Source organism: Halomonas shantousis (genome assembly GCF_054654615.1).
Window position 1 is genome coordinate 282,536 of the sequence record NZ_BAAIER010000002.1, and the last position, 56,423, is coordinate 338,958.

Sequence of the window (56,423 nt, forward strand, 5' to 3'; positions counted from 1 at the left end):
ATCTGAGCCAGACTTTCGCCATCGTGACCCTGCAGTTCATCACCCCGGCCACCGGACTGGCGGTGCTACTGGCAATTGCCCGCGTGCTGCTCAGCAAGACTAACAATCCGCGTTCTAGCGACGAGAAAGCGCAGACTGTCGGCGTCGGCAATTACTACCGTGATCTGGTGCGGTCCCTGCTGCGCGTCATGTTGCCGGTAGCCACCGTGGTGGCCCTGTTGCTGGCCTGGCAGGGGGTGCCGAGTACCTATCATGGCGCGCAGACGGTGCAGCCGCTGGACAGTGAGGTTACCGAGACCCAGGAGATTCCCCTCGGCCCGGTCGCCGCGATGGTCGCCATCAAGCAGCTCGGCACCAACGGCGGTGGCTGGTACGGCCCCAATTCCAGCGTGCCGCTGGAAAACCCCACGCCGCTGTCCAACGTCATCGAGACCGTGTCGCTGCTGCTGTTCCCCGTCGCCCTGCTCGTCGCCGTTGGCGCCATTACGGGACGGCGCCGCCTGATGATGGGCATCGGGGCGGTCATGCTGACCTTTTCACTGGTTTCCTCAACGACCGCCATCATTTCGGAGAAGCTGCCCAACGCGGCCTTCGAAGGCCTCGCGATAGCCGGCAGCCCCAACATGGAGGGCAAGGAGGTGCGCTTCGGCCCGGAGATGTCGGCGCTGTGGGCCAGTTGGACGACCCAGACCTCCAACGGCTCGGTCAACGCCATGCACGACAGCTTCAACCCGCTGGGCGGACTGGTGACACTGATGGACATGTTCGTCAACGTCACTTTCGGGGGCATCGGCGTCGGCCTGATCGGCTATCTGCTCTACCTGATGCTGGCCGCCTTCATCGGCTCGCTGATGATCGGCCGCGCCCCCGAGCTGCTGGGCAAGCCGCTCGAGACCCGCGAGATGCGCTGGATCTCGCTGGCGATCCTCGCCCAGCCGCTGGTCATTCTCGGCCTGACGGCGCTGACTGCCGCCTTCCCGAGCCTGACCGGCAATTCCAATCCGGCATTTCACGGCCTGTCCCAAGTGCTCTACGAGTACACCTCGGCATTCGCCAACAATGGTTCCGGGTTCGAGGGGCTGGGTGACGACACGCCGTGGTGGAACCTGACCTGCGTCATCGCCCTACTGGTCGGACGCTTCCTGCCCATGTTCGCCCCGCTGGCGGTCGCTGCCTGGCTGGCCGGCAAGCGCACCGCCCCCACCGGGCGCGGCAGCCTGGCCATGGACAGCGGTGCCTTCGTCGGCCTGACCGCCGGGGTCATCGTCATCATCAATCTGTTGGGCTTCCTGCCGGCGCTGGTGCTCGGCCCGGTCGCGGAACAGCTGACACTCGGCTTTTGAGGAGAAAAGGTTCATGTCCACCTCGACCCAAACCCGCCATACCGAACAGCGTGCCGAATGGCGTCCCCTGTGGGGCCAGCTGATCAGGGAATCCTTCCTTCGCCTGGGGCCGCGCTCCCTGGCCCGCAATCCGGTGATGGCCGTGGTCGGCATCGGCACCCTGGTCTGCGCGCTCTATACCGGGCTGGCGGCTGCCAGAGGGGAAAGCGACACTTTCGCCCTGGCAGTGACCCTGGTCCTGCTGGCGACCGTGTTGTTCGCCAATGGCGCGGAAGCGCTGGCGGAATCCCGCGGCAAGGCGCATGCCGGCAGCCTGCGCGCCACACGCGGTCAGCTCAAGGCACGCAAACTGCGCAAGGATGGCAGCGAAGCCATGGTGGCCGCCGATACGCTGCGCCGCGGCGACCGGGTTAGGGTCGTGGCCGGCGAGCTGATCCCCGCCGATGGCGAGATCGTCGCGGGCGCCGGCTCCATCAACGAATCCGCCGTCACCGGCGAATCCGCCCCCGTCCTGCGCGAGGCAGGCACCGACAACAGCGGCGTCAGCGCCGGCACCAAACTGCTGTCCGACGAGTTGGTCGTCGAAGTCAGCGTCGATCCGGGCGAGTCGCTGCTGGACCGGATGATTGCGCTGGTCGAAGGCGCCAGCCGTCAGAAGACGCCCAGCGAGCTGGCGCTGTCGGTGCTGCTCGCCACCCTGACGCTGGTATTTTTGATCGTGGTCGTGACGCTGGTGCCCATGGCGGAATTCGTCGGTATCACGCCATCGCCGATCATGCTGGTGGCGTTGCTGGTCTGTCTGATCCCCACCACCATCGGGGGTCTGCTGCCGGCCATCGGCATCGCCGGCATGGAGCGGGCGATGCGCGCCAATCTGGTCGCCAAGTCCGGCAAGGCGGTCGAGATCGCCGGCAGCATCGATACCCTGCTGCTCGACAAGACCGGCACCATCACGCTGGGCGACCGTCGCGCCACCGAGTTCGCGCCCTGCGACAAGGTCGCCATCGGCCGGCTGCGCGACGTGGCCTACCTGTGCTCGTTGGACGACCCGACCCCGGAGGGACGTTCCATCGTCACGCTCGCCAGGGATCAGGGCGCGACTCCGACTCTGGACAATCGCGCCGAGTTCATTCCTTTCTCGGCCTCGACACGGCTGTCCGGCGTCAACCTGTCCGACGGTACGCAACTGCGCAAGGGCGCACCGAATGCCATCGCCACGTTCGTTCGTGAGCACGGCAGCAGCGTACCTTCGACCTACCAAAGGCTGGTCGAACGCATTTCCCGCGATGGTGCCACGCCGCTGGCGGTTGCCGACGGCGGCCGGCTACTGGGGTTGATCGCCCTGTCGGACGTCATCAAGCCGGGCATTGCCGAGCGTTTCGCCCAACTGCGCGAGATGGGCGTCAAGACGGTGATGATCACCGGCGACAACCCGATCACGGCGGCGGCTATTGCGGCGGAGGCCGGGGTCGACGACTACGTGGCCGAAGCCACCCCCGAGCGCAAGCTGGAAATCATCCGCGAGGAGCAGGCTTCGGGCCGGCTGGTAGCGATGATGGGCGACGGCACCAACGATGCCCCGGCGCTGGCCCAGGCCGATCTTGGACTGGCCATGAACTCGGGCACCCAGGCCGCCCGCGAGGCGGGCAACATGGTCGACCTCGACTCCGATCCGGGCAAGCTGCTGGCCGCCGTGGAGATCGGCAAGCAGTTGCTCATCACCCGCGGCGCCCTGACGACCTTCTCGCTGGCCAACGACGTGGCGAAGTACTTCGTCATCCTGCCGGCGCTCTTTGCCACCAGCATCCCGGCGCTGGATGTACTGGACGTCCTCGACCTGCACTCGCCGGAGTCGGCCGTGCTGGCGGCCGTGATCTTCAATGCCTTGATCATTCCCGCATTGATACCGTTCGCGCTGCGTGGGGTGCGCTTCAAGGCCGCTTCTGCCACCGAATTGCTGCGTCGCAACCTGCTGATCTACGGCCTCGGTGGACTGTTGTTGCCCTTTCCCGCCATTAAATTGCTCGACGTGATGATCGCCGGCCTACTCTAGGAGCCAAACCATGACCGCTTCATTGATGACACGCGCCTCCCTGCTGGCCTCGCTGCGCCTGACGGTCGTGCTGGCCGCCCTGCTGGGCCTGTGCTATCCGTTCGTCGTCACGACGTTGAGTGGCGTACTCTTTCCCCAACAGGCAACCGGCAGTTTACTGTACGATTCTCAAGGCAACGCGGTGGGCTCCGCGCTGGTGGGCCAAGCGTTTGTAGGGCCGCAGTACTTCCATGGCCGGCCCTCGGCGGCAGATTATGATCCCACTGGGGTCGCCGGCTCCAACCTGGCGCCGAGCAACCCCGCGTTGCGCGAGCGCGCTCAGGACGAAGCCCGCACGTTACAGCAGCGCGACGGCATGTCAGCGGGCGCGATTCCCGTCGACCTGTTGGCCGCCTCGGGCTCGGGCATCGATCCGCATATCTCGCCGGCGGCTGCCCTGGCCCAGGCGCCGCGGGTCAGCCAGGCGCGTGGCCTGCCCCTGCCGGAGATTGAAAGCGCCATTCAGGCGGCGACCGAATACACGGGACTGCTGGGCGAGCCCGCCGTCAATGTCCTGCGACTCAACTTGGCCCTGGATGAACGGAGCCCGATCGACGAATGACTGGTATGCCATGAACGGCGTGGGAGGCAACGAGGACATGCGTCCCGATCCCGACGCCTTGCTCAAGACCGCGCGCCGAGAGGCGCGCGGTTGCTTGCGTGTTTTCCTGGGCGCCGCGCCCGGCGTCGGCAAGACTTTTGCCATGCTGCGCACCGCTCGGGATCGGATCGCCGAGGGCGAGGAGATCGTGCTCGGCGTTATCGAATCCCACGGCCGCGAGGAAACCGAACGTCTGTGCGATGGCATCGAGCGCATTCCGCTGGTCGAGCGTGAGCACCGTGGGCAGGCCTTTAAGGAATTCGACCTTGATGCCGCCCTGGCACGTAAGCCGCCTATCGTGCTGGTCGATGAACTGGCCCACCGCAACATCCCCGGCGGGCGCCATCCGCGCCGTTACCAGGATATCGAAGAACTGTTGGATGCCGGTATCGATGTCTGGACCACCCTCAATGTCCAGCACATCGAGAGCCTGAACGATACGGTGGCCCGTGTCACCGGCATTCGCATGCGTGAAACCGTTCCCGATTCGCTGATCGGCCGGGCGCGGGACATCACACTGATCGATCTGACCCCCGACGAACTCATCCAGCGTCTGAGGCAAGGCAAGGTCTACGTGCCGGAGCAAGCCCGGGCGGCGTTGGACGGCTTCTTCAGCGTGGCCAATCTGACGGCGCTGCGTGAACTGGCCATGCAGACCATGGCCGAACGCGTGGACAGCGATGTGCGCGACTCCATGGGCGCACGCGGCGAGCAAGGCCCCTGGCCGGTACGGCCCAAGCTCCTCGTCGCCCTGAGCGGCCGAGCCGAGGATGCCAGCCTGATTCGTGCAGCTCATCGCATGGTCGAGCGGCGTAATGCCACCTGGCGTGCGGTGCATATTGATACAGGCAACACCTCGACGACAACACGCCTTGAGCTGGAGAGAAGCCACCAGACGGTCGAGCGATTGGGAGGCGAGGTCGTCATGCTGCCGGGCCAGAGCAGGGTCGGTGAGCTGCTCGATTATGCCAGGCGCAATAATGTCACCACCCTACTAATCGGCCGGGCCGTGAACACGCCCTGGCGCTTCTGGCATCGCTCACTGGGCAAGCAACTGCTCAGGGAGGCGCGCGAATTCGACCTGGTAATCGTTGCCGAAACCGAACGCAGTAAACGTTTCCGGCTACTCAGCCGCCCCGTGACCCCCTTGTCCCGTCGAGAGTGGGGCTGGCCAGTGATCGTGTTGCCTATCATCCTCGGGCTTTCGCTGCTCATCGATCGCGCGATGGAATTGGCCAACCTGTCCCTGGTCTTTCTTACCGGAGTGCTGATCACGGCGGCCTATAGCGGAACGCGTGCCGCCATGCTCAGCGCCGTACTGAGCTTTCTGGCCTACAACTTCTTCTTTACCGAGCCCCGCTATACCCTGGCCATGGTCCATCGAGACCAGCTTCTGACGGTTTTCTTCTTTTTCGTGGTCGCCATGATCGGTGGCCAACTGGCGGGTCGGGCTCGTCGGCAGTTGATCGCCCTGCGTGCCAGCCGGGACCTGACCCAGCGCCTGCTGCAATTTTCCCGCGCCCTCTCGGCATCAGCCGAACATGCCAGCGTCCGGTCCACCGGTATCACCACGCTGGCGGACTGGCTGGAGGTCCCGGTGGTCTTTCTGGAATACACGCCCGGAGATGACGATTTGCGGGTCACCGAGTCGCATCCTGGCGAAATCGGCCTGGACACGACAGCCAGACAGGCAGCTGCCTGGTCCTACCATAATCGGCGTGCCAGCGGCCATGGCTCGCAGACACTGGCGACCCAGCGCTGGCGGTTCATTCCGCTGGTGGAAGACAAAACGACGCTGGGCGTCGTCGGGTTGGCGCTGGCTGACCGGAAGGCCTCGCTGGATCACGATCAGGAAATCCTGGTCGACACACTGCTCAACCAGTTGAGCATGGCCCTGGCGCGAACACGCCTGGTCAACGACCTGGGTGCCGCGAAACTGGCCGAGGAAAACGAGCGGTTGCGCTCGGCTCTGCTGTCATCGGTCTCGCATGACTTGCGTACTCCGCTTGCCTCGATCATCGGGGCCGCCAGCACCTTGCGCGATCTGGATGCTCAGCTTTCCGACGCCGACAAGCGTGAACTGCTCGATAGCGTTCTGGGTGAAAGTGAGCGACTGAATCGCTACATTCAGAACCTGCTGGACATGACGCGACTGGGTCATGGCACGTTGAAGATCGAGCGGGACTGGGTGACCCTGGCCGATCTGGTCAATGCCGCACTCAAGCGACTCGAGACGGCCCTGGGCCATATCAGCATCGAGCGGGAATGGCCACCCGACCTGCCACTTCTGTACGTTCATCCGGCGCTGATCGAGCAGGCCCTGGTCAATGTCATCGAGAACGCCATTAAATTCTCTCCGCCCGAGGGGCGCATCGTGATTAGTGGCGAAGCCCAGGGAAACGAGTTGCTCATTCGTGTCAGCGATGAAGGGCCCGGCATTCCCGAGCCCCTGCGGGAGCAGGTTTTCGACATGTTCTTCACTGGCGGCGAAGGCGACCGGGGCAAGCATGGCAGCGGCCTGGGACTGGCTATCTGCCGTGGCATGATCGGCGCACACGGCGGCTCGATCAACGCCGAAGCTCCCCCCAATGAGGCAGGCACCAGTATCGTGATTCGCCTACCGCTGATTGATTCACCGACTGTCGACCTTGAGGAAGAGGCCCAAGATGAGCACTGACCGGCAGTGTATCCTGGTCGTGGATGATGAACTGCAGATCCGGCGCTTTCTGCGGATCAGCCTGACATCGCAGGGCTACGAGGTGATCGAAGCGGAGAATGGGGGCGAGGGGCTAATCAAGGCCATCGGTGAAAAGCCGGATCTGGTCCTGCTCGATCTGGGGCTACCCGACATCGATGGAAAGGAGGTGCTCCAGACGATCCGTGAACAGAGCGGCATTCCTGTCATGGTCGTCTCGGTCAGAGCCTCGGAAAGCGAGAAGGTGGCCTGCCTGGATGCCGGCGCCAACGACTACGTCACCAAGCCCTTCGGCATTCAGGAACTGTTGGCACGCGTCAGAGCGACGCTGAGACAGCGCCTCCCGGCCAATGCATCAATCGCTCATCCGCTGCAGGCAGGCGAGTTGCTCATCGATCTGGAGCATCGGCGCGTCACGCTGGCCGGCGCTCCCATAAAGCTGACGCCCAAGGAATATGCCGTCCTGTCCCTGCTGGCCCAGTATCCCGGCCGCGTCATCACGCAGACGCAGTTACTCAAGGATGTCTGGGGGCCGGTGCATCATCACGACACGCACTATCTGCGAATCGTGATCAGTAAGTTACGCAGTAAACTGGGGGACAATCCCGAGCAGCCCTGGCTGATCCAGACGGAAGCCGGCGTCGGTTATCGTCTGCTGGAAGCGAAAAGGTAATGGGCGACGCTCCCGGCCGCCTCGTCCATGCTGCCAGGAAGCACGCGGAAGCCTGCCGGCCCTGGGCCTGCACGGACCGGACAGGGAATCGGAGCGTGTGGCACTCCTTTTTATCAGCGTAAGCGTTACTTGTTGCTGTAAGCGTTCACTGTGGTGGAGCGCTTCGCATCATGCGGCTTTTGGTGTATGCAAACGGCACGGTATCTCCGCCCCGGTTACCTATACTGCAAAAGGGTAAGGGGGTTGACGATGGGAGGAGAGTGTCATGCTTACACATGTCTGGGGATTGATGGCCCATCCCAATCGGGAATGGAAACAGATCCAGAGCGAAAGAGAGACGGTGACGCATCTCTACGCTCATCACGTTCTGGAGGTCGCGGCGATACCGGTGATCTGCGCCTTTATCGGCACGACGCAGGTCGGATGGAGCCTGACCGGCAGTGACCCCATCGTGTTGACGCCTTGGGATGCCCTCGGTGCCGGCGTCGCGTTCTATGTCATCATCCTGGCAGCGGTCGCCCTGATGGGTGGCGTCATATACAAGCTGGCGCAGCGCTATCCCAGCCGCCCCAGCCTGCGCTGCTGCATCATCTTCGCCGGTTACGTGGCGACGCCCATGTTCCTGTCGGGAATCGTGGCGTTGTATCCGCTGGTCTGGCTCTGCCTGCTGGCCGGCACCATCGGGCTCTGCTATAGCGCCTACCTGCTCTATCTAGGCACTCCCGCCTTTCTACAGATCAGCCGCGCGGAAGCATCAAGTGTCACCGGGGCGACTCTCGGCGTCGGAGTGCTGGTGCTCGAGGCCCTGCTCGCCGTGACCGTGCTGGTCTGGGGGTACGGAGCACGCTGGTTGTTCGGGATGCTGTAACGTCGCCACGGCCGGGGCGCATTGTCAGTCCTGACGTTGCCCGACGTCAGGCGCCGCCTCGGCCGTTCCCATGATCGGTTTACGGATCAGCAGTAGATAGACGGCCAGGGCGCTGGCGCCCGACAGGGCGATGATCAGCGCCATGGGCTGCGCCGTGCCGTCATAGAGCCGGCCCACCAGACCACTGGTCATGGCGGCGGCTCCCATCTGGATGAATCCCATCAGCGCAGCGGCAGTGCCTGCCATGTGATGAAAGGGCATCAGCGCTCCGGCGATCAACTGCGGCATCATGAGACCCGCGCCGATGGCATAGACGACCTGCGGGGCGATAATCGCTGCCACCGAGCTGATCCTCGCCAGCAGGCAGGCCACCATCACCGCCCCGGCGAGGGTCAGCAGCGAGGCGCCGAAGACGATCAGACGGTGGCCGCCGACACGGGTGCCCAGCCGGGCGCCGAGCAGATTACCGGTGATGAAGGCGGCAACGACAAACAGGAAGTACCAGCCGAAGTTGGCTTCCGCCACGCCGAATATCTCGATCAGCACGAAGGGCGCCCCGGACATGAAGCCGTAATGCCCGGCGAACATCAGGCTGACGGCGAGGGCATGGCCGAGAAAGATGCGGCTTTGCGCCACGCTGCGGTAGTTGCGCAGCACCGTGGCGGGATGCAGGGTCTGGCGGCGGTCCAACGGCAGCGACTCGGGCAGGCCGACGCTCACCACGGCCAGCATCAGCGCCGCGTACAACGCCAAGGCGAAGAAGATCGACGACCAGCCGAACGCCACCAGCAGCGCTCCGCCGGCAATCGGTGCGATCGCCGGGGCCAGCGCCGTCGTGCTGCCCATGTAAGCCAGCGTACGGGCGGCATCGGTGGGCGCGAAGGTGTCACGTACCACCGCCTGGGCGAGCACCATGCCACCGGCAGCGCCAAAGGCTTGCAGGAAGCGGAAGCCGATCAGGACATGGATATTCTCGGCGAGCATGCAGCCTGCACTGCCCAGGGCGAACAGCAGCATGCCCGTCAGCAACAGCGGCTTGCGGCCGAAGCGGTCGGACAGCGGGCCGCTGACAAGCTGCGCTACCGCCAGCCCGATCATGTAGGCGCTCAACGTCAGCTGGATCTGGTCGGCACCGACGCCGAACGCCTGCGCCATGGCCGGGAAGGCGGGCAGGTACATGGAGGTCGCCAGCGGGCCGAGTGCCACCATGGCGGCAAGGACGAGGACGGCGAGAGGGGACGTGAGTCTGATCATGAGCGGTAGGCTAGCCGATGGGGAAAGAGGCTAGTGTAGCGGCTCCTGGCGGTGACATGACCTTGGGCGGCACTATCGCGATCCGTCATAACCTGATTTCTTATATATCCATAAAGAATATTTCCATAACCTAACCTGCGTTATGCTCTGGCTGTTCGCCGTGCGATACGACGGCGGGCGGTTCTAAGGGCAACGCGAGGAGAGAGCGATGGACTGGACGGCAAGCTGGCATGGCCTGGTTGGTGGCATCCTGATCGGGCTGTCAGCGGTCTGGCTGATGGCCACGCTGGGGCGAATCGCCGGGATCAGCGGCATTCTGGCGGGATTGTTGGGACGCCCCGATGGCGATTCGGCCTGGCGACTGACGTTCCTGCTGGGCTTGGTCAGCGGCCCGGCGCTGATCATGTTGCTGGGCGGCGGTCTGGGCAATGCCGTCGGCACCGCCGGCGTGATCGGCGCGCCGGTCGGCGGCACGGAGCTGATGCTGGTCGCGGGGTTACTGGTGGGGCTGGGCACCGGCCTCGGCAGCGGTTGCACCAGCGGGCATGGCGTCTGCGGTCTGGCGCGCCTGTCGCCGCGCTCGCTGGCGGCGACGCTGACCTTCGTGGCCGTCGCCATGCTCACGGTGTACGGCATGCGTCACGTGATCGGAGGGGGAGCATGAAAGCCTTGATGGGGTATCTCGCCGGGCTGCTGTTCGGCCTGGGACTGGCGATCGGCGGCATGACCGATCCGGCGCGGGTGCTGGGCTTCCTGGACGTTGCCGGTGCCTGGGATCCGACCTTGATGTTCGTGCTGGGCGGGGCGGTGGCGACCACCTTCGTCGGCTACCGCTGGATGCTGAGGCAGCCGCATCCGCTGTTCGCCGGCGCGTTCCAGTGGCCCACCCGGCGCGACCTGGATGCACGGTTGCTGGGCGGCGCCGCACTGTTCGGGATCGGCTGGGGATTGTCCGGCTACTGCCCGGGACCGGCCTTCGCCTCCCTGGCGAAACCGAGCGTGCCGCTGATCGTCCTGCTCGGGGCGATGATCGTCGGCTGGTGGCTGGTTCGGTTCTCCCTGCATCCCGCGGGGCGACGCCTGCCCGGCTGATCGTCGGGCATGCACTATGCTCACAAGGCTTTCCATGAAATCGGGGATCGACAACGCAACGCATTCAACCAAGGAGGCTTCATGCTGCCCACTACCACGGCCCGGGTCGCGGCCAGCACCCGTGACGAGATCAATCGGCGCATCGAGCGCGAGATCCAGGCGAACCTCGCCTACTTTGCCCAGCATCCCTACGAGATCGATTACCGGCTGGACGAGCTCGACCGCGAATGGGACATCGAGCGGACCCTGGAGGCGAACGCCGCGACACTGGGCCTGGCCGGCGTCGCGCTAGGCGCGACGCTCGATCGCCGCTGGCTATTGCTGCCTGCCGCGGTAAGCGGTTTTCTGCTGCAGCATGCCTTGCAGGGCTGGTGCCCACCGGTGTCGGTGTTCCGGCGGCGGGGTGTGCGCACCGCCACGGAGATCGACCGCGAACGCTACGGTCTCAAGGCGCTGCGCGGCGATTTCGACGATCTGACCGAGGACCCGGCGACCCGCACCACGCGCGAACGGGTCCTGCAGGTCATGGTGGCGCTCGACAGGTAAGTGTCGTGGTACGTCGGAAGATCAGACGAGGCACGTCATGGCGTGCCTCGCTTCTTTCTCGGCTTCTTCCTGTCTTTCTCGGTTCCTCGTTCTTTTCTCGGTGAAGGCCTCGTCAGTAGCCGTTCAGACTGGCGAAGCGCTCTGCATGGTAGCGATAGTCGCCGAACAGTTGCTGTACCGGACGGGCGCGCTTGAGGAACAGCCCGATGTCGTACTCGTCGGTCATGCCCACGCCGCCATGCAGCTGCACGCCCTCGTTGGTGGCGAGCTCGGCCACTTCGCACGCCTTGGCCTTGGCCACGCTGACCAGCGTCGCGGTATCGGCATCGTCGTCATCGAGTGCCTTGAGCGCCTTGAGGACCACCGATTTCAATAGCTCGATCTCGCTCCATAGGTGTGCGGCGCGATGCTGCAGCGCCTGGAAAGAGCCGAGGGTGACACCGAACTGCTTGCGCTCCTTCAGGTAGGCCACGGTGCGCTCGAACGCCTCCTGGGCGATACCCAGCAGTTCGGCGGCGAGATGGGCGTTGCCGATATCGAGCAGTCGTCCGAGCGTGGCGTAGCCCTGGCCGATCTCGCCGAGTACCGCCTCGGCGCCGAGCTGCACCTGGTCGAAGCGCACCATGGCAGCGTTGCGGCTGTCGACCATCATGGTGCGTTCGACCTCGACTCCCGGCGCGGCGCGGTCGACCAGCAGCAGCGTGATGCCCTGCGTATCGTGGGCTTCACCCGAGGTGCGCGCCGCGACGATCAGCGTGTCGGCAACGTGTCCATCGATGACGTAGGTCTTGTGACCGCTGACCACGAAGTCGTCACCATTTCGCTCGGCACGCGTGCGGATATGGTGCGGGGCATGGCGGCCGGTTTCGTCCACGGCCAGCGCGGTGAGTAGCCGACCCTCGGCAATGGCGGGCAGATAGCGTTGCTGCTGGGATTCATTGCCTGCCAGACGCAAGGCGCAGGCCCCCAGCACGCCGGTGGCGAACAGCGGCGAGGCGCTGAGGTTGCGTCCGGCCTCCTCGAGGATCTGGCCCATACCGACATGGCCGAAGTCGGTGCCGCCGAAGGTCTCGGGAATCAGTGTGCCGGCGAACCCCATCTCCACGCTCTGCTGCCAGAGCGCCGGGGAATACCCGGTGGCATCGCGGCTGTCGCGTAGCTGACGCAGCTGGGCAACGGGGGCGTTTTCCTGCAGGAAGCCCTTGGCGGCATCCTTGAGCATCTGTTGTTCTTCGTTCAATACGAGACGTTGCATGTCAAATGACCTCGACGCGGTGGCTCAACCCAGGCCTAGAATGTTCTTGGCGATCACGTTCAACTGAATCTCCGAGGTGCCGCCTTCGATGGAGTTGCCCTTGGAACGCAGCCATTGTCGGGGCAGGGCGCCCTCGTCCCAGGCCTCGCCTTCCCAGACCAGAGCCTCGCTGCCGTGGAGCGCGACCAGCAGTTCCTGACGGCGCTTGTTGAGCTCGGTGCCGTAATACTTGAGCATCGCCGAGGCGTTACCCACGCCCTGGCCGGCCTTGGCCTCGTCGAGCACGCGTTCCGCCGTTGCCTCGAAAGCCTTGGCGTCGATGCTCCAGCGGGCGATGTCGCTGCGCAGGAAGCCGTCCGCCAGGCGACCGTGCTCGAGCCCCAGCACTTCCACGGCCTGTTGGCTCAGCGTCTTCTCGCCGGCCGCGGTGCGCCCGAAGCCACCGATCATCTCGCGTTCGTGAGTGAGCAGATACTTGGCGATGGTCCAGCCCTGGTCGATCTCGCCGACCACCTGGTTCTTCTCGACGCGCACGTCGTCGAGGAAGGTCTCGCAGAACGGTGAACTGCCCGAGATCAGCTTGATGGGGCGGGGGGTGACGCCGGGAGTGGCCATGTCGAACAGCACCAGGCTGATGCCCAGCTGCTTCTTGACGTCGGGGTTGGTGCGCACCAGGGCGAACATCCAGTCCGCCTTGTCGGCATAGGAGGTCCAGACCTTCTGGCCGTTGACGACGAAGTGGTCGCCCTTGTCCACCGCACGGGTCTGCAGGCCGGCCAGGTCGGAGCCGGCGCCGGGTTCGCTGTAGCCCTGACACCAGCGGATCTCGCCGCGCACGATCGGCGGCAGATGCTGACGCTTCAATTCCTCGGAGCCGAACTTGAGCAGGGCGGGGCCGATCATCCACACGCCGAAGCTGTTCAGCGGTGGCCGGGCCCGAATGCGCGCCATCTCCTCGCGCAGGATCTTGTGCTCCTCCTGGGAGAGCCCGCCGCCGCCATACTCCCTGGGCCAGTCCGGCGCGGTCCAGCCGCGCGCGGCCATGCGCTCGAGCCACAAACGCTGCTCCTCACTCTGGAACTGGCAGTTGCGCCCGCCCCAGCAGACGTCCTTGTCGCTCCTGAGTGGCGAGCGCATGCTCGGCGGGCAGTTCTCTTCGAGCCAGGCGCGAGTTTCCTGGCGAAACGTTTCCAGATCAGCCACTTCGTCTCTCCCTTGTTATGGTTATGCGGGATGGAGAAATCCGGCGTACTTGGCAGTTGCGAAACCGGGTTTCATTTATGCGGTACGTCTGGATGCTAGCAGTCCGAGCGTGGGTCTCCGAGCCGGCCTTTGGTCTTAGCCCTTGGCTGGCGTGGCCCGGAATCGTATGTCACACGATACCTAACCCCATTGACCCATTACTTTTAAAAGCAATATTTAACCCATTTGCCTGACGGGATGGCGTCGTCAATGAAAAACACCTGCTAGGTTTAAGTGTCAGCAACGCTTGATGCGGAAGTGACATTTTATCAGCGAGATGGAGCGAAACATGGTTATCAAGGACGCCAACGATCTTTTCATGCGCCTGCTGTCCGAAATCAATAGCGCGGAGAAGCAGATCACCCGCGCATTGCCGAAAATGGCTCGCGCCGCGGACGATCCCAAGCTGGCCGATGCATTCCGGGAGCATCTCGAGGAGACTCGCGGTCAGGTCGAAAGACTCGAACAGGCGGCGGACACGATTCCTGACGTTCGTCTCAAGCGGATCAAGTGCTATGGCATGGAGAGCCTGATCGAGGAGGCACAGGAGCTGATCGATGCCGCGGAGAAGGGCCCGGTGCTGGATGCCGGCCTGATCGGCGCCGCGCAGAAAGTCGAGCACTATGAAATCTCCGCCTACGGCACGCTGTGTGCCATGGCCGAGCAGCTTGGTTATACCGAGGCCAAGAACATCCTGGCCGAGACGCTCAAGGAAGAGAAGGCCACCGACGACAAGCTCACCAAGATGGCGGAAAAGAACGTCAACAAGAAAGCCGGTTAACGCTCGAGGCGAGCGGATACTCGCCGGCTTTCATAGACAAGCTTTACAGGCAATGAGCTGTAAGGCCCGCAAAGCGCCTGACTCCAGGGTCAGGCGCTTTGTTTGGTTACAGACCGTCTTCGTTGTTGTCTTCCTGCATTATCGTCCGCTTTAAAATGTTTCCCACTCCTGGGTGGCTTCGCGGCTGGAGCGTTGCCCGATGGGAGTGCGGGAGGAGCGTGTCACGGCCGTTGTGCGGGAAGCGGCAGCGGGAGATGTTTTATGCGGTCCCTGCGTAGGCGCTTCTTCTTCACCCAGCACGAAGGTGTCGATCAACCGATTCAAGCGCTCTGCATGGAGGCGCATGTCGGCAGCGGCGGTAGCGGACTGCTGGACCATGGCGGCATTACGCTGGGTCATGGTATCCATTTCTGCAACGGCGGTGTTGACCTGAGCGATGCCGCTGCTCTGCTCTTTGGCGCCCGTGCTGATCTCGCCGATGACGGCGGTGACGCGGGCGACACGGGTGGCGATATCGCGCATGGTCTGGCCAGCGGTACGCACCAGCCCGGCACCTGACTGGGTATGCGACACGGAGTCGTCGATCAGCGCACGGATCTCGCGCGATGCCTCGCTGGAACGGTTGGCCAGGATACGGACCTCCTGGGCGACCACGGCAAAGCCTCGGCCATGCTCGCCGGCGCGGGCGGCTTCTACGGAGGCGTTGAGTGCCAGGATGTTGGTCTGAAAGGCGATCGAGTCGATCATCGAAACGATATCGCCGATCTTGGCGGCCGAGGCATCGATGTCATTCATGGTGTGCTCGACCTGGCTCATTGCCGCCTCGCCCTGGCGGGCCACTGCGGCGGTGGAGAGCACCAGTTGATTGGCCTGCTGGGCCGATTCGGCGCTGTTGTTGACCGTCGAGGTGATCTCTTCCATCGACGCCGAGGTCTGCTGCAGGTTGGCGGCGGCCTGTTCGGTTCGCGATGCCAGCTCCTCGCTCCCCTGGGCAATGTCTCCTGCGGCCTGATAGACGCTCAGGGTACTGGCGCGGACCTCTCGCAGCGTGTCCTGCATGCGCGCGACGAAGGCATTGAACTGGTTGGCCAGCTCGCCGATTTCATCGTCGCTTTCGATTTCCAGTCTTCGGGTCAGATCGCCATTACCCTTGGCGATATCCTGCATGGCGTTGGCGGTACGTCGAATCGGCTGAACGGTGCGCCGGACGAGCCAGATGGCGATGGCGGCCACCGCCATGAAGATCGCGCTGCCGATCAGCACGGTCTTGATGATGAACTGGCGCTGAGCGCTGGTCTCGGTGGCTTCGATAGCGGCCATGGCTGCGTCGATGTCGGTGGCATAGACGCCCGCACCTACCAGCCATCCCCATTTCTGGACCCCGGCGGCATAGGAGTGCTTGGCTTCGATCTCGCCGGTGGCAGGATGCGGCCAGGCGTACTGATAGAAACCGCCGCCTTGGCGCGCGATCTCGATCATGTCGCGGATCAGGGGCTTGCCGTTGCGATCCTGGGTATCGAGACCGTTGGTGCCTTCACGATCCGGCATCATGGGTTGCACCAGTACCTTGCCTTGATAATCGTAGACGAAGACATAGTTACTCTCGTCGAAGCGAAAGCGGCGCAGGATATTCTTGGCCTGCTCCTGCGCTTCGAGATCGTTGGCCCCGGCATTGGCAACGATGGGGGCGATGGAGGACATGGCGGCTTCGATAACGTTACGTACCGCGGCCTTGCGTGCCTCGACCAGCATTGCGTGCTGCTCGGCCAGCGTGGAGCGTGACGCGAGAATACGATCATAGGCCGCGACGGTAATCAGAGTCAGGGTGATCAGCAACAGCGGACCCAGGACCAGCATCAGTATCCTGTTCTGCAGGCTCAACGACCACAAGCGATGTGGCCGTAGTCTTGTCTTTGGCATTGGCGATATCCGAAGCAGAAGTTTTAGTTGTAGTCATATCCACTATCGGCGTTCGCCAAGAAAGATTAACCATGGAGCGTAAATTCATAGTCGTATATTTATTCAAATAACCGGTTTTATTAGCACGCTTAAAAGAGCACGAAAAACGCGTTTGCACTGCGTAAACTGCGTTTCTCGCCGTTTTTCAGCCTTAGAGCGTCTTCCAGGGCGACGGCGGTGGCGTTTCGAGAGCGTCGGCGACAATGCCCAATGCCCGCTTCAGCACGTCTCGGGATGCAGCGGCGCTCAGGCATAGACGCAGCGCCTGAGGCGCCGGTGTGCTACCCACGCAGAAGGGCTCGGCGCTGGTAACGCGGACACCGCGCTGTTCCAGGGCGTCGAGCAGTACGGCGCCACGCAGGCCGGAGGGCAGCGGGAGCCATAGATTGGCGCCATGCGGACGACCGTGCAGTTCGAACCCCGCCAGTATTTCGTGGGCCAGGCGTTGGCGCTCGCCGAGCTCGTCGGTTTGCCAGGCCAGCAGCCGGTCCGCGTCGCCGCCGGCGACCCAGCGGCACACTGCCTCCACCATCAGCGGCGGTACCATCCAGTTCTGGGCCCGTATCGCCGCTCCCAGTCGATCGCGTAGCGGTTGCGGCACACGCAGCGTGCCGATGCGCAGCCCCCCGGCCAGGACCTTAGCCGTGCTGAAGGTGAACAGGGTGCGCTCCGGCGCCAGTTGATACAGCGGTGTGCCGCGTTCGGCCGGCGGCAGGTACTGCACCCCATCCTCGAGAATCCAGAAGTCGTGACGCCGCGCCAGGGCCGCCAGATGCTCGCGGCGCGCTGCCGAGAGGCTGGCACCGGTGGGGTTGTTCTGGTCCGGCGTCACATAGACCAGCCGTGGAGGCTGCTGGGCGCATAGGCGTTCCAGCGCTTCGGTGTCCATGCCGTCACCATCCAGCGGTACGCCCAGTATCTTGAGGTGCGCCTGCTGGGCGGCGCCGATTAGCCCGGGGTAGGTCAGCGCGTCGGCGGCGATACGTTCGCCGGGGCGGGTCAGGGCGGTCAGCGCCAGGCTCAAGCCATGCTGGCCGCCCTGGGTAATAAGCAAGGCATCTGCATCCACGGCCATGCCCAGATGGGTCATCCACGCCGCGAGCCGTTCGCGGTGGGCCACAACGCCACGCTCGGACTGATACTCCACCGCGCGGTGCAGGACCTCCGCATCGTCGGCTATCTCCTGCAGGGCCCGGCCCAGGGCGGCGGCCCGCAAGGGATGAGGCGGAGGCAGGCTCAGGCTGAGGTCGATCACGCCATCCTGCTGCGGCGGGGACGCCAGGAAGTCGCTTCCCCGGGGCGAGCCGGCACCGCGGACATAGGTGCCGCTGCCCACTCTCGCTTCGACCCAGCCCTGACGCTCGGCCTCGGCATAGGCGCGGGTCACGGTGCCTAGCGTGACGTGCAGGCGGTCCGCCAGGCGGCGCTGGGGGGGTAATCGTTCCCCCGGCACGAGTTCGCCCGCCACGATGGCCTCGGCGATGGCCTCGGCAATAGCGCGATAGCGCGGGCCTTGATCGTTGAGCGTGGGACTCCAGATTGTCATGGTGACAATAAAACCTTTGACGTTAATTCCAGCCCCATTATGCTCGGATTGTGGCGCAATGATACATCCCTATTTTTAAATTGTATGGATACAATAATGGAATTCCTGGCATTCCTGGGCCCGGCGGCACTCTACATGATCTCGATGACCATCACGCCGGGTCCTAACAACGTCATGCTCACCGCCTCCGGTGCCAACTATGGCTTTTGGCGCACGCTGCCGCACATCTTCGGCATCCTGGTGGGCTGTTTCGTGTTGTTCACTGCCGTCGCCCTTGGGCTGGGGCTGGTCTTCGAGCGCTATCCGCTGGTACAGACACTGCTGCGCCTGGTCGGCAGCGTCTATCTGCTCTATCTGGCATGGCGGATCGCCACGGCACCGCCGCCCGACCTGCGACGGCGTGGCGAAGGCCGCCCGCTGAGCTTCTGGCAGGCGGTGGCCTTCCAGTTTGCCAACCCCAAGGCGTGGGTGATGGGGCTGACACTGATTGCCGGCTTCCTGCCCGAAGGCGGGAACCCGGTCATCAATGCCTTGCTGCTGGCCGGGTTCGCCGAGCTGATCGCGCTGCCCTGCATCTCGCTGTGGGCCGGCTTCGGTATCGCCATCGGTCACTGGCTGAAGAGCCCGCGTGCCTGGCGCGTATTCAATGGCGTGATGGGAGGCCTCACGGCGGCCTGCGTGGTGTTCATCCTGGGCTAGACGGCCGACCGATGTGCCGGCAACAAACTTTGAAGAGACAAGCGAACGATATGAAAACCATCGGCATGATCGGCGGGATGAGCTGGGAAAGTTCACTGATGTACTACCGCATCATCAACGAGCAGGCACGTGAGCGCCTGGGCGGTGTGCACTCCGCACGCAGCCTGATGCTGTCGGTGGACTTCGGTCATGTCGAGCGCCTGCAGCACGCCGGGCATTGGGATGCGCTGGCAGAGGAGATGGCCGAAGCCGCCCGGCATCTGGAGCGCGGTGGAGCGGACTTTGTGGTGCTCTGTACCAACACCATGCATTGCCTGAGTGATGCCATCACTCGCGCGGTGGACATTCCGCTACTGCACATCGCCGATCCCACGGCGGCGCGGATCCGGGCCGCCGGCTTGAGCCGGGTCGGGCTGTTGGGCACCGCCTTCACCATGGAGGGCGACTTCTATACTGGCCGGCTGCGTGAACGGCACGGCCTCGAAGTGCTCGTTCCCGAAGCGGAAGACCGCCAGCGGGTCCACGACATCATCTATCGGGAACTGGTGGCGGGGCAGATTCACTCCGAGTCGCGGAAAGCCTATCGGCAGGTCATCGCCAGGCTGGTGGAACGCGGGGCGCAGGCGGTGATTCTCGGCTGTACCGAGATCATGCTGCTGGTCGAGGCCGAGGACAGTGCAGTACCGTTGTTCGATACCACGGCGCTGCATGCCCAGGCGGCTCTGGAGTATGCGCTGCAGGACGAGGCGCGTGACACCATGCGCTGAGCCGGCATGGCGCCGGCTTCACCCATCGTAGCCCCGCTGCGGTCATCAAAGCGACACCCCGGGGCGTTACCCTGACATCGGCTTGTTCGCCACGACATCGAGGCAGGATACGCGAAGGGTGAATTCCCGGGAGGTAGGCGATGAACGAGGCATATTGTGAGGTCGGTGCAAGGAAGTGGAACGGCGCCTACAACAGCGACGGCCGTTGCGTGACCGGCGGCAGTCCGGTGCGCCTGGAGGCACGCGAGGCCGGGCCCGCCGATGAGGAGGCGTTCTCATGACGCTGGTGCCGATACTGATCGTCTGGGCGCATCTCGGTTTCGTCGTCACCCTGGGCCGGCAGGGGCATCGCAACGATCTCGGTCGGGGCTGGCGCTGGCGTCACTTGCCCGGCATCGCGGCGGCGGGGCCGCTCATCTGGCTGGTGGCCTTCGCTTGTGTGCGGCGGCGGTTGCCGCCCTGTTCGGCCAGGGTCGGGTCGGCTAACGGCGCCTGAGTCAGCCCTGGCGCTGGCAAATCTCCCGCCATAGGGCGGCGTAGGCACGGGTGGCGGTAGCGCGTCCGGCGAACTGCACCAGCGGAGCCTGCTCCAGCCCCATGCGCTCTACGCTGCTGGCATAGGGGATGGTTGCGGAGAGCAGCGTCGGCCATTGCTCGGGCAGGCGGGCCATCACGTCGCGGTGCAAGGTCTTGCGACGGTCGACGAGGGTGAAGAAGGGCCAGATCGGGCAGGTGTGGTCCTGCTCGTCGAGATAGCGGCGCAACTGCTCGAGCGTACGCAGCGAAAGCGTGGTGGGCACTACCGGCACCAGCAGCACGTTGACGCTGGAGAACACCTGCTCCGAGAGCACCGAAATGCTCGGCGGGCAGTCGAGAATCACCAGATCGTAATCGTCGGCCACCGGCTTGAGGATCTTGCGCAGGCGGCTGGGCTTCTTGGCTTCGAGCAGCTGATCCATCTCGCGGGAGCCGAAGGCGGCCGGCAGCAGGTCGAGCCCGTCGAGCTCGGTGGCGCGGATCACCTTGTCGAGCGCCGCCTTGCCCTTGACGAGTCTGTCGACGCCGCCCCGGACCTTGGGCTTGGCGCGCAGATAGTAGGTCGTGGCCGCCTGGGGATCGAGATCCCAGAGCAGGACACGCCGACCGCTGAGACTGGCCTGGGCCGCCAGATTGACGGCGGAGGCGGTCTTGCCCACGCCGCCCTTGATACTGTAGAGCGCCAGCATCTGCATGAAAGAATCTCTCCGCGATTGGCATGCGAACCTGCCGGGACAGGGTAGCGGCAGTATGTGACGGCGAGATGACAAGCCAGGCATCGGAACGTGGTCTGACGCTATCCTGCGCACTCTCATTTGGCAAGACACTGCCACGGCATGACAAGGCGCCACGAGGAAATACCGTGGCGCGTGTCGCCAGTATCACGACGTGGCGGACGACGAGGAACGCTCGGGCGTGAGCTGCTGTGCGAACAGCGCCTGGCCATCGATATCCTTGAGCGTGACCGTCAGCACTTCCGATTCGCTGTCCAGATCGACCTGGCCAAAGAACTGATAGCCGGCGGCGGGCGACAGGTTGGCCTGGCCTTCGGGGGGCGCCTTTTGAAACGCCACCTCGGGCCCGAAGGTGTCATCGAGTGCACCGGGACCGAAGGTGCCGGCATTGAGCGGGCCACTGACGAATTCCCAGAACGGCAGGAAGTCCTGAAACCGGGCTCGATCCGGCGAATAGTGGTGCGCTGCGGTGTAGTGCACGTCGGCGGTCAGCCACACCACGTTGCGGATGTCGCGATCGCGGATTTCACGCAACAGGCTAGCGATTTCCAGCTCGCGGCCCAGCGCGGGGCCGTTTCCGTTGGCCACCGCCTCGAAATGCTGGGGCTCGCTTTTGCCGTCCGGTACCAGCAGGCCGATCGGCATATCGGCGGCGATGATCTTCCAGGTGGCGGTACTGTCGATCAGGCTGCGCTTGAGCCACTCGAGCTGTGCCGCGCCGAGAAAGGCGGTCTCGCTCGATGGCTCGCTCTGGCGGTTGGCGGTGTTGGGCCCCCGGTAGCGGCGCATGTCGAGCATGAAGATGTCGAGCGAAGGGCCGTAGGGGATGCGCCGATAGATGCGTTCAGGATCGGCAGGATCACGGCGGATCGGCATGTATTCCATGAATGCCTGACGGCCGCGGGCGGCGAGCAGGTTGGCGCTCTTGACCGTATAGCGGTCATCGTCGAGCAGCTCGCCGGGGTACCAGTTGTTGGTGGTTTCATGATCGTCCCACTGCACCAGCCAGGGGACCTCGGCGTTCAGGGCCCGGAAGTTGTCATCGAGCAGGTTGTAGGCGTGCTGGCCACGGTACTCCTGCAGGGTTTCGGCGACCTTGCGCTTGGCTGGCGTGACGATGTTGCGCCAAGTGGAGCCGTCCGGCAGCGTGACGCTGTCCTCGAGCGGTCCATCGGCGTAGACGGTATCGCCGCTGTGCAGGAAGAAGTCGGGCTGCACGCGACGCATCGTGTCGTAGATGCGCATGCCGCCACGGGACTCGTCGATGCCCCAGCCCTGCCCGACATTGTCGCCGGACCACACGAAGCGCACGTCACGGCGTGCCTGCGGCGGCAGCTGTAGTCGTCCGCTCAACGGCTCGCTGAAAATGCCCGGTTCCTCGAGGGATTCGAAGCTGACCCGATAGTACAGCGGGCCGTCGCCCTGAAGGCGGTGGCGAATGTCGAGCTTGCCGGTGAAATCACTGGCCTCCAGCACGTCGGGACCTGCCAGCGTGCGCGCCGACTTGAAGTCGGGCCGCTCGTCGATGTCGACCCACATGCGGGCGGGGCGGTCGGCGCGGCTCCAGATGATCGCGCCGTCGGGACGCATGTCGCCGCTCATGATGCCTTGCGCGGTGACGGGCCGGCGGGAATCGGCAATCACGATCGCCGGCGCTCCCCATAGCGTACCGGTCGTCAGGGCGGCACCGGTCAGTGCGGTATTGCGTAGAAAGTGGCGGCGGGTCATACGCATGGTGGGCATCCTTGCGGTAGCTATCGATGCCCAGAAAGTAACGCCCCTGTATGACACTGCGCTGACAACCGCATGAGCCTCATCGCTGAGATGACGGCCATCTCGTCGCTGGCCCGAAGCGTCGACCGCCTGCGCAAGACATCGCGCAACTTGGGCCCCGAACGAATCGCCACGACCGACGACCCTGGCTCTACTCCAGCTTCCACGGCTCCAGCGGCACCTCGTTTCTGCAACTGGCGTCGACCGTGGCGCCGGGATCGTCGAGGAAGGTGCGGATCATCGTCGAGCGGCATTCGGTGACCGGGCTATGGCCCTTGGCCTGGTACTCGACATACTGCAGATTGGGCATGGTCTGCTGCAGCTGCTCGCTCCAGCGTGTCCCACAGCACGGGTCCATCTGGCCATGGATCGCCAGGGCCGGCTTGGAGGACTCGACCGGGTCGCTGTGCTCTGGCGGCACGTCTCCGTCGCTCCCCCACCAGGCGCACAGCCAGGGCGGCTCGAAGCCGAGAATGGCGGGCTCGCGCTGGACGGCGGCAATCGAATCCTCGGGGCGAGGACGGTTGGTGCCCATGTCGTTGCATACGTGCGAGAGAAAATAGCCCAGCGCATAGTGGGGCGCTTCCGGCTCCGAGGTGTACTGGTCGATCAGGAAGAAGTCGTCGAGGGACGAATAATCGCCTTCCTGTATCCGGGAGACGAGGCTCGGCAGCGCCGCGTAATCCTGCGGCAGCATCAGGTAGAGGGTGTCGAGAAAGGCCGCGCCATCGAAGTAGAGCGTCTTTTCGCGACCGTCGTCGTCTTCGACGCGGGCGGTGAAGGGGCGCTCGTCGAGCGTACGGCGCGCCCTGTCGATGGCCAGGAACCAGTCCGGCAGCTGTTCGCGACATCGTTCATCCTGGGCAACGCAGAGTGCCAGCACGTCGGTGAAGGTCTGCTTGGCGGTGTAGAACTCGTCCACGGGGGGACGGTTGCGCAGGCTGGTGAACCAGGGCCAGCCGAGAATCGCGGCGCGTACGCTGTCGGGGTAGTAACGCAGATAGGAGAGCACCGTGCCGCTGCCGGTCGAGGAGCCAAAGGCGTCGATAGTGTCGTAATCGAGCAGCCTGCGGATCTCGTCGACATCCCGCGAGACGGCATACTCGTTGTACTGGGGCACCGCGATGCCTTCATTCTCGAGCTTGGTGTAACAGTCCGCCACGACGCCGGTGATACTTTTCAGGCGTTGCATCGGGTCCAGTGAGGAGGCGATGGCCGGGGTGTGGATGATGTTGTGGTAGGGGGACACCTCGGCATATTCGGGACATTCCAGCGCCGGTTTGGCGTGGATGAAGCCGCGATGATCCATCACCACCAGTGTGCGGTCGCCGATGTCCTTGCGCAGCTGGTCGAGGTAGTCGCGATTGCCGATAACCGAGTAGCCGGGCCCGCCTGGAAAGAAGACGACCGGCGTATCAATGCGGCCTTCCTGCTGCGGCGCGATCACCGCCACCGGCAGTTCGATGATGGTGCCGTTCGGCGCATCCCAGTTCTCCTGGCCGTAAAAGGTGTAGCACTGCGCCTCCAATTCATTCAGCGCCTGCGTCACGCATTCCGACCTCTCCAGACGTGGCACTTCCTGCGGGACTTGAGACCGGCTCTGGGCATGGGCAGGCAGCTGCCAGAGAAGCGCGGAAAGCAGGAGGGTCGCGAGCGTCGCCCAGCCGACGCACGAAGGAAGCGGAAAACGCCGAAGATGTTGCATGCCGATCATCCCTGTTGTTGTTGAAGGCCCGCCCGGGAGCGTTTATTTCACTCTAGGGTCTGTTGATATTTCAGCGCGAACCGCGTTGCTTCGCCAAATGGCGCCAGGCAAGGCGCGGGACGCAGAGAAGGGTGGTTCCCTTGTCAAATCCCGCAACGCGGCATGGCGCCATTTGCCGCGCAACCCGAAGGGCCGGGCCTGTTTTCGCACGGAGCGGCGTTATTCGTCGTTCATTTGGAACAACCAAACCACTCTCCTCATGCCTTGCCCCGCACAAAAACTGGCTCCGGCGCGTCCCTGCATGAAACATCAACAGACCCTAGCAACACAGGCGGATGCCGCAAGCTTCACATCAACAGTGCAGCCTCCATCGACAGCCCCGGGCCGAAGCCGAGCATCACGCAGGAGCCGCGGGCGGCGCGTCGACGCAGGCGCTCGAGGATGAACAGCACGGTCGGCGAGGACATGTTGCCATGCTCGGCGAGCACGGCGCGGGAGTCGCGGTCGGCATCCTCCGGCAGCTCGAGCGCCTGCGTCACGGCACGGATGATTTCGGGGCCGCCGGGGTGAATGGCCCAGTGCGCCACATCGCTCAGCGTCATGCCGTGACCCGCCAGCCAGGGTTCGAGCCAGTCGCGCAGCGCACTGCGAATCAGTCGGGGCACCTCGCTGGACAGCGTCATCTCGAAGCCGTGATCGCCGATCTTCCAGGTCATGGCATCGGTGGAAGCCGATGCCAGTCGGCTGGCCGTTTCGATAAGCTGCCACTCCCCTATGCCCGGCTCGGGAGGGCCAAGCACCACTGCGCCGGCTCCGTCGGCAAACAGCGCGTTGGCGACGACTTTTTCCAGATCCCAACCGTAGTGAAAATGCAGGCTGCACAGCTCGACACAGCACAGCAGGACATGCGTCTTGGGATCCTGCTGGACCAAGGCGCTGGCGGTACGCAGGCCATTGAGGGCACCGTGACAGCCCATGAACCCCAGGTTGAGCCGGCCTGCGTTCGCGGAGAGCCCGAGGCGCTGGATCAGCTCGCTGTCGAGCCCCGGCGAAACCATGCCGGTACACGACACCGTGACCACGTGAGTGATCCGCGCCGGGTCAAGATCGGCGTCCTTGAGCGCTGCGCGACAGGCCGTGGCTGCCAGGGGAGCAGCCGTCTCGGCGTAGCGCTGCAGCCGGGCGGCCGTTCCCGGGCCGCGATCCCCCTGGCGGGCGGGGGGAGGGAAGAACGCCTCGAGCCCTTCGGCACCGGCCTGCGTGTCCGTGGGGGTGAGGAGAACGCTCGAGCGTCGCTGCACGCCGCTGTAGCGGTAGATACGGCGCAGCGCCTTGCACTGGCGCTCGCTTACGCAGCAGCGCGTCTCGGCGATCGTGGCGGCGGCGTCCTGATGCAGCGTGCCTTCGGGGACGGCGACACCGAGGCCCTTGAGTGTTGCCTGTACGTTCATTCGCAGCCCTCCGTGGCAGGGGATGGATAATCGCGATTGAGCCAGGCCGTCAGCGGGGCGACGGCGCCCGGCATGCTGTCGATCACCGGCAGTACCGCTTCGAGCAGCCGGGGATGGCGCAACACGGTCGACAGGCCCCGGCAGCCGAGCTGTCGGGTGCGGATCAGTTCGGCATGGCAGGTGGTCCACCGCTCTACCAGATCGTCGTGCCACGCGTTGACCGCCTCGAGCGCCAGAGGCTCGATGGCCGCCGCGCTGGCCAATGCCCAGCCCATGCCTTCACCGGTAAAGGGTTCCACGTACCCGGCGGCATCGCCGAGTACCAGCACCCGCTCACCGCCCAGTCGCTGGCGCTGGCGTGTCAGCTTGGGTGTACCGTGCCAGTTGGCTTCGTGCAGTGCGCCGAGAGAGGGAAGGCCGGCGGAGCGCAGCGTCGCGGCGACTGCCGGCGCCGGGCCGCCGTGCTGCTTGACCCAGCGCGGATCGAGGGCTGCGCCGATATTGAGCTGGGCGTCCTCCACCCGCACCAGTCCGACATACCCGTGCGGGCCGCAGGCCATATGGATGATGCCCGGAGCGTAGTGCTCGGGCGCATCGAACAGCGTGGTGCCCAGGCCGATGTACGAATCGTTGTCGACCTCCAGCGTGTCGGGTTCATCTTCGCGCAGCAGACGGCTGCCGAGCCCGTCGCAGCCGAGTATCAGGCGGGCGGTGACGGTCGGCGTCTCGTCACCGTGGCGCAGCGTGAGCGTACGACCCTCGGGCAGCATGGCACCGAGCAGCGCCTGGGTATCGGGCAGGAAGCATGCCCCCGCAGCGACGGCACACTCCACCAGCCGGGCATCGAGATAGCGACGGCTCAGGGCGCGCCCTTCGGGCAGCGGGACACGAGCCTGCTGTCGGCCGCTGGCGAGATGCATCATCGTATAGGCGGGGGCGGCATAGATCGCCTCGGCGAGGCCCGCATCACTCAGTGCCTGTAGAGAAGCGGCGTTGAGACAGCCGCCGCAGGCCTTGTCGCGGGGCCACGTCGACTTCTCCACCAGAAGCACCCGCAGCCCGCGTCGGGCCAGCCGATAGGCCGATATGCTGCCGGCCACCCCGGCACCGACCACCACGACATCCCATTCGCGGGGCAGCGCGGCGGCACTCATGTCGCGCCTCGCTCGGCCGTCTGCTCTGCAGGCAACCAGCGCAGCAGGAAGCGGCTCGGCCAGTGGCGCTCGAAGGTTGCCTCCGCGAGCCCGGCGCAGGCTGCCAGCGTTCGGGCCTCGTTCAGGGTCAGGGCGGCGCGCACCGAACGCATGCCGTCGACATGCACGATGCGCGAGGCCGAGAGGATCCGCGTGCCCAGATAGGCCAGCCCGTAGCCGCTGCGGTTGCGGATCAGGTCGCTGATCAGCAGATGGCGGGACTGGCGGGAGAGCGCGGCGAGCAGCGCTACGATCTGCGTATCGTCGAGGTGATGCAGAAACAGCGTGGAGGTGACGATATCGTAGCCGCTCGGAATGGCTTCATTGAGCACATCAAGACGAAAGAAGTGCACCGAAACATTGGCCTCGGTGGCCTGTTCGGTTGCGTAGTCGAGCGCCGTCCGGCTGATGTCGCAGGCGTCGACGCGTAGCGCGACGTTCTCGCGCCGGGCTCGGCGTGCCAGGGCGATCGCCACGTCACCACCGCCGGTGGCGATATCCAGAAGCGAGAGCTCGCGGCCCGGATGGGCGCGGGCAATCTCCGCAATCGATGGCCAGAGGGCGGCCGCGGTGCGGCTCACCGTGTTGATGCGGCGCAGGCCGCACAAGGCCTTCACATGGGCGCGGGCGTCCACGGTCGGGTCATCCATCAGCTCGCCTTCGAGCTGGCGCCGGGTCAGCGACGTGAGCATGTCCGTATGTCCGTCGGCAGGAAAAGGTGAACTCCATTCTCTTTCACTGTCGTCAGCCTTTGCCCGACGGTCAAGGCGAAGACGACCAGCCGCCGGTTTGAACCGAAAGTTTGGTTCCGGTTAGGCCGTCAATCATGCGATGCTAATCCTTGACAGGCTCACGGCGACCCGGTGGCCACGAGCCTGCCAAGCCGATCGTCGTTCCGAGCGGCCGGCGCCACGTGGCGCGCCGTCGTGTGTCCTTTTTTTCTGCCGCGCCGCGGCTTATGGAGTTGCCATGCTGTTTGTGCTCTATCTGGTGCTGGGGGTGTTTGCAGGGATTCTGGCCGGCCTGTTCGGGGTCGGTGGCGGGCTGATCATCGTGCCGGTACTGGTCTACAGCTTCACCGCGCAGGGCATGGCTCCGGAGGTACTGACCCACCTCGCCGTGGGAACGTCGCTGGCGACCATCGTCTTCACCTCCATCAACGCCATTCTCGCTCATCACAGGAAAGGTGCGGTGCGCTGGCCGCTGGTGAAGTGGATGACGCTCGGCATCCTGGTCGGCAGTGCGTTGGGGGCGTTGACGGCGTCTTATATCGCAGGGCCGCATCTGCAGACGATCATCGGCATCTTCGCTATCTGCATGGCGCTGCAGCTGACCTTCGAGTGGCGGCCCAAGGGCGGCGATGGCGCGTATCGTCCACCCGGCAGGGCGTGGCTGGGCTCGGGCGGCGCGGTGATCGGTTGGGCGTCGTCGATCTTCGGGATCGGCGGCGGCTCGCTCACGGTGCCTTTTCTGCTTTGGCGCAACCTGCCCATGCAACAGGCGGTCGGCACCTCCTCGGCATGCGGTCTGCCGATCGCCATCGTCGGCGCGCTGTCGTTCATGTGGGTCGGCTGGGGCGAGGCGGAATTGCCCGAGGGAAGTCTGGGCTATGTCTATCTTCCCGCGTTGGTCGGCATCGCGCTGACCAGCATGCTGTCGGCGCGTCTCGGCGCGCGGCTGGCGCATCGGCTGTCCGCCCGCGTCCTCAAGCGACTGTTCGCGCTGCTGCTGCTGTGCGTGGGGCTCAGCTTCCTGGTGTGAGGCGGCGCGGTGCCCGGCTAGAGGGGGATCGTTCACATGCCTATGCTGCATGGCAATGCCCGCATGACAGCGGTGTTGCCATTGCCAGGAGAGCGCGTGCAGCATATTGACGATTTTCCCCATCAGGTGAGAGAGACCGAGAACCTCTTTATCCCCATGCCGGACGGGACGCGCCTGGCGGCGCGCTTGTGGCTTCCGCAAGGCGCGGAGCAAGTGCCGGTACCGGCCATCCTCGAATACCTGCCGTACCGCAAGCGCGACCTGACCCGCGCCCGCGATCAGCACAACCTCCCCTATCTGGCCGGACACGGCTATGCCTGCCTGCGGGTCGACATACGTGGCAGTGGCGACTCCGATGGCGTGATCAACGATGAATATAGCGAGGATGAACTCGACGATGGGGTCGAACTGATCCGCTGGATCAGCGAGCAGCCCTGGTGCAACGGCCGGGTCGGCATGATGGGCAAGTCGTGGGGTGGCTTCAACAGCCTGTTGATCGCCGCACGTCGGCCGCCGGCGCTCAAGGCCGTCATCAGCGTCAGTGCCAGCGACGATCGCTATGAAGATAACATGCATTACATGGGAGGTTGCCTGCTGGGGAATCACCTGACCGGAGCGGCCGTCATGTTCGCGCATCTCAGCCTGCCGCCGGACCCCAGGCTCGTCGGCGAGCGCTGGCGCGAGTTGTGGCAACGACGTCTCGAGAACACGGGCGGCTGGCTCTCGCAGTGGCTGCGTCACCAGCGTCGCGACGACTACTGGAAGCATGGCTCGCTGTGTGAGGACTACTCGCGGGTGGCGTGTCCGGTATTCGCCATCAGCGGCTGGGCCGACGGCTTTACCGATGTCGTCTTTCGCCTGATGGAGCATCTCGAGGTGCCGCGTCGGGCCATCATCGGCGCCTGGGGCCACCACTATCCCAACGAGGGGGTTCCCGGACCGGCCGCGGGCTTTTTGCAGGAAGCGCTGCATTGGTGGGATCACTGGCTCAAGGATCGGGACACCGGCATCATGGACGAGCCGATGCTGCGGTTCTGGATGCAGGACAGTCTGCCGCCATACTTGTCGACACCGGAATACCCCGGGCACTGGGTGGGCGAGCCGTGCTGGCCTTCGCCCAATATTCGCGAGCGCCGCTATCGGCTCGGCCAGCGGTGTCTGGTGCCGGGCGATGAACCCACGGAAGAGAGGGGCGAGCCGGTGCGCTCGCCCTTGAGCCTGGGGATGTTCGGAGGACGCTGGGCGGCGACCCAGGCACTGCCCGATATGGCGGGCAAGCAGCGCTGGGAAGACGGTGGAGCGCTGCTCTTCGACTCCGATCCCCTACCGGAGGCGCTGGATATCTGCGGCAGGCCAAGGGTCACGCTGGACATATGTGCCGATCAGCCGGTCGCACAGGTTGCCGTGCGGCTGATCGATGTCCTGCCGGACGGGGAGAGCGGTCAGATCGCCTTCGGCGTCTTCAATCTCACCCACCGTGACAGCCACGAACACCCCGAACCGCTGATACCGGGCGAGCGATACTCGGTGACCTTTCATCTGCATAGCCTTGGCCAGCGAATTCCCGCCGGGCATCGTCTGCGGGTCGCGATCACCAGCTCCTACTTTCCCGTCGCTTGGCTGCCCCCCAAGCCGGTGACACTGACAGTCTTCTCGAACACCAGTTCGCTCGCGCTTCCCGAGCGCCCGCCCCGGCCCGAGGATGATGACACGCACGTGGCGGAACCCCCCGAGGGGGCCTTATCGCTGCGCACCGAGCAGATCACGCCGCCGCACAAGTCCTGGGAGGTCAAGTTCGACCAGATCGGGGGCTGGGCCACTCAGGATGTATGCAGCGACCGGGGACTCGTGCACATGCTCGACATCGATCTCGGCGTACGCTTGAGCGACCAGGAGATATTCCGCTGCCAACGCGAGGACTTCGCCTCAGCGGTCGGGATCGTGCACACGCAGCGCGAACTCCGTCACGGCGACTGGAACGTGAGAGTCGATACGCGTACCAAACTCACCTCGAACGAGGAGGAATTCCGGGTTCATCTGTCGCTGGACGCCTACGAGGACGATGAGCGCGTCTTCAGCCGCAACTGGCACGAGCGGATACCGCGCGACCTGCTGTAGGGACCGTCGAGCGGATCCGCCTGGTGGCGGGCGAGGATCTCAGCTCTGCAGCATGTGCCGCTTGAGTTCGTTGGCATTGCGTCCCATGCGGGTGTTGATCTCCTTGAGCTCGATGCGCTTGTGGCCATGGGTGACGATGGCGCGCTCGAAGCGCCCGCGCGCCTCGTTCAGCGAACCGTCGGGCGTCTTGGGCGTGAGCCGGTAATAGAGCATGCGGTACTGACCCTGCTCGAACTGATTGTACGAGGCATAGAATGCCTCACCCGCAGAATAGAGCTGCCAGCCGCTGCGTTCGACAGGCTCGCCCAGGTCCGAGGGCAGGGTGGTGACGGCCTGCATCGCGAAGAAGTCTTCGGGATGAGGCTTGCGATCGGCCTGCTCGCTGAGCGTCCGGTACTGCTGCGCCAGCGCCAGGGTCTCTTCGGCCAACGCGCCCTCGGCCTGTTCGTAGGTGATGGTGGTCACGCCATCGACATTCTCGAACACCCCTTCGATATGGTGTTCCACGGGTATCCATAGCGCGCCCTGTTCGATCATCGGCTGGGCGGGCATGCGGCCTTCGTAGGTACGGGTCATCCGCTTCGCCGTCATGGCGTGTCTCCTGAACGGGGTCGGGCAGCCGCTTGCGGGTGCCGGTATCGCTGTGCTTGAACCGGCCACTCTAACTAGGCTCGACAGGTGGCTGCAAATTCCGTCGATGGCCGATCTCCCGTGACGCGCTTGAACTCACGGTTGCCAATTGCAACGTACGGTTTCCATGGAGCGCGCTGGCGGCGTCTATGCTGCGGAGGATGCATCCGCCATCGTCATTTCAGCGAACACGCAACCGACTAGGAGAGCATGATGAAAGCTGTCGTTTTCCATGGAATCGGAGACATTCGGGTCGATGACGTTCCCGAACCGCAGATTCAGGAACCCACCGACGCGATCGTGCGCCTGACCACGTCCGCCTTGTGCGGTACCGACCTGCACTTCATCCGCGGCACCTTCTCGGACATGAAGGAGGGCACCATTCTCGGTCACGAGGGGGTGGGAATCGTCGAGTCGGTGGGCGACGACGTGCGCAATCTCGTGCCCGGCGACCGGGTGGTGATTCCCTCGACCATCGCCTGCGGGACTTGCGCCTACTGTCGCGACGGGTACTACGCCCAGTGCGACGTGGCCAATCCCAATGGCAAGCTGGCGGGCACCTCGTTCTTCGGCGGCCCGGCCGCGACCGGACCCTTCGACGGCCTGCAGGCCGAGAAGGCACGGATTCCGTTCGCCAACACCGGGCTGATCAAGCTGCCGGCCGAGATCAGCGACGACCAGGCGATCGTCATGTCGGACATCCTGCCGACCGGCTACTTCGGCGCCGACATCGCCGACATCGAGGACGGCAAGAGCGTGGCGGTGTTCGGCTGCGGGCCGGTGGGGCTGTGCGCCATCGTCAGCGCCAAGCTGCTCGGCGCCGGGCGGGTGTTCGCCATCGACTCCAAGGACGACCGTCTGGAAAAGGCTCGCGAGCTGGGCGCCGAGTGCATCAACTTCGACCGCGAGGATCCGGTCGAGACGCTGATCCGCCTGACGGGCGGCATCGGCCCGGATCGCGCCATCGACGCGGTGGGGATCGACGCCCAGCATGCTCATGACGAGCACGCCGCCGACAAGAGCGACATCGAGACCGAGGAGCAGGAGTCGCGCACCATCGCACCGGAAACCAACCCCTCCGGCGACAACTGGCACCCGGGCGATGCGCCCAGCCAGGCATTGCAGTGGGCTGTCCAGAGCCTGGCCAAGGCCGGCACGCTGTCGATCATCGGCGTCTATCCGCCGCCGATGCGTGCCTTCCCCATCGGCATGGCGATGAACAAGAACCTGACCCTGAGAATGGGCAACTGCAACCATCGCAAGTACATTCCCAAGCTCATCGAGCTGACCCAGGCCGGCAAGCTCGATCCCGCCAATATCCTCAGCCAGGCCAGGCCGATCGCCGATGTGATCGAGGCCTTCGAAGCCTTCGACCGCCGCGATGAAGGCTGGATCAAGGTCGAGCTGCTGCCTCAGGCCGGCTGAGGCTGAAAGGGCAGAGCGCTGACAAGCATTGTCATGAACGGGGCGTTTCCGGCGGAAGCGCCCTGCTTGTATGACGAGGCCGCACCGACGGCGTAAAGCTTGATAAGGGTCAAGGCCCGCTATCCATTCAGAGACAATACTCGAGGAGACATCCAACCCGAGAAGTCCGAGAGGTAAGGTATGGCTCACTTACATTCCCCGTCGCATTCCTCAGCGTCTCCTGCTTCCGGCCGGCTCTCGTGGTGGGAGCGTCTGGGCGAATGGTGTTTCGAGGCTTCGGCGCCCCACGTCGTGCGATCCATGGCGTTTGAATGTGGCGATGCCTACCGAAAGATCGTCGGTAATCTCGCCATGCCGCTTGCACCCGCCATCGAGCGGGAGATCGCCAGAACGCTGAACCGGGACGTTGAGCACAGCCTCATCCCGGCCAAGACGTTGTTGCCGGTCATGATGCAGCGCTTCGGAGTCAACGCCTCGAGCGGCCCGCTGGAAGGAAAAACGCTTCAGTCCATGGAAAGAACCTGCAATCGCTGCCCTCAGGTCGGGCGCTGCTGGCTCGCCATGCGTCATCACACCCCTGCCGAGGCGTGTCGAGGATTCTGCCCCAATGCCGAGGTGTTGGAGCGTCGCCAGCGGTGACGCACTAGGCTTTGTACGAAAACTGCCTACACTCGGCCATACGGCGTTAAAATCAGCTCAAAGCGCTCATTTACCTCTCGTAAACTCCGCCTTTTCGCTGTTTTTTGCCTTGCCTGACCATCGCTCGCCGACTTTTCGTACATAGCCTAGGAGTTGTCGAGTGGGTTCTCTCTAGCTGCCGATGTGAAATCTCAACGGGCCCTAGGGAGTGGCCTCCCTCGATGACTCCCTTTGCGCCTCTCGCTTCGAAATAACGTCGTGCTCGGTGGCGTCTTCATCGCCTTCCTCGATCAGCTCGCGAGCCTGCTCCTTCTCCTCCTCGACGACCTCAGGCTTGGTGTGGTCCTTCTCCGCAGCGGAGAGGGTTGCGGTAATGGCGAAATGGTCGGAGCCGGGCACTCTCACTCGGTCCAGATTGGCCAGATGCAGCCCATCAGAGACGAACATGTGATCGATCGGATATCGCAACAGCGGCAGTTTCGCATCGAACGTGTTAAATAGCCCCCGGCCGCGGCGGGGATCCTTCAGGCCGCTCATGTCGGCGAACAGCCGGGTGGTGTCGGACCACGCAACATCGTTGAAGTCACCGGTGACGATCCAGCGAGCCTGCGCATGCGCCTTGACGTAGCGGGCAACGAGCATCAGCTCCGCGTCACGCACCCGGCTGTCCCGCCGTTCCTCCGTCTCGTCGTTGTGGCTGATCCTGTCCCGCAGCCCTGGCGGGACGGGGTGGGTGCCGATGTACCGTACGGGTCCGACCCCCGGCACGTCCAGGGTCGTGAAGATCGATGGCCGGCGCTCGGAGACCAGATACTTGATTTGAGGCTCCAGCAGCGGGAACCGCGACCAGAGCACGATTCCCAAGCCCTCGCCACGGACTTCCCCGACTCGATAGGGGTAGTGCCGATCCAGCGGCGAGACCTCGTCGGCCCACGCCTGATCGACCTCGATCAGCAGCAGAAGGTCCGGATCCTCGCGCCGGACTGTCGCCAGTAGCTCGGCATAGCGGTCGTTTTCGTAGGAGACATTCGAGGTCATGACCTTGAAGGTGGTCCGGGGCTCGTCGGGCTGCGCCTTGGCGGTCGGAACCTCGACCGGCCAGAGCGGTGTGAACGGCAGGATATGCGATAGCTGCCATCCTCCCGTCGCCAGGATCACCATCAACCATACCGCGTGCTCCTTGCGTGGCCGACTCCTCCACATGTGTACCGCCAGCAGCACCAGGGGCAGAACCAGCGCCCAAGCCAACTGAAGCCGAGGCATCTCCCACAGCCGGACCCACCACTGACCGCTGGGAATCATTGGCAATACGCTCACGACTGCCAACAGCAGTGTCAGCACCCGGATGGTCCAGAGCAATAGCATTGTTGATAGTCTCATCGTCACCGAACGAAGAATATGGCGGCTAGCCGCTGGCGCGGCTGCAAGTGGCCGCCCAGAGCCTGGGCTCATATCCTAATGATTCTCAAAGTAAAATGATGTGATCATATCGTTTACCGAAAGCAGGGCAACCGGTTTCTTGCATGGGCAGCATGAGCGGTGCTTCCGCAACAGCTGCATCGTCAAGAAATCGGCACGCCAGCCATGCATGCGCCTGCTGCCAGGACCGGCTGATGGTTTTCCCGCCAGGCGTTACGTACCGGGACTATTCATTTGCCGGCCGCTTTCATCGGGCACTGTTCGCAAGTCTGATTTAGTCTGGGTAATCTGGAAGACAATAGTGGGCACCGGACGTGCCGGCACTCAACGGAAAGGATGCAAGGATGCGCCACGATTTCTGGCAAGACGGCAATCACTTCACCCTGCTGCCGGAGGGCAAGCGCTACTGGCCCGAGATATTCGCTGCGCTAGAGGGTGCGTGCGAGTCGATTCTCTTCGAGCAGTATCTGATGGAATCCGGCCAGCTTGCCGACGACATGATCGATGCCCTGGTGCGTGCGGCGCAGCGTGGCGTCAAGGTTTACATGCTGCTGGATGCCTTTGGCACCCAGGGGCTGGCGGATCAGGACCAGGAGCGTCTGACCCGTGCCGGTGTGGCCCTGCAGTTCTTCAATCCGCCCTTCAGCGGCCGGCTGAGTGCCAAGCTGTCCCGTGATCACCGCAAGCTGCTGGTCGTGGATCAGCAGGTGGCGTTCACGGGTGGATTCTGCGTGATCGATGCCTTCATCGAAGACTGGTATGACGTGGCCCTGCGTATCGAAGGTCCCGTCGTCGAGGACTGGATCAGGCTGTTTATGCAGGTCTGGCACTCCTCGCTGGCGCGCGGAGGACAGGGCGCCCCGGGCCGCGCGCTCTCCGAGGCCGTGAAGCCGTCCTTCGCGGAGCGGGGCATGCGCGGCCGGGTGATCTGGGGCCGGGGCCAGCGCTATCAGGCGATCCGCAACTCCCTGCTGCAGCGCATTGCTTCGGCACGTCGGCGGATATGGATCTACACACCGTACTTCCTGCCTTCGGTCAGCCTGCGCTTTCGCCTGATGCAGGCGGCCCGGCGCGGTGTGGACGTGCGCCTGCTGGTGGCGGGCAAGAAGCACGACCATCCCAGCGTGCGCTACACCGGGCAGCATTACTATGGCCGGCTGCTGCGTGCCGGGGTGCGCATCTTTGAATACCAGCCGAAGTTCACCCACGCCAAGTTCTGTCTGGTCGACGACTGGAGCACGCTGGGCTCGTGCAACTTCGATCACTGGAGTCTGCGCTGGAACCTGGAGGCCAACCAGGAGGTGGATGATCCCCGATTCGCCCAGGAAATAGCCTCGCTGTTCGAGACGAACTTCACCGACAGCCACGAGATCCTTCGCGGTCATTGGGCGAGGCGGCCCTACCATCAACGTATTCGCGAGCGCCTGTTGGGAACGATCAATACCGGGTTTTCTCGCTTGCGTTAGGTAACCGTCACATAAATGCCAGTGCGGAAGGACCACTGCGTTACGCGGTGCTCGAAGGCCTGCCTAATCCATGTCATGTCTCGTCTCCTGCGCCGGGCGCCTTGTGCTTCACTCCGTTCGGTAATTTGTCAGCGATTCCTTGCGAGGCGGCCGTTCGGAGAGAATGGAAACGATCCAATTCTTTGCTACATGTGAAAATAATTACAGTGTATGAGTTGTATTCTATTTCGTGAACAAGAGTTAACTTAAACTTATGATAAAAGGCATTAGCCTCGAATGATGTAGTCTGGAATTCGCAGGGCCGGGATGCACGGATGCATGACTGAAAAGTTCCATGATCCATGGATTCCATGGTCCGGTCACTGCACCGCATTTCTCCGGTTTCCGCTGCGATATCCGCTAGATCAAGCGGGAAAGACAGAGCCCCTTCTTCGATGCAGCCCTTGCGCCAAACCGACTTCTTGTAGGGAATGGAGCGGACATCAGCGCTGGATATTCAGGTGAAGATAGTCGGGAGCGAACTCGGCAAACGCTTGCATGCGCTTCCAGTCATGGACCTCCATTCGCTGTTTGGCGAAGGTGATCAGACCGTTGCGGCGCAGCTTCTGCAAGATGCGGTTGGTATGCACCACTGTCAATCCCATCGTCTCGCCCAGTTCCTCCTGGGTTATCGGCAGGATAAAGCTGTCATCCTCCGCCAGCCCGGCCGCACGCGAGCGCAGCAGTAATTCACAAATGACATGTGCGATACGTACCTCGGCAGGGCGACCGCCGGCATTGACCAGCCATTCGCGCAGCACGGCTTCATCCACCAGCGTGGACCAGAAAAACGCTCTCGCCAGGCGTGGGCACTGATCTAGAAGCCTGTTGATTTTCTCGGAAGATACCAGGGCAACCTTGGCGCTCGTCAGTGTACGAATCGAGTGGTCCATGCGATCGAGCAAAGTGACATGGATATCGCATAGATCACCTGGAAGCAGATAGGCCGTGATGTGATGCCTGCCGTTTTCGAGCAGCTTGTAACGGCAGGCCCAGCCGTCGATCATCAGATGCAAATGCTCCGGACGTTGTCCGGCACTGATCAGATCATGGCGCTTCTTTACCTCGTCGATGCGAACGATGGCATCGATCAATAATTGTTTTTCGCTCTCTTCGAGGGCGGCGTAATGACACAGCTTGGTGATTAAGGGATCGACCGCCTTGGCAAAGTGACGAGAATCTTTTGTCATGCTCCTGCCTGATATGGATAAGTCTCAGAGCATGGTTCCTGCGAATACCTGTTCATGCTCGTTATGTAAGTTTGCACTCACTTTATCAACAAGGGCAGGGAAGAAATAGTCTGGTAAATCAAGGAAAAGGTCGTATTGAAAACAAACAGGACAACTTGGGTCGGTTCCTTATAGAGTAATTGTCATAAGCATGCTAAAAATTTAATCGCTGTAACGAAGTCGTTTTATTCGACCTTGGCAATAGCGTCGATGAGCTGGTCCCTGTTCATCTGGCTGCGGCCGCCGATATCGAGGGTCTGGGCCCGCGCGTAAAGCTCGCTCTTGGTGAGCGAGGCGAGATCGCGCTCTGGCTTGGCTGTCTTGGTGTTCTCTTTCTTGGCACTTGCTTTCTTGGGGCTTGGTGGGTGGGAATCGCTTTCTTGAGCATTCCCTGACTTGGTGGCGGGGTTGGTCCCGCGGCCCTGGGCCGACCGGCGCTTTCGAGAGGAGGGCTGATTACGGGAGGAGGGCTGAGTATCGATTTCGCCCTGCGCCAGGCTTTGCTTGAGTACGGCCATCAAGTCCACCACTTCGCCGCTCTCGTCGGTGTCGTCCTCCGTCTCGGGGGCCTCGATGACATCCTCGCCACTCTCGAGTTTCTCCCGCGCTCGCTCGATGATCTGTTCGCTGTGCTGGTCGTTGAGTTCGGCGCGATCCAGCGAGGATTCGCTCATGGCGTTGATGGCCTTTTCGAAGCGCTTGACCTGGGCGGCCCTGGGCTTGGTCGGGGCCTCGGGCAGGCCGGCGTCGGCGGGCGAGCGCAGCTCATCGAAGAAGCGCAGCGTCTCGGCGCGCAGCAGTCCGTTCTCGGCGATGATCGCCACCAGGTACTCCTTGCCGCGCATGACGAAGGTGGCGATGCCCGCGCGACGGGACTGCTCCATGCTGCGCGCCAGCAGACGATAGGCCTTGGTCGCGCCCTTGTCCGGGGTCAGGAAATAGGCTCGCTCGAAGTACATGGGATCGATCTCGTCGAGCGGCACGAAACGGCGCAGGTCGATCTCCTGGGATTTCTCGGGGGCCAGCGACTCGAGTTCCTTGTCCTCGACCAGCACGAACTCGTTCTTGTCGACCTCGTAGCCGCGCACCAGCTCGCGGTTGTCGAGGACGCGCTCCTCCTTCTCACAGAAGTAGCGCCGAGCCAGCGGCGTGCCGTCGCTGTCGATCATGCGCAGCGACACCGGTTTCGAGCGGTTGGCCGGAAACAGCCCCACCGGCAGGCTGACCAGACCGAAGGCGATGGTACCCGACCAGAACGGCCGCGGGCCGCTGACCCGGGTCTCGTCCCGGCCCTTGTGGTGACCTCTGCTCTCAGGCACGTTTGCGCTCCTTGTTCAGACTCGCCTCGAGGGCCTGGGTGAGATCCTCCGAGGGCTTGGGCCGACGAATCGGGGTGACCTTGACCTGTTCGCCGCGGCGCTTGCGCTCGATCAGCTCCATCACCCGCTCGCGATATTCGTCGTGGTACTCCTCGGGGGCGAAGGGGGCCTCGAGCATCGAGATGAGCTGTGCGGCCATGGCCAGCTCCTTGTCATCGAGTTCATTGCCGCGCGGCGCTTCGAGCGCTTCCGCGGAAACCACCTCCTGATCGTGGCGCAGCGACATCAGCATGGGATAACCCTGATGCAGACGCAGCGCGCCGACGTAGGCTTTCTTGCGCATCACCCAGCGCACGAGGCCCTCCTGGCCGGTACTGGCCAGCGCCTGTGCCAGCGCGAAGTAGTCGTCCTGCGTGTCGCCGTCGGGGCCTAGATAGTAGGGGCGGCTGTACCAGCGATGATCGATCGCCTCGGTGGGAAGGAAGTGCAGTACTTCTATATCCCGCGAGGGTTCCGGCTCCAGCGCCGCCAATTCGTCATTGCCTAGCACTACCCGCGCACCCTCATCGCTGACATAGGCGCGCTGGGTCCGGGCATAGGGCACCACCTCGTCCGTTTCGGGATTGACCATGGCCTGCTTGACCGGGGACTGGTCCTTGCGGTGCAGCAGGCGAAAATGCACGCTGCGATCCTGTATGGCGGAGAACAGCTTGACCGGTACGCTCAGCTCGCCCAGGCGGATCACGCCTTTCCACATCGCTCGCGCCGCCATCATTCACCTCCTGCGTGACACTCGGGGCACACCAGCGTGCCGTCTTCATGACGCTTGATCCCGCAGGCCGGACATAACGGCCGGTCGCAGAGCGCGCAGAAATATCCCCCCTCGTAATGGAAGGTATGCTCGCAGAACTCGCAGTACTCGCTGCCGGGCTCCAGCCACCAGGGCGTTTCGGAGGAAGAGGATTCGTCGTCTTTCATGGCGTCTTCTCCTTGGGTCAGGTCTGCGCTCGGCTCACTTCATGCCCACGCGGCGGCGCATCTCGGCAGTGATGGGCTGGCGGGCGGTGTCGAAATCCGCCCATGGATCTTCGCGCAGCGCCGAGAGTCGCCAGCGCAGGTTCTCCAGGGTGTAACGGTCGGCGCGCAGCGCGGCGTTCAACTCGTCCCAGCGTACCGGTACTGCGATCGGTGCGCCTTCGCGGGCGCGTACCGAGTAGGAGGCGATGGCGGTGGCACCGCGACCATTGCGCAGGTAGTCGATGAAGATGCGTCCCTGGCGCTTGGCCTTGGACATGCTGGCAGTGATGCGTCGCGGGCTGTCCTGGGCGTGCTGCTGGGCGACGGCCCTGGCGAAGGCCTTGACCTCGTCCCAGTCGGCACGGGGCGCCAATGGCACCACCAGGTGCAGCCCCTTGCCGCCAGTGGTACGCACGAAACTTTCCAGTCCCAGCGCGGCCAGGCGCTCGCGCAACTCGGACGCCACGCGCAGAATCTCCTTCCAGCCCACTTCGGGGGCGGGATCGAGGTCGAACACCATCAGGTCGGGGCGCTCCACGTCATGGATACGGCTGCCCCAGGGATGGATTTCCAGCGCACCGGCCTGCACCAGCCCCACCAGATCGGCAATCCGCTGCACGTAGACGTACTCGCGCTCGCCTGACTTTTCGGTGATCGACACGCGGGGTACGCTGGAGGCGATGGCGACCCGGGGATGCTTCTGGAAGAAGCACTCCTCGCGCCAGCCCTCGGGGCAGCGCAGCAGTGACAATGGCCGGTTGATCAGGGTGGGCAGGATCCACTCCTGGATCTCTTCGTAGTAGTACGCCAGGTCGAGCTTGGTGATGCCCTGCTCGGGAAACAGGAGGCGCTGTGGATGGGTCAGGCGCATGCCCGCGACCCTGGCCTCGCCGGCCTTGGGAGGGCGCGCCCGCGATGTGCCGGCCGGCTTGTGCTGCGAGGTAGAATCGTCTTCAGTCATGGAGTCCCCCGTGTCCATCATCGGCGATGCGCTCGAGGTGCGGATCTCGTCCGGGTCGCGATCCTCGCGAACACCGCGAAAGGTGGGGTGGCGCAGCCGGCCGTCGCGGGTGCGCTCGGTGAACTCCACCTCGACGACCATCTCCGGGGCGACCCAGTGTGCCGTCTTCGAGTCCGGCACCGCGTCGCTGAAGGGCGATTCCTCCACCTCCAGCTCGCGCAGGGCGGCATGCAGGGACTCGAGCTGGCGGACGCTGAAACCGGTGCCGACGCGGCTGGTGTAGCGCAGCTCGCCGTCCGCGTCGAAGGCGCCCAGCAGCAAGGCACCGAAGCCGCTGCGCGCGCCGCTGGGGCGGGTATAGCCTCCCACCACGAACTCTTCATGGAAGGCGCACTTCACCTTCAGCCACTGCTTGCTGCGCCCGCTTTCATGAGTGCCTCCGGCGCGCTTGGCGATGATGCCCTCGAGTCCCAGGCGGCAGGCCTGCTCGAAGAACGCCGGCCCCTGGGCCTGGATGTGATCGGAATAGCGCACCCGACTGCCGCCCGTGAAACCGGCGGACTCGAGCAGTTGCGCCAGAGCCCGCTTACGCTCGACGAGGGGCACGCCGGTCAGATCGTAGCCTTCGAGATGAAGCAGATCGAAGCCTTGATAGACGAGGCCGGCGGTGCGGTTGCTGCTCAACGCCTCCTGAATGCGCCGGAAGCTGCTGGTGCCGTCATGCGCCAGCGCGACCACCTCGCCGTCGAGCAGGGCGTTGTCCACCGGCAGTTGGGTCAGCACGGCGACGAGATCCGGGAAGCGCTCGGTCCAGTCGTTGCCGTTGCGGGTGATCAGACGCACCTGGCCGGCCTCCAGTCGCACCATGATCCGGTAGCCGTCGAACTTGATCTCGTGCAGCCAGGCCTCTCCCGCCGGGGCTTCACGGGTCAACGTGGCCAGCTGCGGGCGAGTCTCGTCGGAGAGGGACGACGCTTCGGCACCCGCCATCAGGCTCGGATCGGGCGGCTCGGAGCGCCGCCGGGTGGCGCCCTGGGAGGTCCAGACGTTGTCACGATCGCGGGCGATCTCGGCCATGCTGCGCCCGGTGGCCACGCTGACGTCGTCGGAAATCCCTTCGCGGCGTCCGCTACCCTGGCCGTCGCGGCGCTTGATCAGCAGCCAGTTCCTGCCGTTTTCGTTGCGCCCGGTCATGCGCGTCAGTGTCCAGCTGCCGTGGAGCTTTTCGCCCTCGATCTCGAAATCGAGGCGATCCTCGCGAGCCTTGCCCGTCATGCGCCAGTGGCCACGATCCCAGAGCATGGACGTACCGCCGCCGTAGGTTTTCTGCGGAATCACGCCCTCGAAATCGCCGTACTCGAGTGGGTGATCCTCGACTTCCACGGCCAGACGCTTCTCGCCGGGCTGAAGACTCGGCCCCTTGGGCAATGCCCAGCTCCTGAGTACGCCGTCCTGCTCGAGACGCAGATCGTAGTGGTCATGACTGGCGGCATGCTTGTGCATGACGTACAGGCAGCCCGGCGCCGCGTCGTCAGTGGCGTCGCCGGCCGGTTCCGGCGTCTTCTCAAAGTCGCGCTTGCGGTGGTACTCCTCGAGTTTCTCCATGCCTCCTTGCGCACTCCCGTTCAGTGGGCGTCAGGGCCTGGATTCAGCCTAGTCAAGCGCACGGGAGGCGCCAAATGCAGATAGAAGGTAGATAGAAAGCAAAACCCCGGCACGAAGGCCGGGGAGAGATCGAGCTTGTCAGGTGACGCTCAGTCCTGGAAGTTGACCTCGGAGTAGAGCGTGCGCAGGCGCAGGGTATGATTGACCTGCTTGAGCGCTTCCAGGGCCTGCGGGCCGTAGTCCTTGTCGACGTCGATGACCACGTAGCCGACCTTCTCGTTGGTCTGCAGGAACTGGCCGGCGATGTTGATGCCGTTCTCCGAGAGCACGCGGTTGATCTCGGAGAGCACGCCGGGCACGTTCTCGTGGATGTGCAGCAGGCGATGCTTGTCGGGGTGCGAGGGCAGCGCGACCTCGGGGAAGTTGACCGAGGTGATGGTGGTGCCGTTGTCGGAGTAGGTGATCAGCTTCTCGGAGACTTCGATGCCGATGTTCTGCTGGGCTTCCAGCGTCGAGCCGCCGATATGCGGGGTGAGAATCACGTTGTCCATGCCGCGCAGCGGAGAGACGAACTCCTCGTTGCTGCCCTTGGGCTCGACCGGGAAGACGTCGATGGCGGCACCCAGCAACTTGCCGGCGGTGAGGGCTTCGGCCAGATCCTCGATCACCACCACGCTGCCGCGCGAGGCGTTGATCAGATAGCTGTTCGCCTTCATCAGGGCGATCTGCTCCCTGCCGATCATCCAGCGGGTGGAGGGCAGATCGGGCACGTGCAGACTGACCACGTCGGCACGGCCCAGCAACTCGGCCAGACTGCCCATCTGACGGGCGTTACCCATGCCCAGCTTGGTCACCACATCGTAGAAGATGACCTCGAAACCCAGCGACTCGGCGAGCACGGAGAGCTGCGCACCGATGCTGCCGTAGCCGACGATGCCCAGCGTCTTGCCGCGCGCCTCGTGGGAATTCTTGGCCGATTTCAGCCAGCCGCCCTGATGCGCGCGGGCATTCTTCTCGGGGATGCCGCGCAGCATCATGATCGCCTCGGCCAGCACCAGTTCGGCGACCGAGCGGGTGTTGGAGTAGGGCGCGTTGAAGACCGGAATGCCGCGCTCCAGCGCCGCGGGCAGGTTGACCTGGTTGGTGCCGATGCAGAAGCAGCCCACGGCGGTGAGCTTCTCGGCTGCCGCGAACACCTGCTCGGTGAGCTGGGTACGGGAGCGGATACCGATGAAGTGCACGTCGCGGATCTTCTCGATCAGCTCGTCCTCGGACAGGGAGGTCTGAAGCGTTTCAATGTTGGTGTAGCCCGCATTCAGGAAGTTATCCACGGCGGACTGGTGGATACCCTCGAGCAGAAGGATCTTGATTTTGCTCTTGTCCAGGGACGTTTTGGCCATTGTCGGATCAATCCTTTCGTCGGCTCACGACGTTGTCTGTCGGATGATGTGGTGTCGGGTAACCTGTTGGGACGATCCAGGCGGGGTGACGGGGGACCGTGCGACAACAGGGGCCATATCGTAGCACAGCTGCCGGTTCGCATGATGAAAATGGTGCAGAGCCTGCATGAATGTCCTGCAAGCGACGGCGAGGTCTCCCGTCGCCAAGACGGAAGTGGGGAAGACGCACCCCGGGGGCTAAGGTGTATACTAGGCGGTCAAACCTGACAGGTGCGGTCGGTAGGCGGCCGCATGGATGAGCGAGAAGCGCCATGGCAGAAAAGGATGCGGCCAAGCAGGGCGCCGCCGAGGATTCACCCCAGGATTTCGCCGCCACGCTGGCCCGGCTCGAAACGCTGGTCGGTCAGCTGGAAGCCGGCGAGTTGTCGTTGGAGGCATCGTTGACCGCTTTCGAGCAGGGCGTGCGGCTGACCCGCGACGCCCAGCGGCGCCTGGACGAAGCCGAACTCAAGGTGCGCACCCTGATCGAACAGCCCGACGGTTCCCTGCGCGACGAGGCTGTCGACGCCACTCCGGCATTCGATGAGGCGTCGTCGTTCGATGCGGAGAATGGTCGTGAGCGCTGAAGTCGAGGCGTTGCGTCATGACGACGTGATCGAGCGGGCACGATCACGCATCGAGCGGGTACTCGAGGCACTGTTCGAAGGTCACGTGGCGGTATCCGAAGAGCTGCAGGCGGCGATGCACTACAGCGTGATGGGCAGCGGCAAGCGTCTGCGGCCGGTGCTGGTGTATGCCGCCGGGCGTGCACTGGGCGCCGCCGAGGATACGCTGGACGCGCCGGCAGCGGCGGTGGAGCTGGTGCACGCCTATTCGCTGGTTCACGACGATCTGCCGGCCATGGACGATGACGACCTGCGCCGCGGGCGGCCTACCGTGCACCGCGCCTTCAGCGAGGCCATGGCGATCCTGGCCGGGGATGCCCTGCAGACGCTGGCCTTCGAGGTGCTTACCGCTCATGCCCATCCCCGTCTGGGGCCGCTGGCCCGCACCCTGGCCCAGGCTTCCGGGCGAGACGGTATGGTGGCCGGTCAGGCGCTGGACATGGCCGCGGTGGGCATCCGTCCCGATGTCGATGCCCTGGCCACCATGCACCGCTACAAGACCGGCGCGCTGATCCGTGCTGCCGTACGTCTGGGAGCGCTGAGCGCGGTGGAGGAGGAAGACCCGCGAGTGGCGGCACTGGACGTGTACGCCGCAGCGATCGGTCTGGCCTTCCAGATCCAGGACGACATTCTCGATGTCACCGGCGATACCGCGACCCTCGGCAAGACCTCGGGGGCCGATGCCCAGCGCGACAAGCCCACCTATCCGGCCCTGCTCGGCCTGCAGGAGGCGCGTATCCGGACGCAGTCCCTGCTGCAGGAGGCGCTGGACGCCCTCGCCCCCCTGGGGGAAAGCGCCACGCCGCTAGCCGAACTGGCCCGCTACATGATCGAACGCGATCATTGACCGCCTGCTGACGAGAGCCTATGAAGCTGTTCGACGAAATTCCTGCCGAGCGTCCGCTGACGCCGCTGCTCGATACACTGGCAACCCCGGCGGCCCTGCGGGAGCTGGACACCACCCAGTTGCGTCAGCTCGCCGACGAGCTGCGCGCCTATCTCCTCTATAGCGTGGGGTGTACCGGTGGGCACTTCGGCGCCGGCCTGGGGGTGATCGAGCTGACCGTGGCGCTGCACTACATTCTCGACACGCCCTATGATCGTCTGGTGTGGGATGTGGGGCATCAGGCCTACCCCCACAAGATTCTCACCGGACGGCGCGACGCCATGCAGACGATCCGTCAGTATGGCGGCCTGGCGGCGTTTCCCAAGCGCGGCGAGTCGGAATACGACACCTTCGGCGTGGGACATTCGAGCACTTCGATTTCCGCGGCGCTGGGCATGGCGCTGGGGGCTCGGGCCAAGGGCGAGAAGCGCCGCGTCGCCGCGGTGATCGGCGATGGCGCACTGACCGCAGGCATGGCCTTCGAGGCTCTGGCGCATGCGGGGCACGTGGATGCCAATCTGCTGGTGATCCTCAACGACAACGAGATGTCGATTTCCGAAAACGTTGGCGGCCTGGCCAGTTACCTGGCGCGCATCATGGTCAGCAAGCCCTACACGGTGATGCGCGAGAACAGCAAGAAGGTGCTCTCGCGTCTGCCCGGGGCGCTGGAGCTTGCGCGGCGCACCGAGGAGCACGTCAAGGGCATGGTCAGCCCGGCGACGCTGTTCGAGGAGTTCGGTTTCAATTACATCGGCCCCATCGATGGCCACGACCTGGGGACGCTGGTGCAGACGCTGCACGCCATGCGTGACCTCGACGGGCCACAGTTCCTGCACGTGCGTACCCGCAAGGGCAAGGGGTTTCGGCCGGCGGAGGCCGACCCCATCGGTTATCACGCCATCACCAAGCTGGAGAAGGAACCACCGCCTGCACCGCTGCTGCCCGAGGCTGAAAAGCTGCCGCCTGCGGCGACGCCCACGCCCGCCACCCCAAAGCACAAGCCCCGCAAGTATGCCAACGTCTTCGGCGAGTGGTTGTGCGACATGGCGGCGGCCGATGCGCGGCTGATGGGGATCACCCCGGCGATGCGCGAGGGCTCGGATCTGATCCGCTTTTCGCAGGAGTATCCCCAGCGCTACTTCGACGTGGCGATCGCCGAGCAGCATGCGGTGACGCTGGCGGCGGGGCTGGCCTGCGAGGGAATGAAGCCGGTGGTGGCGATCTATTCCACCTTTCTGCAGCGCGGCTACGACCAGCTGATTCACGACGTGGCGGTGCAGCATCTCGACGTGACCTTTGCCATCGATCGCGCCGGACTGGTCGGCGAGGACGGCCCCACTCACCACGGGGCGCTGGATCTTTCCTATCTGCGCTGCGTTCCCGGCCTGGTGATCCTGGCGCCCGCCGACGAGGCCGAATGTCGCGCCATGCTGACCACGGCCTACCGGCATCCGGGACCGGCGGCGGTGCGCTATCCGCGCGGTACCGGCCCCGGCACGTTAATTCCCGAGACGTTGGAAGCGTTGGAAATCGGCCGGGCCGAGCGGCGCCGTGAAGGCCGGGACATTGCACTGCTGGCCTTCGGCAGTCTCAATACGCCCGCCGCCGAGGTCGCCGAGCGACTCGGCGCCACCCATCTCAACATGCGCTCGGTCAAGCCGCTCGATCGCGAGGCGGTGCTGGAGGCGGCCCGGAACCATCGGCTTCTGGTCACGCTGGAGGAGAATGTCGTTGCCGGTGGCGCCGGCAGCGGTGTCAACGAACTGCTGATGGCCGAAGGCGTGCAGGTCGACGTGCTCAACCTGGGCATTCCCGACAGTTTCATCGAACATGGCAAGCCCGCCGAGTTGCTGAGCGAATGCGGCCTCGACGCGGGTAGCATCGAGGCGACGGTTCGGGCCCGCCTCGATCGGACCCGCAATACCGGCCCGGCCACCTGATCCGAAACACGGCGACGAGGACACCATGCTGTTAGCGATAGTGATTGGGGGCGTGCTGGGCTACATGATCGGCCGGCTGCCGGGGATGCTGATCGGGGCGGCGCTCGGTTACTGGCTGGTCCGACGTTTGCGCGCCAGCCTGCTGGGCAAGTTGGCCCAGGGCCAGGCGCAGTTCCTGGATTCCACCTTTGCGGTCATGGGCTGCCTGTGCAAGGCGGATGGACAGGTCACCGAGGAAGAACTCGATGCATCGCGACGGCTGTGGGAACGTTTGCGCCTGAGCGAGGCGCAGCGTGCCCAGGCCCGGGAGGCATTCAATCGTGGCAAGGCGGCGGATTTCGATCTTGACGCCGAGCTGGCTCGCGTGCGCCGGGTCACCGGCGGCCAGCGGGCACTGCTGCAGGTGTTCCTGCAGGTGCAGCTTTCGGCGATCGCTGCCGATGGTCGGCTGCATCCCGCCGAGCACGACATGCTGTTGCGCGTGGCACGCGGGCTGGGCTGCTCCGAAGCGGAAATCGCCCAGATAGAGGCCATGCTGCGCGGTGGCACCGGTGCGTCGGGGGCCTCCTCCGGCCAGACATTGGAGGAAGCCTACCGGGTGCTGGGCGTGAGTGCCGACGTCAGCGACGCCGAGATCAAGAAGACTTACCGCCGCCTGATGAGCCAGAATCACCCGGACAAGCTGGCCGGCAAGGGGCTGCCCGAAAGCATGCGTGAAATGGCGGAACAGCGCACCCGCGAGATCGGTAACGCTTACGAGCTGATCAAGAAGAGCCGCGCCAGCGGAGCATGAACGTCGGTGATGTGGCATGCCGGCAATGAAAAACGCCGCCGTGTACGGCGGGCGTTTTTTTGGAGATTCCCGCTTGGTGTGCCGGTCGTGACCGGCTCGCAAAGCGGAAAAGCGTGACGCGATCAGAACTTGTAGTTGATGCTGAAGTAATGCCCCGGCCCCGAGGTGTCCTGTCGAGCGCCGGCCACGGTCGTGCCATCTTCCCAGAACGCCATGTTGTTGTAGATCTTCAGGCCATAGCCGATCGCGTAACGGTCGGTGTGATAGTAGAACCCGTTGAACCACTCCAGGCTGTTGTGGCTGCGACCGGCCTGATCGCCCACGGTATCGGCGCCGAACTTGTAGTCCAGATAGCCCTGGTAGGCGAAGTAGCTGCCGTTGCCGAAGGTGTAGAACGGCTTGAACCAGTTGGTCGAGGCCATGTAGCCGTCCCATGAGCCTTCGTCCGGACCGCCATAGTTCTCGCGGACGTAACGGGCAGTCAGGTTGAGCCCCATCTTGCCGAACCAGGGCGCCTCGATATCGGAGCCGAGACCCACGTAGTGCTCCCAGAGACCTCCGGCGGGGCCGTAATCACCGATGTTGGTGACCGTGGCGATGTACCACTCCTTGACCGGGCCCACGGACAGGTCGTGCCCGGTGATGGCATCCAGGGAAAAGCGAGGCGCTATCTTGGCGAACATGTTGTCGCCTCCGGATGCATCGTCGCTGCTGTCGCTCAGCACGTCGAAGAAGTCGACGTAGCCGTACAGGTCGACGATCCCCGAGCGACCACCGAATTCCATTTCGACATAGGTGTCTTCGGCGTTGCGAAACGGCAGCCGGTTGTCTTCGCTGCGCATCAGGTTGAATGACATCCACTTGTAGTCGTTCTCATGGAGGCCCGTGGAGTAGTCGGCTGCCAGGGCGGGAGCGCTGCAGGCCAGCGTCGTCAGGAGCGAAGCCCCGATCCACTTGTGTAGGGTCATGGTCGTTGTTCCCTTGTTGTCGTCGTTGCTAGTCGAAAATGTGCGCCCGGTTTGTCCAAGCGTCATGTCAGGCTGATGAAGAAGCCCGCAATGGTGGCCGACATCAGGTTGGACAGGGTCCCGGCCAGTACCGCCTTGAGGCCGTAGCGGGCGATCTCGGGGCGGCGCATGGGCGCCATGCTGCCGAGCCCTCCGAGCAGAATGGCGATCGACGAGAGGTTGGCGAAGCCACACAGCGCGAAGGAGAGCACCGCAGCGGTATGTGCCGACATGGCCTCACCGGTGGCCGCCACGACCTCGTCGCCCGAGATGTAAGGCGCCAGGTTGATGTAGGCGACGAACTCGTTGACCACCAGCTTCTGACCGATGAACGAACCGGCCAGGGTCGCTTCGCCCCATGGAATGCCCAGCAGGAAGGCCAGCGGCGAGAAGATCCAGCCGAGTATCAGCTCCAGGCTCAGCGACTCCATGCCGAACCAGCCGCCGATGCCGCCCAGCAGACCGTTGATCAGCGCGATCAGCCCGATGAAGGCGAGCAGCATGGCGCCGACGTTGGCGGCCAGCATCAGCCCCGAGGTGGCACCGCCGGCGGCGGCGTCGAGCACGTTGGCCGGACGCTCCTCCTCCTCTTCGGATTTCTCCTCGATACGCGTCACGCTGTCCCTGGGCTGTTCGGTTTCCGGCATCAATAGCTTGGCAAACAGCAAGCCGCCCGGGGCGGCCATGAAGGAGGCGGCGATCAGATATTCCATGGGAATGCCCAGGCCGGCATAGCCCGCGAGCACCGAGCCGGCCACCGAGGCCAGGCCGCCGCACATGATGGCGAAGAGTTCCGAGCGCGTCATCGAGGCGATGAATGGACGCACCACCAGGGGCGCCTCGGTCTGGCCGACGAAGATGTTGGCCGTGGCCGACATCGACTCGGTGCGCGAGGTGCCCAGGACCTTGTGCAGCGCGCCGCCGAGCAGACGGATGATCCACTGCATGATGCCGAGGTAATAGAGCACGGCGATCAGCGACGAGAAGAAGATGATGATGGGCAGTACCTTGACGGCGAAAACGAAGCCCACGCTGGCGGGATCGGCGAGGTTGCCGAACAGGAAGCCGATGCCGTCGTTGGCGTAGCTGATGACCTGACTGACGCCGTCGGACAGGGCCTTGAGCACGGACTGGCCGAAGGGTACATAGAGGACGAATGCGCCGATACCGGCCTGAATGGCGAAGGCGCCACCCACGGTGCGTAGGCGGATCGCTCTGCGATCGTAGGAGAAAATGACGGCGATAAGGATCAGCACCGCCATCCCTACCAGGCTCATGATGGGGGTCATAATGTTGACATCCTGATGACGTTCGGTTGTGGGTTTTTATGCGAGAACGGCATGCGCCTGGGGACAGGCCTATCGTTTTGTTATTAATTTCACATTTGGTGCTAATAAAATAACACGAGCTGCAGGGTGTCAACTCTTTTGCGCCGCGGCGGAGGTGATGGAAGTCTCACGGCAAACCGAGCCTGTGCCGCGATTGTCTGGCATGGCCGGGTGAAGAGGACGGGCTGGCTATTGGCCAAGCACAACGTCGACGATAAAGCGTTCCTCGAGGTTGCCCCGTTGCGGCAAATACTGCGGGAGGCTCGTGCTGAGGCAGGCATTGCCGGGTGGCGGCTGGGAGGCTCGCCACGTGGTGGGATTACCGCTGCGACCGGCGGATCGAAGTAGATGAGTATCTACGCTGACTCTCGATGCCGTCAGGGTGAGGGCCGTCAGTTTTCGCGTAACGCCTAGGCCTCGAAAGGCAATACGGCGGTATAGATGGCGAAGTAGTGGCAGACGCTGCCGCCGATGACGAACAGGTGCCAGATGGCATGATGGAAGGGGATGCGCGGAATGGCGTAGAAGATCACGCCCACCGTGTAGGTGATGCCACCAGCGACGAGCAGGGCGATGCCGGTGTCCGGCAGACGTCTGGCCATCTCGCCGGAGGCGAACACGATCAGCCAGCCCATGATCAGATAGATGGCCACCCGCAATACCCCGAAACGATGCGGCCATACCAGCTTGAGCGCGATGCCGCCGAGTGCCAGTCCCCAGACGATGGCGAACAGCGTCCAGCCCACCGGACCGCGCATGTTGACCAGCAGGAACGGCGTGTAGGTGCCGGCGATGAGCAGATAGATGGCGCAGTGATCGAGCAGCTTGAAGACGCGCTTGAGGCGAGGCCGGCGACAGCCGTGATAGAGCGTGGACGCGGTGTACAGCAGGATCAGGCTGGCACCGTAGAGACTGAGGCTGACGATCTTCCAAGGGTCGACATGCGCGACCAGACTGGCCAGAACGAGCATCACCGTCATGCCCGCCAGGCTAAGCACGGCACCGATACCGTGGCTGATGCTGTGCAGCCACTCTTCCAGCGGGCTGTAATCCTGCTCGTATGGAACGGCGTGGGCGGGGCGGGATGGCCTGGGCATCAACGGTTCTCCAGCGATAAAATTTCCAAGCGCTACAATCGACGCTGATACATCAGTTTAGTTCGCTGCCATTGGACAGCCACCCCTGCCGGTTCGGTTCGCCATGACTGCCACGCCACGCCCGCCAATCGTCCGTCGTGGAATCAAGCCTTGCGCTCGATATCCACATCCGTCGCGGCGGTGAAATCTCCCAGATCCATCATGTGGCCGAGCTTGCCGGCCTTGGTGGACAGGTACTGCTCGTTGTGCGGGTTGCGACCGGTGGTGATCGGCTGACGCTCGACGATGCGTATGCCGTCCCGGGTCAGCGCCTCGATCTTGCGCGGATTGTTGGTCATCAACTTGAGCGAGTGAATGCCCAGATGCTCGAGCATGGGCACGCAAAGGTCGTAGCGGCGCAGATCGGCACCGAAGCCCAGGCGCTCGTTGGCCTCGACGGTATCCGCGCCCTGGTCCTGCAGATGGTAGGCGCGGATCTTGTTGAGCAGACCGATACCGCGCCCCTCCTGGCGCAGATAGAGCAGCACGCCACGGCCTTCGGCAGCGATGCGCTTGAGCGCTTCCTGCAGCTGATAGCCGCAGTCGCAGCGCAGCGAAAACAGCGCGTCGCCGGTCAGGCACTCGGAGTGAACCCGGGCGAGCACCGGCTCGTCGGTGGCCACATCGCCGAGTGTCAGCGCGATGTGATCCTTGCCGGTGGCTTCGTCCTCGAAGCCATGCATGGTGAATGTCGCCCATGGCATGGGCAGTTTGGAGGCGGCGATGAAGCGAATCGTCACATTGAACCTCGGTAGCGCGCAGGGCGTCGTGTGGCGCCGAGTCCTGTAAAGAGCGCAACATTATAACAGGCGTTGGACGACGGCTCACGGCTTAATCCGGTCGGAATACCCGCCGGGCCTGCCGGCTGCGCATGGTTTCGACGCCCACCGGGAAACGGAAAAATCGTGGACACGAATCACGTCGTGATGCGCGCTTATCCATTACACTGGGCACGAATTCCTGTCAGATAGAACGCCATGCAACTCAAGAACGATCGTTTCCTGCGCGCCCTGGCGCGCCAGCCGGTAGACCGTACCCCCGTGTGGATGATGCGCCAGGCCGGGCGTTACCTGCCGGAGTACCGCGAGACCCGGGCCCGGGCGGGCAACTTCATGGATCTCTGCCGCAACGCCGAACTGGCCTGCGAGGTGACACTGCAGCCGCTGGAGCGTTACCCGCTGGATGCTGCCATCCTGTTCTCGGACATTCTGACCATTCCCGATGCCATGGGACTGGGGCTGTACTTCGAGACCGGCGAGGGACCCAAGTTCCGCAAGCCGGTGCGCAGCGTCGAGGCTGTCGAGGCCCTGAAGGCGCCGGATGCCGAGCGCGATCTCGATTACGTGATGAACGCGGTATCGACGATTCGCCGCGAACTCAACGGTCGCGTGCCGTTGATCGGCTTCTCCGGCAGCCCATGGACACTGGCGACCTACATGGTCGAAGGCGGCTCGAGCAAGGATTTCCGTCATGTGAAGTCGATGCTCTACGGCAATCCCGACAGCATGCATCAGCTGCTCGACGTGCTGGCTCACGCGGTGACCGACTATCTCAACGCGCAGATCCGCGCCGGCGCCCAGGCCGTGCAGATCTTCGATACCTGGGGAGGATCGCTGTCGACGCCGGCCTACCTGGAATTCTCGCTGCGTTACATGGAGCAGATCGTCGCCGGCTTGATCCGCGAGCACGACGGCCGGCACGTGCCGGTGATCCTGTTTACCAAGAACGGTGGCCAGTGGCTGGAACATATGGCGACCACCGGCGCCGATGCGCTGGGTCTGGACTGGAGCACCGAACTGTCGGATGCCCGCGAGCGGGTCGGCAATCAGGTCGCTCTGCAGGGTAACCTGGACCCCAACGTGCTGTTCGCTCCGCCGCCGGCGATCCGTGCCGAAGTGGCAAGGGTCCTCGACAGCTACGGCCCGGGGCCGGGACATATATTCAACCTCGGCCACGGCATCAGCCAGTTCACCGATCCGGATCACGTCACCGCATTCGTGGATGCACTGCATGAACTCAGCCCGGGCTATCATCAGCGCTGACGCGTCGCGCACCCTGGTGGTGCTGGACGCCGGTTGCCCATTGTGCCGGCGTTCGGCGCACTTTCTGCTGCGCCATGAGAACGGGCCCCGCTTCCTGCTGGCGGGGCTGGCCTCGCCGGTGGGCGAGCGCCTCGGGGCCTATTTCGGTACCGACCCGCACCGCCTGGATAGCGTCTGGTGCATCCGTGACGGCCGGCTCTTTCGTGACAGCGAGGCGCTGTGGCGTCTGGCGGATGAGCTGCGCTGGCCATGGAGCCTGTTTGCCGAGCTGCGCTCGCTGCCGCGGCCGCTGCGGGACGTCGCCTACCGCGGCGTGGGTCGCTACCGGCGTCGCCTGGCACCGGATGTCGCGTTGAACGACGCGGCGCGCGAGCGCTTCATCACCACATTGACCGCGACGCACTGTCGCCAGTTGGGCCTGCCGGCCCGCTTGGCCATGTACGAGGACTCGCTGTCTTCGGCATCGGCAGCACGGGAGCTTCCATGGTCGTCTACCTGAGACAGGCCTTATGGCCGCGCGCCGCGCTGGCCGTGGCATGCGCGCTGATCATCGCCTGGGGCAGTCTGATGCCCGGCGAGGAGCTGCCCGAGAATCTGCCATGGGACAAGTTCAACCATTTCATCGGCTATGCCGGCCTGGCGTTCTGGGTCCGCCTGGCGGGACCGGGTGGCTGGGGCAGCTTTCTCATCGCGGCCGGCTATGGCGTGCTGATCGAGCTGGCGCAGATCGGTGTGCCAGGACGCAGCGGCGGCGACTGGGAGGACATGCTGGCCAACTCGCTGGGCGCGCTAGCAGCCGTCGTGCTGGTCGCGTTATGGCAACGCTGGAGAGTTTGACCAATTCGCCCTCGGTGGTGTGCCAGGCGGCCTGCGGGCCGTCTTTTTGTATCCGGGAGAAGGCGCTGTCGGGGGACGCAGCAGCAGGGTGCGACACGTTGTCTTTCGACAAGCGCCGCTGCGTTGACTAGGGTTTGAAGGGCTTCCGCCCGCCTGGCGGCAGGAAGTTTGCCTCGAGCACGACAGGGATCGGGTCCTGCCGGAGAGTCGTCGAGTCCATCCGGCGGTTTTCCGACAGTGCCGTAACAAGACATGGAAGGAGCCGTTCATGCTGGGGTTGGACGCTGTCGACCTGGCTCGCCTGCAATTCGCGACCACCGTGATGTACCACATCATCTTCCTGGCGCTGAGCATCGGGTTGGCGACCTATCTTGCCTTCGTACAGGCCATGTGGCTGAAGACGGGTAACCGGATCTATCTCGGCATCTTCAATTACTGGAAGCCGCACTTTGCGGTGAATTACGGCGCGGGTGTGGTATCCGGCGTGATCATGGCCTTCGAGTTCGGCACCAACTGGAGCGGTTTCTCGGCCAAGGCGGGCGGCATCAATGGGGTACTGCTGACCTACGAGGTCATCACCGCCTTTTTCCTGGAAGCCGGATTCTTCGGCATCATGATGTTCGGCCAAGGGCGCGTCAGTCCCAAGGTGCATCTCTTCGCCACCTGCATGGTGGCGCTGGGCGCCTACATCTCGACGTTCTGGATCCTGTCGTCCAACAGCTGGATGCAGACGCCGACGGGTCAAGTCATCGAGAACGGCCAGTTCATCCCCGCCGATTGGTGGCAGGTCATCTTCAATCCGTCCCAGCCGTACCGTTTCGTACACATGTCACTGGCGGCCATGATCGCGACCGCGTTTGCGGTGGCGGGCATCGCTGCCTGGCATCTGTGGCGCAACAGGCGGGATGCGGTCGCCCGCAAGATGTTCTCCATGGCGCTATGGATGCTGACGGCCGCCGTGCCGCTGCAGATCGTCGCCGGCGATGTGCATGGGTTGAACACGCTGGAGCATCAGCCGGTCAAGGTCGCGGCCATGGAGGGGCACTGGGAGATAGAGCCCGAGCGTCCCGGCATGCCGATGGTGGTGTTCGCCTGGCCGAGCATGGAGGAGGAAAGGAACCTCTTCTCCCTGGAAATTCCCCGGCTCAGCAGCCTCTACCTGACCCACTCGCTGGATGGCAGGATCCAGGGCTTGAAGGCGTGGCCGGAAGACGAACGGCCTAATGTACCTCTCGTCTTCTTCGCCTTTCGCATCATGGTCTATCTGGGCTTTGCCATGCTGGGGCTGGTCGCGCTGTCGCTATGGCTGCGCAAGCGCAAGCGTCTCTACGAGGCGCGCTGGTTCCTGATACTGATGATGCTGGCGACGCCGGCCGGCGTGGTGGCGATAGAGGCGGGCTGGGTGACCACGGAAGCCGGCCGTCAGCCCTGGATCATCTATGGCCTGCTGCGAACCGCCGATGGTGTCTCGCCGTTCAGCGTCGGCACGCTGATGGCCAGCCTGGCGGGATTGTGGGCCATCTATACGTTGATCTTCTTCATCGGGGCATATTTCTTCTTCAGGCTGGTCAGAAAGCCGCCTGAAGACGCGCTGCCTGCAGATAGTGAGGAGAAGGGCGACTCGCAAGAGGCCCGGCAGGCCTCGCGGTCGTCCCGCCGGCATGGGGAGGCATGATGATGAGCCACGAGATGTTCCCGGTGATCTGGTTTGGCCTGATCGGGTTTGCCCTGATTCTGTACGTGATTCTCGATGGATTCAGTCTGGGCATCGGTATCCTGTTTCCCTTCATCCGCGAGGAGGAGCAGCGCGGCATCATGATGACCACGGCCTCGCCGGTCTGGGATGGCAACCAGACCTGGCTGGTGCTGGGTGCGGCGGGGCTGTACGGCGCGTTTCCGCTGGTGTATGCCACGTTGTTGCCGGCCATGTATCTGCCGCTGGTGCTGATGCTGAT

The 56,423-nt window shown here is 64.0% G+C and carries 51 protein-coding genes (2 of these 51 running past the window's edge); 28 read left to right on the forward strand and 23 right to left on the reverse strand.

Annotated features, from left to right (window positions below; genetic code table 11):
- The 6 genes from kdpA to ACYQ12_RS02050 all read left to right on the forward strand — a co-directional run.
- On the forward strand, positions 1-1,343 hold the 3' portion of the coding sequence (gene kdpA / locus ACYQ12_RS02025; protein ID WP_459866960.1) for a potassium-transporting ATPase subunit KdpA. 376 nt of this gene lie to the left of the window's left edge; only the last 1,343 of its 1,719 coding nucleotides appear in the window; its start codon lies beyond the left edge, outside the window; it ends in the stop codon at positions 1,341-1,343.
- A gap of 13 nt (positions 1,344-1,356) precedes the next feature.
- Positions 1,357-3,396 carry a potassium-transporting ATPase subunit KdpB gene (gene kdpB / locus ACYQ12_RS02030; RefSeq protein WP_459866963.1) on the forward strand — a complete coding sequence of 680 codons (2,040 nt, stop codon included), beginning with the start codon at positions 1,357-1,359 and terminating at the stop codon, positions 3,394-3,396.
- A 10-nt stretch (positions 3,397-3,406) separates the two neighbouring features.
- Entirely contained in the window at positions 3,407-3,997 is a 591-nt protein-coding gene (gene kdpC, locus ACYQ12_RS02035) for a potassium-transporting ATPase subunit KdpC (RefSeq protein WP_459866966.1), read from the forward strand.
- A 10-nt stretch (positions 3,998-4,007) separates the two neighbouring features.
- Positions 4,008-6,713 (forward strand): DUF4118 domain-containing protein, encoded by a 2,706-nt coding sequence (locus ACYQ12_RS02040; RefSeq protein ID WP_459866969.1) that lies wholly within the window; start codon positions 4,008-4,010, stop codon positions 6,711-6,713.
- Positions 6,703-7,404, forward strand: a complete 702-nt coding sequence (locus ACYQ12_RS02045) for a response regulator (RefSeq protein ID WP_459866972.1) — start codon at positions 6,703-6,705, stop codon at positions 7,402-7,404. Before ACYQ12_RS02040 ends, ACYQ12_RS02045 begins: the two co-directional genes overlap by 11 nt.
- A 265-nt stretch (positions 7,405-7,669) precedes the next feature.
- The gene (locus ACYQ12_RS02050) at positions 7,670-8,272 is read left to right on the forward strand and encodes a Yip1 family protein (RefSeq protein ID WP_459866975.1); all 603 of its coding nucleotides are present in this window, start codon (positions 7,670-7,672) and stop codon (positions 8,270-8,272) included.
- Positions 8,273-8,296: 24 nt separating this feature from the next.
- Here ACYQ12_RS02050 and ACYQ12_RS02055 read toward each other — a convergent pair whose 3' ends face one another.
- Positions 8,297-9,526 carry a multidrug effflux MFS transporter gene (locus ACYQ12_RS02055; protein WP_459866978.1) on the reverse strand — a complete coding sequence of 410 codons (1,230 nt, stop codon included), beginning with the start codon at positions 9,524-9,526 and terminating at the stop codon, positions 8,297-8,299.
- A gap of 208 nt (positions 9,527-9,734) precedes the next feature.
- On the opposite strand from ACYQ12_RS02055, the gene ACYQ12_RS02060 reads away from it, so the two are divergent.
- The 3 genes from ACYQ12_RS02060 to ACYQ12_RS02070 all read left to right on the forward strand — a co-directional run bounded on the left by ACYQ12_RS02060 (position 9,735) and on the right by ACYQ12_RS02070 (position 11,164).
- Positions 9,735-10,190, forward strand: coding sequence for a YeeE/YedE family protein (locus ACYQ12_RS02060; RefSeq protein ID WP_459866981.1), 456 nt, complete (start codon positions 9,735-9,737; stop codon positions 10,188-10,190).
- Complete coding sequence (locus ACYQ12_RS02065; RefSeq protein WP_459866983.1) at positions 10,187-10,618, forward strand: DUF6691 family protein; 432 nt, start codon at positions 10,187-10,189, stop codon at positions 10,616-10,618. Before ACYQ12_RS02060 ends, ACYQ12_RS02065 begins: the two co-directional genes overlap by 4 nt.
- A gap of 81 nt (positions 10,619-10,699) precedes the next feature.
- Complete coding sequence (locus ACYQ12_RS02070; RefSeq protein ID WP_459866986.1) at positions 10,700-11,164, forward strand: hypothetical protein; 465 nt, start codon at positions 10,700-10,702, stop codon at positions 11,162-11,164.
- A gap of 112 nt (positions 11,165-11,276) precedes the next feature.
- On the opposite strand, the gene ACYQ12_RS02075 is transcribed toward ACYQ12_RS02070, so the two are convergent.
- Positions 11,277-12,419 carry an acyl-CoA dehydrogenase family protein gene (locus ACYQ12_RS02075; protein ID WP_459866989.1) on the reverse strand — a complete coding sequence of 381 codons (1,143 nt, stop codon included), beginning with the start codon at positions 12,417-12,419 and terminating at the stop codon, positions 11,277-11,279.
- Between the two features lie 24 nt (positions 12,420-12,443).
- Entirely contained in the window at positions 12,444-13,622 is a 1,179-nt protein-coding gene (locus tag ACYQ12_RS02080) for an acyl-CoA dehydrogenase family protein (RefSeq protein ID WP_459866992.1), read from the reverse strand.
- Between the two features lie 328 nt (positions 13,623-13,950).
- Between ACYQ12_RS02080 and ACYQ12_RS02085 the strand changes: the two genes are divergently transcribed.
- Entirely contained in the window at positions 13,951-14,442 is a 492-nt protein-coding gene (locus tag ACYQ12_RS02085) for a YciE/YciF ferroxidase family protein (protein ID WP_459866995.1), read from the forward strand.
- Between the two features lie 150 nt (positions 14,443-14,592).
- Here the strand turns inward: ACYQ12_RS02085 and ACYQ12_RS02090 are convergent, their stop codons facing one another.
- Entirely contained in the window at positions 14,593-16,362 is a 1,770-nt protein-coding gene (locus tag ACYQ12_RS02090) for a methyl-accepting chemotaxis protein (protein WP_459866998.1), read from the reverse strand.
- 190 nt (positions 16,363-16,552) lie between these two features.
- Complete coding sequence (locus tag ACYQ12_RS02095; protein ID WP_459867001.1) at positions 16,553-17,947, reverse strand: aminotransferase-like domain-containing protein; 1,395 nt, start codon at positions 17,945-17,947, stop codon at positions 16,553-16,555.
- A gap of 96 nt (positions 17,948-18,043) precedes the next feature.
- On the opposite strand from ACYQ12_RS02095, the gene ACYQ12_RS02100 reads away from it, so the two are divergent.
- The 4 genes from ACYQ12_RS02100 to ACYQ12_RS02115 all read left to right on the forward strand — a co-directional run bounded on the left by ACYQ12_RS02100 (position 18,044) and on the right by ACYQ12_RS02115 (position 19,909).
- A complete protein-coding gene (locus ACYQ12_RS02100; protein ID WP_459867004.1) occupies positions 18,044-18,646 on the forward strand; it encodes a LysE family translocator in 603 nt (200 codons plus the stop codon).
- Between the two features lie 50 nt (positions 18,647-18,696).
- Complete coding sequence (locus ACYQ12_RS02105) at positions 18,697-19,413, forward strand: aspartate/glutamate racemase family protein (protein ID WP_459867007.1); 717 nt, start codon at positions 18,697-18,699, stop codon at positions 19,411-19,413.
- A 140-nt stretch (positions 19,414-19,553) separates the two neighbouring features.
- Positions 19,554-19,694 (forward strand): hypothetical protein, encoded by a 141-nt coding sequence (locus tag ACYQ12_RS02110; protein ID WP_459867010.1) that lies wholly within the window; start codon positions 19,554-19,556, stop codon positions 19,692-19,694.
- Positions 19,691-19,909, forward strand: a complete 219-nt coding sequence (locus ACYQ12_RS02115; RefSeq protein WP_459867013.1) for a hypothetical protein — start codon at positions 19,691-19,693, stop codon at positions 19,907-19,909. The genes ACYQ12_RS02110 and ACYQ12_RS02115 overlap by 4 nt, the downstream gene beginning before the upstream one ends.
- A gap of 1 nt (position 19,910) precedes the next feature.
- Here the strand turns inward: ACYQ12_RS02115 and ACYQ12_RS02120 are convergent, their stop codons facing one another.
- The 6 genes from ACYQ12_RS02120 to ACYQ12_RS02145 all read right to left on the reverse strand — a co-directional run bounded on the left by ACYQ12_RS02120 (position 19,911) and on the right by ACYQ12_RS02145 (position 27,498).
- A complete protein-coding gene (locus ACYQ12_RS02120; RefSeq protein ID WP_459867016.1) occupies positions 19,911-20,645 on the reverse strand; it encodes a ParA family protein in 735 nt (244 codons plus the stop codon).
- Positions 20,646-20,831: 186 nt separating this feature from the next.
- Complete coding sequence (locus ACYQ12_RS02125; RefSeq protein ID WP_459867019.1) at positions 20,832-22,418, reverse strand: alkaline phosphatase D family protein; 1,587 nt, start codon at positions 22,416-22,418, stop codon at positions 20,832-20,834.
- A gap of 190 nt (positions 22,419-22,608) precedes the next feature.
- A complete protein-coding gene (locus ACYQ12_RS02130; RefSeq protein ID WP_459867022.1) occupies positions 22,609-24,162 on the reverse strand; it encodes an alpha/beta fold hydrolase in 1,554 nt (517 codons plus the stop codon).
- A 347-nt stretch (positions 24,163-24,509) separates the two neighbouring features.
- Positions 24,510-25,613: a type III polyketide synthase gene (locus tag ACYQ12_RS02135; protein WP_459867025.1), complete on the reverse strand. Its 1,104-nt coding sequence runs from the start codon at positions 25,611-25,613 to the stop codon at positions 24,510-24,512.
- Positions 25,610-26,767 (reverse strand): NAD(P)/FAD-dependent oxidoreductase, encoded by a 1,158-nt coding sequence (locus ACYQ12_RS02140; protein ID WP_459867028.1) that lies wholly within the window; start codon positions 26,765-26,767, stop codon positions 25,610-25,612. Before ACYQ12_RS02140 ends, ACYQ12_RS02135 begins: the two co-directional genes overlap by 4 nt.
- Positions 26,764-27,498 (reverse strand): methyltransferase domain-containing protein, encoded by a 735-nt coding sequence (locus ACYQ12_RS02145; protein WP_459867031.1) that lies wholly within the window; start codon positions 27,496-27,498, stop codon positions 26,764-26,766. The genes ACYQ12_RS02140 and ACYQ12_RS02145 overlap by 4 nt, the downstream gene beginning before the upstream one ends.
- A 277-nt stretch (positions 27,499-27,775) precedes the next feature.
- Between ACYQ12_RS02145 and ACYQ12_RS02150 the strand changes: the two genes are divergently transcribed.
- Both ACYQ12_RS02150 and ACYQ12_RS02155 read left to right on the forward strand, forming a co-directional pair.
- The gene (locus ACYQ12_RS02150; protein ID WP_459867034.1) at positions 27,776-28,567 is read left to right on the forward strand and encodes a sulfite exporter TauE/SafE family protein; all 792 of its coding nucleotides are present in this window, start codon (positions 27,776-27,778) and stop codon (positions 28,565-28,567) included.
- Positions 28,568-28,603: 36 nt separating this feature from the next.
- On the forward strand, positions 28,604-30,685 hold the full coding sequence (locus ACYQ12_RS02155; RefSeq protein WP_459867037.1) for a CocE/NonD family hydrolase: 2,082 nt from the start codon (positions 28,604-28,606) through the stop codon (positions 30,683-30,685).
- A 39-nt stretch (positions 30,686-30,724) separates the two neighbouring features.
- Here ACYQ12_RS02155 and ACYQ12_RS02160 read toward each other — a convergent pair whose 3' ends face one another.
- A complete protein-coding gene (locus ACYQ12_RS02160; RefSeq protein WP_459867040.1) occupies positions 30,725-31,276 on the reverse strand; it encodes a hypothetical protein in 552 nt (183 codons plus the stop codon).
- 252 nt (positions 31,277-31,528) lie between these two features.
- On the opposite strand from ACYQ12_RS02160, the gene ACYQ12_RS02165 reads away from it, so the two are divergent.
- Both ACYQ12_RS02165 and ACYQ12_RS02170 read left to right on the forward strand, forming a co-directional pair.
- Positions 31,529-32,740 (forward strand): zinc-dependent alcohol dehydrogenase, encoded by a 1,212-nt coding sequence (locus tag ACYQ12_RS02165; RefSeq protein WP_459867043.1) that lies wholly within the window; start codon positions 31,529-31,531, stop codon positions 32,738-32,740.
- A gap of 300 nt (positions 32,741-33,040) precedes the next feature.
- Entirely contained in the window at positions 33,041-33,379 is a 339-nt protein-coding gene (locus ACYQ12_RS02170) for a DUF6455 family protein (protein WP_459867046.1), read from the forward strand.
- A gap of 201 nt (positions 33,380-33,580) precedes the next feature.
- On the opposite strand, the gene ACYQ12_RS02175 is transcribed toward ACYQ12_RS02170, so the two are convergent.
- On the reverse strand, positions 33,581-34,744 hold the full coding sequence (locus ACYQ12_RS02175; RefSeq protein ID WP_459867049.1) for an endonuclease/exonuclease/phosphatase family protein: 1,164 nt from the start codon (positions 34,742-34,744) through the stop codon (positions 33,581-33,583).
- Positions 34,745-35,142: 398 nt separating this feature from the next.
- On the opposite strand from ACYQ12_RS02175, the gene ACYQ12_RS02180 reads away from it, so the two are divergent.
- Complete coding sequence (locus tag ACYQ12_RS02180; protein WP_459867051.1) at positions 35,143-36,264, forward strand: phospholipase D-like domain-containing protein; 1,122 nt, start codon at positions 35,143-35,145, stop codon at positions 36,262-36,264.
- A gap of 482 nt (positions 36,265-36,746) precedes the next feature.
- Here ACYQ12_RS02180 and ACYQ12_RS02185 read toward each other — a convergent pair whose 3' ends face one another.
- The 6 genes from ACYQ12_RS02185 to serA all read right to left on the reverse strand — a co-directional run bounded on the left by ACYQ12_RS02185 (position 36,747) and on the right by serA (position 43,834).
- Entirely contained in the window at positions 36,747-37,493 is a 747-nt protein-coding gene (locus ACYQ12_RS02185; RefSeq protein ID WP_459867054.1) for a Crp/Fnr family transcriptional regulator, read from the reverse strand.
- Positions 37,494-37,717: 224 nt separating this feature from the next.
- Complete coding sequence (gene ku / locus ACYQ12_RS02190) at positions 37,718-38,851, reverse strand: non-homologous end joining protein Ku (protein ID WP_459867057.1); 1,134 nt, start codon at positions 38,849-38,851, stop codon at positions 37,718-37,720.
- Entirely contained in the window at positions 38,844-39,626 is a 783-nt protein-coding gene (gene ku, locus ACYQ12_RS02195) for a non-homologous end joining protein Ku (RefSeq protein ID WP_459867060.1), read from the reverse strand. The genes ku (ACYQ12_RS02190) and ku (ACYQ12_RS02195) overlap by 8 nt, the downstream gene beginning before the upstream one ends.
- Positions 39,623-39,829 carry a hypothetical protein gene (locus ACYQ12_RS02200; protein WP_459867063.1) on the reverse strand — a complete coding sequence of 69 codons (207 nt, stop codon included), beginning with the start codon at positions 39,827-39,829 and terminating at the stop codon, positions 39,623-39,625. The genes ku (ACYQ12_RS02195) and ACYQ12_RS02200 overlap by 4 nt, the downstream gene beginning before the upstream one ends.
- Positions 39,830-39,863: 34 nt before the next feature.
- Complete coding sequence (gene ligD, locus ACYQ12_RS02205) at positions 39,864-42,434, reverse strand: DNA ligase D (RefSeq protein ID WP_459867066.1); 2,571 nt, start codon at positions 42,432-42,434, stop codon at positions 39,864-39,866.
- 149 nt (positions 42,435-42,583) lie between these two features.
- Positions 42,584-43,834 (reverse strand): phosphoglycerate dehydrogenase, encoded by a 1,251-nt coding sequence (gene serA, locus ACYQ12_RS02210; RefSeq protein ID WP_459867069.1) that lies wholly within the window; start codon positions 43,832-43,834, stop codon positions 42,584-42,586.
- Between the two features lie 311 nt (positions 43,835-44,145).
- Between serA and ACYQ12_RS02215 the strand changes: the two genes are divergently transcribed.
- From ACYQ12_RS02215 to djlA, 4 genes are read left to right on the forward strand one after another with little or no spacing between them, the layout of a single operon-like run.
- The gene (locus tag ACYQ12_RS02215; RefSeq protein WP_459867072.1) at positions 44,146-44,460 is read left to right on the forward strand and encodes an exodeoxyribonuclease VII small subunit; all 315 of its coding nucleotides are present in this window, start codon (positions 44,146-44,148) and stop codon (positions 44,458-44,460) included.
- Positions 44,461-44,488: 28 nt separating this feature from the next.
- A complete protein-coding gene (ispA, locus tag ACYQ12_RS02220; RefSeq protein WP_459874453.1) occupies positions 44,489-45,346 on the forward strand; it encodes a (2E,6E)-farnesyl diphosphate synthase in 858 nt (285 codons plus the stop codon).
- Positions 45,347-45,366: 20 nt separating this feature from the next.
- Positions 45,367-47,325, forward strand: a complete 1,959-nt coding sequence (gene dxs, locus ACYQ12_RS02225; RefSeq protein ID WP_459867075.1) for a 1-deoxy-D-xylulose-5-phosphate synthase — start codon at positions 45,367-45,369, stop codon at positions 47,323-47,325.
- Between the two features lie 25 nt (positions 47,326-47,350).
- Positions 47,351-48,118 (forward strand): co-chaperone DjlA, encoded by a 768-nt coding sequence (gene djlA / locus ACYQ12_RS02230; RefSeq protein WP_459867078.1) that lies wholly within the window; start codon positions 47,351-47,353, stop codon positions 48,116-48,118.
- Positions 48,119-48,240: 122 nt separating this feature from the next.
- On the opposite strand, the gene ACYQ12_RS02235 is transcribed toward djlA, so the two are convergent.
- The 4 genes from ACYQ12_RS02235 to ribA form a co-directional block, all read right to left on the reverse strand.
- On the reverse strand, positions 48,241-49,086 hold the full coding sequence (locus ACYQ12_RS02235; protein ID WP_459867081.1) for an outer membrane protein OmpK: 846 nt from the start codon (positions 49,084-49,086) through the stop codon (positions 48,241-48,243).
- A 62-nt stretch (positions 49,087-49,148) separates the two neighbouring features.
- Positions 49,149-50,414: a NupC/NupG family nucleoside CNT transporter gene (locus ACYQ12_RS02240; protein ID WP_459867084.1), complete on the reverse strand. Its 1,266-nt coding sequence runs from the start codon at positions 50,412-50,414 to the stop codon at positions 49,149-49,151.
- A gap of 449 nt (positions 50,415-50,863) precedes the next feature.
- On the reverse strand, positions 50,864-51,550 hold the full coding sequence (trhA, locus tag ACYQ12_RS02245; protein ID WP_459867087.1) for a PAQR family membrane homeostasis protein TrhA: 687 nt from the start codon (positions 51,548-51,550) through the stop codon (positions 50,864-50,866).
- 143 nt (positions 51,551-51,693) lie between these two features.
- Positions 51,694-52,329 (reverse strand): GTP cyclohydrolase II, encoded by a 636-nt coding sequence (gene ribA, locus ACYQ12_RS02250; protein WP_459867090.1) that lies wholly within the window; start codon positions 52,327-52,329, stop codon positions 51,694-51,696.
- A gap of 237 nt (positions 52,330-52,566) precedes the next feature.
- Here ribA and hemE point away from each other — a divergent pair, with 237 nt between their 5' ends.
- The 5 genes from hemE to cydB all read left to right on the forward strand — a co-directional run.
- Complete coding sequence (hemE, locus tag ACYQ12_RS02255) at positions 52,567-53,631, forward strand: uroporphyrinogen decarboxylase (protein ID WP_459867093.1); 1,065 nt, start codon at positions 52,567-52,569, stop codon at positions 53,629-53,631.
- Positions 53,600-54,130, forward strand: coding sequence for a thiol-disulfide oxidoreductase DCC family protein (locus tag ACYQ12_RS02260; RefSeq protein ID WP_459867096.1), 531 nt, complete (start codon positions 53,600-53,602; stop codon positions 54,128-54,130). The genes hemE and ACYQ12_RS02260 overlap by 32 nt, the downstream gene beginning before the upstream one ends.
- Positions 54,115-54,468, forward strand: coding sequence for a VanZ family protein (locus ACYQ12_RS02265; protein ID WP_459867099.1), 354 nt, complete (start codon positions 54,115-54,117; stop codon positions 54,466-54,468). The genes ACYQ12_RS02260 and ACYQ12_RS02265 overlap by 16 nt, the downstream gene beginning before the upstream one ends.
- Positions 54,469-54,736: 268 nt before the next feature.
- Positions 54,737-56,143: a cytochrome ubiquinol oxidase subunit I gene (locus tag ACYQ12_RS02270; protein ID WP_459867102.1), complete on the forward strand. Its 1,407-nt coding sequence runs from the start codon at positions 54,737-54,739 to the stop codon at positions 56,141-56,143.
- 2 nt (positions 56,144-56,145) lie between these two features.
- Positions 56,146-56,423, forward strand: partial view of a cytochrome d ubiquinol oxidase subunit II gene (cydB, locus tag ACYQ12_RS02275; protein ID WP_459867105.1) — the 5' portion only. 721 nt of this gene lie beyond the right edge of the window; the window shows 278 of its 999 coding nt (coding positions 1-278); it begins with the start codon at positions 56,146-56,148; its stop codon lies beyond the right edge, outside the window.

Bases quoted from the DNA above. Each gene is read 5' to 3' on its own strand.
- ACYQ12_RS02175 (WP_459867049.1), bottom strand. From the start codon at position 34,744: ATGCTATTGCTCTGGACCATCCGGGTGCTGACACTGCTGTTGGCAGTC.
- ACYQ12_RS02090 (WP_459866998.1), bottom strand. From the start codon at position 16,362: ATGCCAAAGACAAGACTACGGCCACATCGCTTGTGGTCGTTGAGCCTG.
- ACYQ12_RS02105 (WP_459867007.1), top strand. From the start codon at position 18,697: ATGAAAACCATCGGCATGATCGGCGGGATGAGCTGGGAAAGTTCACTG.
- ACYQ12_RS02040 (WP_459866969.1), top strand. From the start codon at position 4,008: ATGAACGGCGTGGGAGGCAACGAGGACATGCGTCCCGATCCCGACGCC.
- ACYQ12_RS02055 (WP_459866978.1), bottom strand. From the start codon at position 9,526: ATGATCAGACTCACGTCCCCTCTCGCCGTCCTCGTCCTTGCCGCCATG.
- ACYQ12_RS02150 (WP_459867034.1), top strand. From the start codon at position 27,776: ATGCTGTTTGTGCTCTATCTGGTGCTGGGGGTGTTTGCAGGGATTCTG.
- ACYQ12_RS02060 (WP_459866981.1), top strand. From the start codon at position 9,735: ATGGACTGGACGGCAAGCTGGCATGGCCTGGTTGGTGGCATCCTGATC.
- ACYQ12_RS02135 (WP_459867025.1), bottom strand. From the start codon at position 25,613: ATGAACGTACAGGCAACACTCAAGGGCCTCGGTGTCGCCGTCCCCGAA.
- ACYQ12_RS02160 (WP_459867040.1), bottom strand. From the start codon at position 31,276: ATGACGGCGAAGCGGATGACCCGTACCTACGAAGGCCGCATGCCCGCC.
- ACYQ12_RS02100 (WP_459867004.1), top strand. From the start codon at position 18,044: ATGGAATTCCTGGCATTCCTGGGCCCGGCGGCACTCTACATGATCTCG.
- ACYQ12_RS02240 (WP_459867084.1), bottom strand. From the start codon at position 50,414: ATGACCCCCATCATGAGCCTGGTAGGGATGGCGGTGCTGATCCTTATC.
- ACYQ12_RS02260 (WP_459867096.1), top strand. From the start codon at position 53,600: ATGAACTCAGCCCGGGCTATCATCAGCGCTGACGCGTCGCGCACCCTG.
- trhA (WP_459867087.1), bottom strand. From the start codon at position 51,550: ATGCCCAGGCCATCCCGCCCCGCCCACGCCGTTCCATACGAGCAGGAT.
- hemE (WP_459867093.1), top strand. From the start codon at position 52,567: ATGCAACTCAAGAACGATCGTTTCCTGCGCGCCCTGGCGCGCCAGCCG.
- ACYQ12_RS02170 (WP_459867046.1), top strand. From the start codon at position 33,041: ATGGCGTTTGAATGTGGCGATGCCTACCGAAAGATCGTCGGTAATCTC.
- ACYQ12_RS02115 (WP_459867013.1), top strand. From the start codon at position 19,691: ATGACGCTGGTGCCGATACTGATCGTCTGGGCGCATCTCGGTTTCGTC.
- ACYQ12_RS02130 (WP_459867022.1), bottom strand. From the start codon at position 24,162: ATGCAACATCTTCGGCGTTTTCCGCTTCCTTCGTGCGTCGGCTGGGCG.
- ACYQ12_RS02095 (WP_459867001.1), bottom strand. From the start codon at position 17,947: ATGACAATCTGGAGTCCCACGCTCAACGATCAAGGCCCGCGCTATCGC.
- ACYQ12_RS02215 (WP_459867072.1), top strand. From the start codon at position 44,146: ATGGCAGAAAAGGATGCGGCCAAGCAGGGCGCCGCCGAGGATTCACCC.
- dxs (WP_459867075.1), top strand. From the start codon at position 45,367: ATGAAGCTGTTCGACGAAATTCCTGCCGAGCGTCCGCTGACGCCGCTG.
- ACYQ12_RS02070 (WP_459866986.1), top strand. From the start codon at position 10,700: ATGCTGCCCACTACCACGGCCCGGGTCGCGGCCAGCACCCGTGACGAG.
- ligD (WP_459867066.1), bottom strand. From the start codon at position 42,434: ATGGAGAAACTCGAGGAGTACCACCGCAAGCGCGACTTTGAGAAGACG.
- ACYQ12_RS02140 (WP_459867028.1), bottom strand. From the start codon at position 26,767: ATGAGTGCCGCCGCGCTGCCCCGCGAATGGGATGTCGTGGTGGTCGGT.
- ACYQ12_RS02235 (WP_459867081.1), bottom strand. From the start codon at position 49,086: ATGACCCTACACAAGTGGATCGGGGCTTCGCTCCTGACGACGCTGGCC.
- ACYQ12_RS02165 (WP_459867043.1), top strand. From the start codon at position 31,529: ATGAAAGCTGTCGTTTTCCATGGAATCGGAGACATTCGGGTCGATGAC.
- djlA (WP_459867078.1), top strand. From the start codon at position 47,351: ATGCTGTTAGCGATAGTGATTGGGGGCGTGCTGGGCTACATGATCGGC.
- ACYQ12_RS02065 (WP_459866983.1), top strand. From the start codon at position 10,187: ATGAAAGCCTTGATGGGGTATCTCGCCGGGCTGCTGTTCGGCCTGGGA.
- ACYQ12_RS02120 (WP_459867016.1), bottom strand. From the start codon at position 20,645: ATGCAGATGCTGGCGCTCTACAGTATCAAGGGCGGCGTGGGCAAGACC.
- ACYQ12_RS02180 (WP_459867051.1), top strand. From the start codon at position 35,143: ATGCGCCACGATTTCTGGCAAGACGGCAATCACTTCACCCTGCTGCCG.
- ACYQ12_RS02185 (WP_459867054.1), bottom strand. From the start codon at position 37,493: ATGACAAAAGATTCTCGTCACTTTGCCAAGGCGGTCGATCCCTTAATC.
- ACYQ12_RS02110 (WP_459867010.1), top strand. From the start codon at position 19,554: ATGAACGAGGCATATTGTGAGGTCGGTGCAAGGAAGTGGAACGGCGCC.
- ACYQ12_RS02125 (WP_459867019.1), bottom strand. From the start codon at position 22,418: ATGCGTATGACCCGCCGCCACTTTCTACGCAATACCGCACTGACCGGT.
- ACYQ12_RS02265 (WP_459867099.1), top strand. From the start codon at position 54,115: ATGGTCGTCTACCTGAGACAGGCCTTATGGCCGCGCGCCGCGCTGGCC.
- ACYQ12_RS02075 (WP_459866989.1), bottom strand. From the start codon at position 12,419: ATGCAACGTCTCGTATTGAACGAAGAACAACAGATGCTCAAGGATGCC.
- kdpB (WP_459866963.1), top strand. From the start codon at position 1,357: ATGTCCACCTCGACCCAAACCCGCCATACCGAACAGCGTGCCGAATGG.
- ACYQ12_RS02045 (WP_459866972.1), top strand. From the start codon at position 6,703: ATGAGCACTGACCGGCAGTGTATCCTGGTCGTGGATGATGAACTGCAG.
- serA (WP_459867069.1), bottom strand. From the start codon at position 43,834: ATGGCCAAAACGTCCCTGGACAAGAGCAAAATCAAGATCCTTCTGCTC.
- ku (WP_459867060.1), bottom strand. From the start codon at position 39,626: ATGATGGCGGCGCGAGCGATGTGGAAAGGCGTGATCCGCCTGGGCGAG.
- ACYQ12_RS02085 (WP_459866995.1), top strand. From the start codon at position 13,951: ATGGTTATCAAGGACGCCAACGATCTTTTCATGCGCCTGCTGTCCGAA.
- kdpC (WP_459866966.1), top strand. From the start codon at position 3,407: ATGACCGCTTCATTGATGACACGCGCCTCCCTGCTGGCCTCGCTGCGC.
- ACYQ12_RS02200 (WP_459867063.1), bottom strand. From the start codon at position 39,829: ATGAAAGACGACGAATCCTCTTCCTCCGAAACGCCCTGGTGGCTGGAG.
- ACYQ12_RS02050 (WP_459866975.1), top strand. From the start codon at position 7,670: ATGCTTACACATGTCTGGGGATTGATGGCCCATCCCAATCGGGAATGG.
- ACYQ12_RS02145 (WP_459867031.1), bottom strand. From the start codon at position 27,498: ATGCTCACGTCGCTGACCCGGCGCCAGCTCGAAGGCGAGCTGATGGAT.
- ACYQ12_RS02155 (WP_459867037.1), top strand. From the start codon at position 28,604: ATGCCTATGCTGCATGGCAATGCCCGCATGACAGCGGTGTTGCCATTG.
- ACYQ12_RS02270 (WP_459867102.1), top strand. From the start codon at position 54,737: ATGCTGGGGTTGGACGCTGTCGACCTGGCTCGCCTGCAATTCGCGACC.